Below are 44,417 nucleotides of genomic sequence, written 5' to 3' on the forward strand. Positions count from 1 at the left end.
TTCCCAACCCGGGGGCCCTAATATCCCCCCACGCCCCTAAAAAAAACCCTCCAAAAAAAAAACCGGGCGCCCCCCTGCCCGCGCCCCCCCCCTGGGGGGGGGCCCCCCATGGCTCTCGTCCAAGGTCGGTTGGAAGGATGGTCGATTGGACGGATGGCCAATTGGAGCGAATGCGTTAGCTGATGGTTTTTGACGCCACCGCCGGGTTCCCCGAATCGCGCCGCCGGTCGCTGGTCGACCGGATCACGCGCCACGCCGAGCCATATCTTTACACCGCCCCGGCACTGATTCTGATCGTCACCATCATGCTGGCGCCGCTAGTGCTAGGCCTGTCCTACGCCTTCCGCGACGTGCACTTGCTCAATCCCTTCTCCGGCGGGTATGTCGGGCTTGATCATTTTCGCACCCTTTATGACGACGACAATTTCTATCGAGCGCTGCGCAACACGCTGTGGTGGACCGGCGCGTCCGTCTTGCTGCAATTCGTGTTCGGCCTGATCCTGGCGCTGTTGCTCGACCGGCCGTTCGCCGGCCGCGCCATAGCGCAGGCGCTGGTGTTCCTGCCCTGGGCGGTACCGACTTTCCTCACCGGGCTCAACTGGGCGTGGCTGTTCAACCCCGTCATCGGACCGCTGCCGCATTGGCTTTATGCGCTCGGCCTCATGAATGAACCGGCCAACATCCTTTCCAATCCGCAGCTTGCCATGTGGGGACCGATCATCGCCAACGTCTGGTGGGGCATTCCCTTCTTCGCCATCACGCTGCTGGCCGCGCTCCAGGCCATCCCGCGCGACCTCTACGAGGCGGCGGCGATCGACGGCGCCGGGGCATTCAGGCGGTTCACCTCGATCACCTTGCCGTTCCTTGCGCCGACCATTGCGATCACCGTGCTGTTGCGCACCGTCTGGATCTCGAACTTCGCCGACCTGATCATCGTCATGACCAGCGGCGGGCCTGCCGACCGCACCCAGATCGTCGCGAGCTACATCTTCACGCAAGCCTTCAAGGCCCTGGATTTCGGCTATGCCTCGGCCATTGCGCTGGTGCTGCTCGTCCTGTTGCTCGCCTATTCGATGCTGATCGTCATGCTGCGGCAAGTCTTGATGGATCGGGCCTGATCGGGATGACCAGATGAACAGCTATTCGACCTTCGGCACCGCGCTGCACCGCCTGGCGATCCTCTGCTACGTCCTCTTTGCACTGTTCCCGCTGTTCTGGCTGTTGAAAGTATCGGTCACGCCGAACGACCTGCTCTATTCCGAGGGCGTGCGCATGTGGCCGTCACGGATGAGCTTTGAACATTTCCGCTTCGTGCTGGCCCACAGCGCATTCCCGGTCTTCTTCAGGAACAGCATGATCGTTGCCGGCGCCACGGCCGTGATCGTGACGCTGCTTGCGTCTCTCTCCGGCTATGCGCTGTCGCGCTTCACCTTCCGCGGCAAATACTGGCTGGTCGCGCTGATGCTGCTCACCCAGATGTTTCCATTGGTGATGCTGGTCGCGCCGATCTTCAAGATGCTCTCGCCACTCGGGCTGACCAACAGCCTGACCGGGCTGGTGGTCGTCTACACCGCCTTCAACATCCCCTTCGCGACGTTCCTGATGCAGTCGTTTTTCGACGGCATTCCCAAGGAGTTGGAGGAGGCGGCCAAGATCGATGGCGCCACGCAGTTCATGGCGTTTCGCCAGATCGTCCTGCCGCTGACGCTGCCCGGCATTGCGGCGACGCTGGGTTTTGTATTCACCGCCGCATGGAGCGAACTGCTGTTCGCGCTGATGCTGATTTCGGGCAACAGCGCCGCCACGTTTCCGGTCGGTCTGCTCACCTTCGTGTCGAAGTTTTCGGTCGATTTCGGGCAGATGATGGCGGCCGGCGTGCTGGCGCTGGTCCCGGCCTGCCTCTTCTTCCTGTTCATCCAGCGCTATCTGGTCCAGGGCCTGACGGCCGGCGCGGTCAAGGGCTGAGTGAGGTTCAATGGCATCGATCGACATCCGCAACGTCCGCAAGAATTTCGGCGTCGTCTCCGTGCTGCATGGCGTCGACCTGTCGATAGAGAACGGCGAGTTCGTGGTGCTGGTGGGACCGTCGGGCTGCGGCAAGAGCACGCTGCTGCGCATGATCGCCGGGCTCGAGGAGGTGACCGAAGGTGAGATCCGGATCGACGGCATGCGCGTCAATGAGCGGGCGCCCAAGGACCGCGACATCGCCATGGTGTTCCAGTCCTACGCGCTCTATCCGCACATGAATGTCGCCGAGAACATGAGCTACGGCCTGCGCATCCGGAAGGCTGCCCGCGAGAAGATCACGGCCGCCGTCAGCAATGCAGCCAGGAAGCTCGAACTGCAGCCGCTGCTTGCGCGGCGGCCGAAGGCACTGTCGGGCGGTCAGCGCCAGCGCGTGGCGATGGGCCGCGCGATCGTGCGACAGCCCAAGGCATTCCTGTTCGACGAGCCGCTGTCCAATCTCGATGCGCGCTTGCGTGAGCAGATGCGGGCAGAGATCAAGAAGCTGCACCGCGATCTCGGCGCGACCTCGATCTATGTCACTCACGACCAGATCGAGGCGATGACACTGGCCGACCGGATCGTCGCCATGCATGAGGGCGTGGTGCAGCAGGTCGGTAGTCCGCTGGAGCTTTACGACCGCCCTGCCAACCTGTTCGTCGCCGGCTTCATCGGATCGCCGGCGATGAATTTTCTGTCGGCGCGCTATGAGGTCGGCGCAGGCACGGCCGGCGCACGATTGCCTGACGGAACGCTGATTGGGCTTTCGTCAGCCTATCAACTCGAGGAGGGCGCGGCGGTGACGCTCGGCATCCGGCCGGAGCATGTCGAGATGTCGCCGGCATCGGAGAGCAGCCTGAGGGCGACGGTCGACCTGATCGAGCCGACCGGCTTCGGCATCATCCTGCATCTCGGCCTGCATGGCCTGCCATTCAACGTCTTCACGCTGGACAGGGCGGCGCTGACGGCTGGCCCGACGGTGACGGTGGCTTTCCCGCCGCAACATCTGCATTTGTTCGACGAGACTGGAATGCGCGCATTGGAATCGAGCCTCCAGAAGGGGAAGGGCTGATCCTCCTTATCGGGCGCTCAGATCATTCGGATTCTGTTCCCACCTTTGGGTCCGATGCTATTGTCTATCTTGGCACCGCCGAATTCGATACGACATTTGATCTCGGCCTCGACATGGCTCCTGGGACGAGATGGAACGCGCCCGCGCGGCGCTAATGCTAATATCCGGCAAGGTAGTCGAGCGCATGCGCTTTCTGTTTCTTCTGATCCTGCTCGCCGGCATCAGCATCGGCGTCGTCTATCCCTGGGCGATGACCAATTTCTCCGGCCGTGAGATCGGCACCTGGCGGGTTTACGAACAGGGCCGGTTCATGCCGGTGACGGTGCCGCTGGCCGCTCGCGACGCGCCGGTGCGGGTGCTGGTCGACCTCACCGCGAGAACCGAACGCATCGTCGTCTCGCAACAGCGCACCGTGCTGACGCTGACCGCCGCCACCGGCGGCAGGACCGTGCTCGCCTCGACGCTGCAATTCAACCATTCGGAAAATCCGCGCCAGGTCAGCCCGCAACTGCCGGACAAGATCTTTCGCGACGAAGCCGGCCTGATCGCGAAGGTCAGCCCCGGCCCGTACCTCTTCACCATCGGCCCGGGCGACGCCGAAGGCATCGAGATGCGGGCGGTGGACCTCGTGCTGCGTTCCGGCGTCGGCGAGATCGATCGCCGGGCGCGGCCGGTCGGCTTCTCGCTGATAGCGGCCGGCCTGATCGGGCTGCTGTTGGCGTTGTGTTTCGGCGGCCGCCGGCCGCAAAATCCGAACTCGCAGCCGCCACCGCCACGCTGGGGCAGGGGCTCGAACTAGATCGTGAATTACCGCCACGCCTATCACGCCGGAAACTTCGCCGATGTAGTCAAGCATGTCGTGCTGAGCCGGCTCGTCGAATATCTGAAGCAGAAGGACAAGGCCTTTCGCGTCATCGACACCCATGCCGGCATCGGCCGCTACGACCTATCGTCGACTGAAGCGCAAAAGACCGGCGAATGGCAAGGCGGCATCGGCCGACTGGTCGATGCCGCGCTTGACGCGCCGGCGGCAGCACTGCTGGCGCCTTATCTGGAAGCCGTTCGTTCGCTCAATCCTGAAGGCGGCGTGAAAAAGTATCCGGGCTCGCCGCTGATCGCGCGTCATCTCATGCGCAAGCAGGATCGGCTGTCGGCGGTCGAATTGCATCGCCAGGACGCCGCGAAGCTGAGGGCGCTATTCGCTGGCGATTTCCAGACCCGGGTGATCGAGCTCGACGGCTGGCTGGCACTCGGCGCGCATCTGCCGCCGAAGGAAAAGCGCGGGCTTGTACTCGTCGATCCGCCCTTCGAGGAGGAGGGCGAGTTCGACCGCCTCGTCGACGGGCTGCGCAAAGCCCACAAGCGCTGGCCCGGCGGCGTCTATGCGTTGTGGTATCCGGTCAAGGACCGCAAGGCGGTCGCCGCCTTCCGCAAGGCGCTGGCGCAGTCAGGTGTCCCGAAGCTGCTCGACATCGGCTTCGAGATCAGGCCGCCAACGGCCGAGCCCAGCCTTGACGGCAGCGGCATGGTGGTGGTCAACCCGCCGTTCACGCTGGAAGGCGAATTGCGCACGCTGCTGCCGGCTTTGCACAATTTGCTTGTCGTTGAAAAACCGGCGCACTGGACGCTGGAATGGCTGGCGGCGTAGGCGGCAGAGCTATCCGCGCGCCTGTCCTGGTTGAAGGCGATTTCGAACTAGGAAACCATTGTCGCTACAACCGCTTGACCGCGCGCAAGCGAATCCGCACAGTGCGCGCAGTCGACCATAAGAGGCTGCCATGACTCGCTTCGCCCAATCCGCCCTTGCCGCACTGATAGCGCTTTGCACGCCGCTCGGCACGTCCCTCGCTGTCATCCAGCCAGCAAAGGCGGCCGACCTTGCCGTCGTCTATACCGAAGAAGACAGCGGCGTTTGCGGTGAGGCCTGGGTGCTGAACAAGATCACCAACCGCTTCTCCTACCAGGTGCACCACGTGCCGAATCTGCCCGACGTCGAGATTGTCGATTTCCAGGGCATCCACCAGCATCGCTATCTGCCAGCCAACGAAACCTGGCCGATCGGCCGCCGCTATTGCGGCGCCACCGTCAGCCTGTCCGACGGCCACGCCCGCACCATCTGGTATCTGATCGAGGAAGGGCAGGGCTTTGCCTCGATCGGCGACAATGTCGAATTCTGCGTCGCGGGCTTCGACCGCTGGATGGTCTACAACGGCCGCTGCCGCGTCCTGCGCTGATTGCGTTTGCTGGGCTGCTCCGCCTCATCGAGGATGGCGCGAAGGAAGGCGGCGTGACCGCGAAAGGCGCGCCGTCCGATTGACGTCGCCCTGACCCGCGTCTGCGGTCGACGTCCGACAAACAGCTTTTCGACATCGACATAGCCCGCCGTGGCAAGCGTATCGATATGCGAGCCGAGATTGCCGTCGGTCGCATTGACGATGAGCTTCAATCGGGTGAATTCCAGCGCTTCGCGCCGTTCCAGAGAATTCAGCGCCGCCATGATCCTGAGCCGCACGCTCTGGTGGATGATTTCATCGGCAGCCATTATCGGGCCTGCTGTGGTGTCCGGCGTTCAGTCTCACTGATCTGGGACAGCGCCGCCCGATATTGCGCGAATGACATGCGCTCTTCCAGATGATTCAGAATACTCTGCCAGATAGAGTAATCTGTCAACCGCGGAAAAATCATGGCAGCGGAATTGCCGCGCTTTGCTTTTGCAGCTTGTGTAGATCGCCTGCTAGACAAGAAGATGAGATCGATGAAGCAGCCGTCATGGTGGTGTCGGTCGACGATCAACGAACAAAAAAGGCTTGCTAAGCTTCAGCGCCGTGAAGTGGGATCGGTTCCGGCAATGCGCGCAGAATGTCTGTCGCAAACGGTCGGCAAAGCTCGAACAGCAGCGCCGGCATTTTGCGAAATCAGCACGAGCGTAGTGTCGCGTGTAACCGAAACTTAAACTTCGAAAATCATGCTGATGCTTCGCTGGCTAGACAAGCGCGAGTCAGATATGCATTACGCGCCGGGTCATTAACGGCCGTCGGCACAACTAAGGGGCATGATATGGCTAAACAGTCATCCAAAGCGCCGGCATCCAAGTCACCGGCAAAGCAGGCACCGGCAAAGAAAGCACCAGGAAAGGCAGTGGCGGCAAAGGCCGCAGCCGCTGTGAAGAAAGCAGCACCTGCTGCCAAGCCGAAGGCCGCCGCGGCCAAGGCAAAAGCAGCGCCCGCCAAGAAGCCGGCTGCGAAGGCTGCGGCAAAACCGGCAGTGAAGAAGGCAGCACCGGCCAAGGCTGCGCCCGCCAAGGCAAAAGCAGCGCCGGCCAAGAAGCCGGCTGCAAAGGCCGCGGCCAAGCCCGCAGCGAAGAAAGCTGCGCCTGCCAAGACTGCACCCGCAAAGAAGGCTGCGCCGGCAAAGAAAGCGGCGGCAGCGAAGTCTTCGGTAGCGGTGAAGAAAGCAGCGCCTGCGGCCAAGCCAAAGGCGAAGGCCGCGACCGCGAAGGCCAAGAAGTAATCGCGTTTCTTCGCTCGCGGAGGACAGTGCTGAAGATGGTTGAGGGCGGGTGCCGGATAGGCGCCTCGCTCGCAGGGTCAGTGCTCGGGCAGCAACAGAGGCGGAGGGAAGACAGCTTTTCGCAGCTCCCAGGACTTCGCCTTACGGCGAAGTCCGGTGGGGCATTTCTCTGTGCCCGGAGAGAAATTCTTGGTGCAAGACCGAGTTGGCTCGGTGTCGAACCCGTCTGACCTGATCAGATGCTCTCAGGCTGGAACTTGTACCGCTCATCTGCCAGCGGACGGTGGAAGAGGACGGTCGTTCGCCGTGGCGCCCGGTCTTTCCGCCTGTGGGCTGTTGATCATGTCGGGATGTTCGGCCAACAGTGTCGCGGGAATGGATCACACGCAAATTCAAAGTGCTACAGTGTCCTTTGCGCGTCCATGCTCTGTACTCGGCAAACAGGAACCCGATCATGCCCAGACTGCTCTACGCGTCCACGTCACCCTATAGTTCCAAAGTGCGCATGGCCGCGCTTTATGCCGGCATCGCCGTCGAGCTCGTGCCGATAAAAACAGAAGACAAACCGGCTGATCTGATCGACGCCAATCCACTCGGCAAGATCCCGGTGCTGGTGCTCGACGACGGCCGCTCGATCCACGATAGCCGCGCCATTACCCAGCATCTCAACCGCATGTCGAAGAACGCGCTGTTTCCGCGCAATCCCGACAAGCGCCTCGAGGCGGAAGTGCTTGAGGCACTGGCCGACGGCATCTGCGACTGCGCGCTGTCGATGGTCTATGAGCGGCGCACGCGCCCCAAGGACATGGTCTACCAGCCGTGGCTCGACCGCCAGTGGGCCAAGATCACCAGCGCGCTCGACCTGCTCAACGCCAATCCGCCTAAGCTGCCAAAGAAGATCACCGCCGGCCAGCTGGCGCTGCGCGCCTGCCTTGGCTATCTCTCACTGCGCTTTGCCGGAAAATGGGAAAAGGGCCGCAGCAGGCTGGTCCGATGGGCAACGCGATTTGACGAGAAGTTTCCCGAGCTGAAACCCTGCGTCCCGGCGTGAGCGGCAGCCAGAGAAGGGGTCATAAAAAAGCCGGGCACGAGGCCCGGCTTTTTCGTGTCGTGGCTTGGACGATTTTAGAACTTCATACCGACGCCGAAGGTGACGCGGTTGTCGGTCGACTTGACCTTGCCGATACCGTCAAAGTCCTTGTCGCCGAAGTCGGTGTAGCGATACTCGACACGGCCGAACACATTGTCGGTGATCTTGATGTCGGTACCGACGCCGGCCGTCCAGCCGAGCATGGTGTTTTCGTCGCTGGCGCCGGCCGCTTCGATCTCCTGGTTCTTGAGCGCGCCACCGGCGGTGCCGTAGAGCAGGATTTCCGGGGTGACGGCGTAGCCGAGGCGGGCGCGCAGCGAGCCTTCGAAGCCGCCCTTGGCCTCGACGCCGCCATCGTCGCCCTCGATGCCGCTATAGCCGATATCGGCTTCAGCACCGTACACGAAGTTCTCTTGCTGCCACTGATAGCCGCCGAAGACGCCGCCGACAAAACCATCGGTGTCGACGTCAGTGCCGATATCCTCGGCATCGGCGTGACCGCTGAAGCCGTAGCCGACGCTCACACCGGCATAGGGACCGGCCCAGGAAGCGACCGGAAGTTCGGCGATCGGGGCGGGGGCCGGCGGCTCTTCCGCGATGACGTCAGCAGCATAGGCGGTTCCGCCGAGGGCGAAGAGCCCGAGCGCCACCGCCAGCGGTCGCGCAAATTTAAGATTGGCTTGCATTGTTCTTTACTCCTTAAGCCACAGGCACAGGCTTGCTTTTCACAAGCGCCCTCAACCCGCCGGGGGGAAAAACGGGTCTGGCGCTCAACGGTTCCGAATGTCGTGTCAAAATACGGCTGAAGCGAACCTGAACTTGGGTCATTACCTGGCACGAATAAGGCTGAACTTTGACGTTGCATCTGCGCAACAGATGGTGTCAGGAGGCTTAGCCGTGCCGCGCTGAACGACGCTTGGAGCAAGGGGTCCGTAGCCCTATATTGCGGCTGGCAGGCCGAGTCCCGGCCACAGTCGAAAGACCGATCCGGCCGCTTTGCCACAATGCTGCCCAAGGTCCGAACGGCATTTAACGCTTCGCCGGCCATATTTTTGCCGGCTGGCTCAAAATCGGGCCCCATTGAGGATTGACAGGATGAGCAAGGCCGCTGGAACGGCGCTGGTGACGGGCGGGGGCCAGCGGATCGGCAAGGCGATCGTCGAGGATCTCGCCGCGAACGGTTTTGCCGTCGCCATCCATTGCAGCCGCTCGCGGGCCGAGGCGGAAGCATTGGCCGCGCGGATCAACAGCGGTCGCTTTGGCCAGGGTGGCCGCGCTGCTGTGGTCGCCGCCGACCTGACCGACATGGCCGCGGTCGAGGACCTCGTTGGCCGCGCCGAAGCCGCGCTCGGGCCTGTTACACTGCTGGTCAACAATGCGTCGCTGTTCGTGGACGATGCGGTTCAGGACGTCGACTGGCTTGCCTGGGACCGTCACTTCGCCATCCACGTGAAGGCGCCGGCATTTTTGGCGCAGCAATTCGCCCGCGCGCTGCCGGAAGGCGAGGAAGGGCTGATCGTCAATATGATCGACCAGCGCGTCTGGCGCCCGACGCCCCGCTATTTCTCCTATGCGCTGTCGAAATCGACATTGTGGACGCAGACGCAGATGATGGCGCAGGCGCTGGCACCCCGCATTCGCGTCAATGCCATCGGTCCCGGCCCGACGCTGAAGAGCGCGCGTCAGCAAGACAGCGACTTTGCCGCGCAGGTCGACGGCCTGATCCTGAAGCGCGGCCCGGAATTGCCTGAATTCGGCGCCACCATCCGCTATCTCTGGGGCGCAAGCTCGGTCACCGGCCAGATGATCGCGCTCGACGGCGGCCAGCACCTTGCATGGCAGACGCCGGATGTGACAGGCATTGTCGAATGAGTCCCATGGACCAGAAACACAAACGCGGCGGCGCCGCCGACGACCTGCCCCCTGATGTCGACCTCGAGGACGAGGTGGCGGAGGAGATCGTCGAACCGTCAACGCCCGGTCCCGGTGGCCCTGACGTCGCCTTCACGGCCATCGATTGGACGCCGCATGCCGGCGATGCCGACGGCATGGTCGGCGCCGAAGTTATCCAGACGCTGGTCAAACGGCTGCCCAACGCGCCCGGCGTCTACCGCATGATGAATGCCGCAGGCGACGTGCTCTATGTCGGCAAGGCGCGCAGCCTGAAGAAGCGGGTGACCAATTACGCACAAGGCCGCTTCCACACCAGCCGCATCGGCCGCATGGTGCGCGAGACGGCGACGATGGAGTTCGTCGTCACCCGCACCGAGATCGAAGCGCTGCTGCTGGAAGCAAATCTTATCAAGCGCTTGCGGCCGCGTTTCAATGTGCTGATGCGGGACGACAAGTCGTTTCCCTACATCCTTTTGACCGGCGATCATGTCTCGCCCGGCATCTACAAGCATCGCGGCGCGCGCTCGCGCAAGGGCGACTATTTCGGCCCCTTCGCCTCGGCCGGCGCCGTCGGCCGCACCATCAACTCGCTGCAGCGCGCCTTCCTGCTCAGGAGTTGCACCAACTCCTTCTACGAGAACCGCACCCGGCCGTGCCTGCTGTTCCAGATCAAGCGATGCGCCGGCCCGTGCACCGGCGAAATCTCGCATAGTGACTATGCCAGGCTGGTCGCCGAGGCGAAGGACTTCCTGTCCGGCCGCAGCCAGAAGGTGAAGACCGACATCTCCGCCGCCATGCAGCAGGCCGCGGAGAATCTCGATTTCGAGCGCGCCGCAATCTATCGCGACCGGCTGGCGGCGTTGTCGCATGTGCAGAGCCATCAGGGCATCAACCCGCAGACCGTCGACGAGGCCGATGTCTTCGCCATCCATCAGGAAGGCGGCCAGGTCTGCATCCAGGTGTTCTTCTTCCGCACCGGCCAGAACTGGGGCAACCGCGCCTATTTCCCCAAGGCCGATCCGGCGATGGAGGCGGCCGAGGTGCTGGGCTCGTTCCTGGCGCAATTCTATGACGACAAGCCGACGCCGCGCGCCATCCTGTTGTCGCATGGCGTCGAGGACCAGGAATTGCTGGCTGAGGCGCTCTCCACCCGCGCGGGTCGCAAGGTGGCGATCTCGGTGCCGCAGCGCGGCGAGAAGAAGGATTTGACCGACAACGCCCTGCAGAATGCCCGTGAGGCGCTCGGCCGCCGGCTGGCCGAGACCTCGACGCAAGGGCGGTTGCTCACCGGTTTCGCCGAGACTTTCGGCCTGAAGAAACCGCCGGTGCGCATCGAGGTCTACGACAACTCCCACATCATGGGCACCAACGCCGTCGGCGCCATGGTGGTCGCCGGGCCGGAAGGCTTCGTGAAGAACCAGTACCGGAAATTCAACATCCGCTCGACCGAGATCACGCCGGGAGACGATTTCGGCATGATGCGCGAGGTGATGGAGCGGCGTTTCTCCCGCCTGCTGAAGGAACATGGCGATGTGTTGCGGAGCGAACTGGCGGCGGACGACATCCTGGCCGAACAGGGCGACGATATCGAGGATGCAGGCGGCTTCCCGGCCTGGCCAGACGTCATCCTCATCGATGGCGGCCAGGGCCAGATGACGGCGGTGCGACAAATCCTCGCCGACCTCGGCATCGAGGACCGTGTCCAGGCCATCGGCATCGCCAAGGGCCAGGACCGTGACGCCGGCCGCGAACGCTTCTTCGTCAGGGGCAAGCCACCGTTTTCGCTCCCCGTACGCGACCCCGTGCTCTATTTCGTTCAGCGGCTGCGCGACGAGGTCCACCGTTTCGCCATCGGCTCCCACCGCGCCCGCCGCAAGAAGGAGATGGTCAAGAGCCCGCTTGACGAGATCAGCGGCATCGGTCCCGGTCGCAAGCGCGCGCTGCTCATGCATTTCGGCACCGCCAAGGCGGTCAGCCGCGCCGCGATCGAGGATCTGGTCAAGGTCGATGGCATTTCCGAGCAGGTCGCCAAGCTGGTCTACAACCATTTTCACGAGAGCTGATGATTCGGCTATTTTCGGCTGGTCCATCGACTATCATCTGTTGACCCCCCACATTCGCTTCTGATTTGAGTAGGCAGGTAGAAAGAGTTCCAAAGAAATGGCCCAGCGCGCATTCAACCTGCCCAACATGCTCACTTACGTCCGCATCCTCGCGGTGCCGCTGGTTGTGCTGTGTTTTTTTCTCGAAGGCCATCTGAAGTCGAGCGACTTCGCCCGCTGGTCGGCGCTGGTCATTTTCCTGCTCGCCTCGATCACCGATTATTTCGACGGCTATCTGGCGCGCGCCTGGCAGCAGACCTCGAATATCGGCAAGATGCTCGATCCGATCGCCGACAAGTTGCTGGTCGCCACGTGCCTGCTGCTGCTGGCGGCCGATACCGATAGGCATGCCGGCATCGCCGGCTGGTCGCTGTGGGCGGCAATCATCATCCTGTGCCGCGAGATCCTGGTCTCGGGCCTGCGCGAATATCTGGCGGCGCTGAAGGTCTCGGTACCGGTGACGCAACTGGCGAAGTGGAAGACCACCATCCAGATGATCGCCATCGCCTTCCTGCTCGCAGGACCTGCCGGCGACAAGATCTTCCCGCTGACCACGCAGGTCGGGCTGGTGCTGTTGTGGATCGCCGCGCTGGTGACGCTTTACACCGGCTACGACTATTTCCGCGCCGGCCTCAAGCACATCATGGACGAGTAGCATGTCGACGAGGCTCATTTATTTCGCCTGGGTGCGCGAGCGGATCGGCAAGCCGCAAGAGGACGTCGAATTGCCCGCCGGCATCGAGACGGTGGCCGACTTGCTGCGCTGGCTGAAATCGCGCGGCGAGGAGTACGAGCACGCGCTGCAATATCCTGACGTGATCCGCGTCGCCATCAACCAGGAACATGTCGAGCACCGCGAGAAGATATCAGGCGCGCGCGAGATCGCGCTGTTCCCGCCGATGACGGGTGGCTGAAATGCCCGGCGCGGTGGTGCCGACGGTGCGCATCCAGGCGGAGGATTTCGATGTCGCCGCCGAGATCGCCAGGATGACGCAAGGCCGCGCCGACATCGGCGCCGTGGTTACTTTCTCGGGTCTCTGCCGCGACGAGGCAGGCAGGCTCGCGGCACTCGAACTCGAACATTATCCCGGCATGGCCGAGGCCGAGATCGGCCGCATCGCCGCCGAGGCGGTTCAGCGCTGGCCGCTGCAGGGGCTCACCGCCATCCATCGCCACGGCAGGATCGCGCCCGGTGAGAACATCGTGCTGGTGGTCGCTGCCTCCGCGCATCGGCAGGCGGCGTTCGAGGCGGCGAACTTCCTGATGGATTATCTCAAATCGCGCGCGCCGTTCTGGAAGAAGGAACATCACACCGACGGCTCGGAAGGCGGCTGGGTCGATGCCAAGGAGGCCGACGACGAGGCCGCAAGCCGCTGGAAGCAGGCCGTGCCGAAACGAAATTGATGCTTCGCGTCACCGCTGGAGGGCGAGGTTCACATCAACCCCGATCACCCCTCGGCCTCCCATCAGCCTTGTCAGTGCCGATCCAGTGATCGAGCGCAACCCGGCCGGGTCCCCACGCCATGATGCCGAGCGCCATCGCCGCCCAGGTGATGTGCAGCGGCCAGCCGTCCGGCACGGTGAGTTGTATGACCAGCGTCATCACGAGCAGGCCGAATGCCGCCAGTCGTGTCGCCAGGCCGAGAACGAGAAGAATTGGCAGCAGGATTTCCGCCGACCCTGAGAGGAATGCCACCAGCCCAGGTGCTGGAAAATCGTAAGGGCCGCCGGGCAGATGCAGCTTGAGCTCCGAGCTGAAAAGCAGCACGGCGACCTCGTTCAACTGCAAAAAACCGTCCCATTTGTTAATGCCGGACCGCCAGAACGGGACGGCGAGCGCGCAGCGCAGGACGAGTTGCGTCAGCGACGGTGTGGCACTCGTGCGAAGCGCGGCATTCACCCTCTCGACGAGGGTGGCAGCCCCTCGCGGCTCGGCGCTGGCGTTCCATCCATGGTTCGTCATGCTCACCCTCCCTGGCCTGCCGCTGTGAAGGCGCCTGCTTGCAGCAGGCCGGCAATGTTGGCGGCAAGGTCGAATTCGGCGGTTTCCGCAAATGCTGCCGCGGCCGCCGCGCCGAGCGGCTCGCCCGCCATCAGATGATCCAGAAAAGCTGCGCCGCCGGGCGGCAGGTGGCGAACAAAGACTTCGAGCCCGGGCCGCGTGACCAGCGCATCTTCACGGCCGTCCGCCTCGATCCGCCCGACAGGGCGGTCGCGCCGGTTCGCCGCAAAGATCGTCACGACCGGATAGCGCGAGCGCATCACACGCGTTGCCGGGTGTGGCACGAACACGGTATCGGCCAGCCGTTCGGGCGGGATCGAGCCCAGTGCTACGCAAGCCAGCGGTCCCGCGTCGGCGGCATGATAGGCGTCGAGCCAGGCCCGCTCCAGGCGCGCCACGTCAGCCAACCATGGCATCGGCCGCGCATAGTCGTAGCGCTCGATGAAGTCAGGAAAGTCGTGGCCGTATTCGAACAGAAGCGGCGAAGTGGGTGGCGTTTCGCGGACATGGAAGCGCGCCATCGCCCGAAAGAAGTCCGGGCCGGTGATGCGCAGCGTCGCTGGAAAGCTGGCGGCCAGCGCATCGATCAGGCTGACCGCGACGTTGTTGCGGTAGACGGCGTATCGTTTGACCGCTGCCTTGCCGTTCGGCCCCGAGACAGCATCAGGCGGGACACGGTCAGGATCGAGCAAACCGGCGGTGAATGCCGCGGCATAGTCGAACCGGTGGCCAAGATCGCCCGACTGGAGTTCATCCTGCGGCATGGGCTTTTCCGAACACTTGGTGGCTGTCGCCGTGATGGTCGAGAATCGCTTGGGCGGCGGCGGCCTCCGCCTTGAGCACCGACCAGTCGGGAATGTTGCTGTCCCACTCGATCAGCGTCGGCAGCGGTCCACATCGGCCGATGACGATATCGAAGAGCTTCCAGACCGCGTCGGCGACCGGCCCGTCATGGCTGTCGATGAGCAGCAGGTCGCCCTCGTCATCCTCCTGCTCGGCGTGCCCGGCCAGATGGATTTCGCCGACATGATCGAGCGGGAAATCCGCGAGGTAGGAAAGGGCTGAATAGCCGTGATTGGTGGCCGAAACGAAGACATTGTTGACGTCGAGCAGCAGGCCGCAACCGGTGCGCTGCACCAGCGCGCCGATGAAATCCGTCTCGCTCATCGTCGATTCCGCGAAAAGGACGTAGGTCGAGGGGTTTTCGAGCAGGATCGGGCGGCCGATCGTCTCTTGCATTTCATCGATGTGATCCGCCACGCGCGAAACCGTTGCCGGCGTATAGGGCAGGGGAAGCAGGTCGTTGTAATAGGTGGTGTCGTGGGTCGACCAGGCGAGATGCTCGGAAACGAGCGCCGGCTCATAGCGGTCGACGAGCGCCTTGAAACGGCCGAGATGCACTTTGTCGAGCGGCCGCGGTCCGCCGATCGACATGCACACCCCGTGCAGCGAAACGGGATAGTCGCGGCGAATCCTGGCCAGCGCATCGTGCGGCGGACCGCCGGCGCCCATGTAGTTTTCGGCGTGGACCTCGAAGAAGCCGTCCTTTGGGCCGTCGCCAAGGATCGCGTGCAGATGCTCGTGCTTGAAACTGGTGCCGGCAAGGCCGGCGATCGGGTGCGCCGGAAAGCGCGAGGTTTTCGATATGCGGGATGCCGGGGCCAGTCCGTTCATCTTCATCTCCGCTTTCCGGGCAGCTTGCATTGCTTAGGACGGGATGTCGCGGGTCAGCGCCGTGGGCGAGCCCTTGCGGTCGCCGGGCAGGTCCATCGTCGTACAGGTGCCGCCGTCGACGAACTTCCAGGCGTTGCCCTGGTAATCGACCGTCGAGGTGCCTTGGCAGGTGGTGCCAGGTCCTGCCGCGCAGTCGTTCTGCCCCTTCAGGGCGACGCCAAAGCACTTCTCCTTGCCGGCATCCATCGCTGCCTTGGCCTCTGCCTCGGACAGCGGCGCGGCCGTCGCAAAAGAAGCAAGAGCCGTGGCAACGGCGCCGGCCAGGAAGGCCGCGCTCACGGTTGATCTTGTTGACATGATTTCACCTCCGATTGGGTTGTTGCGCGCGCCATTCCTCAAGCGCGCATTGGTCAGTTCGGTCCGGAGGTTCCCTGCGTTACATCTTTTTGGAACACGACTTCGTGATCGCCAGGGGACTTGGCATGAGCAATATTTCGCCTGTCACGCCAAAGAGGCCGACCACAGGGCAACGAGCCGCCGGAAGGCACCGCCGTGTGAACAGCCCGTGTGGGGCGCCACGGAACCACCGCAATCCTGCGAGACCTTCCGACCAGTTTGGCGCATTATGGGGAGCAGGATCATGCTGGGCAGGATCGCCGAGTTCTTCATCTTCGGTGTCGTGCCGCTGGTCGTTGGTATACTGGTGGTGCCTGAGTTGTCCGTCGCCGCCGAGAAGACCCTGAAGGGCGAGGTGATGTATCGCGAGCGCATCGCTCTGCCGCCCAACGCCGTGCTTTCCGTGCAGCTTGCCGATGTCTCGCTGGCCGACGCGACGGCCGCTGTCATCGGCGAGCGCAAGGTGGCGCCGGCCGGCCAGGTGCCGATCAAGTTCGAGATCAGCTTTGATCCCCAGGTGATCCGGCCCCATATGACCTATGCGCTGCAGGCGCGCATCACCGTCGACGACAGGCTGTTGTTCATCTCCGATATGCGCCACCAGGTCGATCCACTGAGCGACGCGCCGCAGACCATCATGCTGAAGATGGTGACGTCGAGCGAGCAGCCGGCGTCGGCCCCGGTGGTCGGGCAGATCTGGCTGATCGAGTATATCGACGGCATCGGTGTGATCGCCGAGCCGCAGGCGACGTTCAGGATCGACGAGGCCGGCAAGGCCGGCGGCAGCGGGCCTTGCAACGTCTACTTCGCCACCGCCAAAGTCGATGGTTCGACGATTGCGATCAGTGACATCGGTTCCACCTTCAAGGCCTGCGCGCCCGAGACTATGGCCGAGGAAAAGGCGCTGTTCGAGGCGCTGGCCAAGGCGGCATCGTATCACGTCGACGCCGGCAAGCTCATCATCGTCGACAAAGACGACCGCGTCATCCTGCGCTTCAACGCCGCGAGCTGATAACCGGTTTCGGTTTTTGAGCATCATGCGCAGTTGGCGGGTGTCGGCGCCCGGCGTCCGGTGCCGGATCGCCGCAACGAAAAAGGCCGGCATTGCGCCGGCCTTTTCCATATGACGTGGTGACTTATCGGCTCAGCCGACGATCTCGGTGTCCGAGAACCAGTATTTGATCTCCTGCGCGGCGGTCTCCGGCGCGTCGGAGCCGTGCACGGAATTCTCGCCGATCGACAGCGCGTGCAGCTTGCGGATGGTGCCTTCGGCGGCGTTGGCCGGGTTGGTGGCGCCCATCACGTCGCGGTTTTTGGCAATGGCGTTCTCGCCTTCCAGCACCTGCACGACCGTTGGACCCGACGACATCGAGTCGACCAGTTCGCCGAAGAACGGACGATCCTTGTGGACGGCGTAAAAACCTTCCGCCTCGCGGCGGCTCATCCACACCCGGCGCGAGGCGACGACGCGCAGGCCGGCTTCTTCGAGTATCTGGGTAATGGCGCCGGTGAGATTGCGCCGGGTTGCGTCCGGCTTGATCATGGAAAAGGTGCGTTCGAGCGCCATGGGGTCGTCCTTGTGATGGAGGGTGGAATTCACGGTGGCGGGCTCTATACAAGCCGCCCGCCGGCTTGCCAAGGGGCTGGCGCTAATGCATCTCGCGCCAAAGTGCGCAGTGGTTTTGCGATAACGACATGCATAAAAACAAGAACTTAAGCGCGTCGCCGACGCGCTTTAACCGCCGCAAGCGTGTCGCCGTTAGCCAAAACCAATGTTGTCATAACTGCATCTCGATCGTCAGATTGGCCGTGTCGCCAGCCCGAAGGCCTTCGCGGACCCGCACCGCCGTCTTGATCGGCAACAGCAGGCTGCCGGATTTCTTGTCGGGAAACAGCGATGTTCGCCATCTGGTCTGGCCGATGACGGCTTCCACGCCAAGCGAGCCCCAGGGCCGTGCCATCCCCGCCATTGCCGTCTTGATCCGTGCCCCAAGCTCCGGCGGCAGCGTCACGAAATGCCAGCCGCCCTTGCCTGGATAGACCCAGATCTCGGCCTGCACGTCGTAGCAAAACATTTTGTGCCCTTCCTCAGATCAAGGCCGTCACGGCTGGCTTTGCATGGTGTCTTGTCGGCAACGCCGACGATCGGCGAAATCATCCTGATATCCATTCTTCCCTGCAAATGAGGATGGCAGCGTTGCCGTTGCACTACCGCCTTATCACCATCGAAGCGCGCCGGACTTCCCAGCCTTCCCGCTCCAGTTCCGGCACGCTGTGGTTCTCGCAGGGGTAGCCGACGCAGAAGTAACCGATCAGCGTCCACTCCGGCGGCGCGTCCAGGATCGTCGCCATTTCGGCCGGGTCGAGGATCGAGACCCAGCCCATGCCTATTCCTTCGGCGCGCGCCGCAAGCCAAAAAGTATGGATCGCCATCACCGCCGAATATTCGATGGTCGCGGGCATGGTCAGGCGGCCGAGCCCATGTCCCTGTTCCGTCCCGCGGTCGGCGAAGACCGCGAATTGACAAGGCGCCTCGTTCAGGCCGGCAAGCTTCAGGCGCGCATAGAGCGCGGCGCGTTCGCCGCCGAACGATGCGAGCGCCTCCGCATTGCAGCGCTCGAAGCAGGCCCTGACGGCGCCGCGGCACGCCGCACTCTCGACCACGACGAAACGCCAGGGCTGGCTCAGCCCGACCGAGGGCGCAAGGCTGGCGAGGTCAACCAGCCGCTCCAGCACGCCTTCGGGGAGCGGTGTCGGCCTGAATCGCCTGACATCCCGCCGCCACAGGAAGAGGTTGACCAGATCGGCGCGAAAATCGTCCGGGAATTCCGGGTCTGACGTCATGGTGTCGTGCTGCCTTTGCCAAGGGAGTAGGGCAGTAAGGAAGTAGGGCAGTAGGGCAGTAGGGCAGTAGGGGAGTAGGAATGCGCGCCGCCGCTACTTCCTTAGTCCCTACTGCCCTACTGCCCTATGCCGCGGCGGCAGCCGCCGCCACCTTGCGGCCGAGCCCATTATGCAGGTCGAGGCAGCGCTCGAACCACTGCGCCACCACATCGCTGTCGTCGAGCAACCGGTAGGGTGAGGCGATGCGCGCCCATTGCAGCGCGCCGAAGACGATGTAGTCGGCAAACAGCGGTGATTGGCCGCCGATGAACGGCTGATAGGCAAGCATCGAGCGCAATGGTTCCAGCGAGGTACGGAAGGCACCAAGGCCGGCGTCCCGCGCCGCCACCACCTCTTCCAGTCTCTGGCCGAAGCGCTGCTCGCGGTTTTGGCGAAAATAGGCGGCGTTGGCCTCGTCCTGCATGGCGTGCAGGTCCATGATTGCCGCAGTGGTGACATAGGGGTGGATGGTCAGTTGCGACCAGCGTTCGACGAAGCGCGCCATCGCCTTGCCGCCGTCGCCGCAAAACAATGTCGGTCGCTCTGGATAGGCCTCGTCGAGATAGAGCGCGATGGCGAAAGAATCGGCGACCACCTTCTCGCCGTCGCGGATCACCGGAACGAGTTTTGAAACGCCGCCTTCAACGGTGGGCACTTCGAGAAAGCGTGTCGGCACGGTTGAGATATCGAGGCCCTTGTGGGCAAGCGCCATCGTCGCCTTCCAGCAATGCGGGCTGAACGGACGGGCGCCATCGCGTCCGACGAGATCATAAAGCAGAATGGTCATTGGCGGCAGCTTCCCTGCGGTCTACTAGAGCGACGTTCGGGCCTTGCGGTAAGCACCCGAAACGGGGTCTCGCGGGCCGGAGAAAACGATGAAACAGCACTTCATGATGTTTGCGGCCTACAATCAATGGGCCAATAGCCGCATCTACGATGCCGCCGCCGATCTCGACGAGGAAGATTTTCACCGCAACGTCGGGGTCTTCTTCGGCTCGATGATGGGGACGCTCAACCATGTCCTGACTGCCGATCGCATCTGGATGAGGCGCTTTACCGGCGAGGGCGACGCGCCGGCCAGGCTCGACACGGTCCTGCACCGCGCCCTGCCGGGCTTGCGGCTGGCGCGCGAGGCCGAAGACAAAAGGATCGTCGACTGGGTTGGGGCGTTAAGCGACAAGGCTTTGTCCGGCCGCTTCTCCTACATGACCGTCTCCGACATGCGCACCGTCTCGCAGCGATTGGCGCCGGCGCTTGATCATTTCTTCAATCACCAGACCCATCACCGCGGCCAGGCGCACGCGATCCTGACCATTCTCGGCCGGCCTTCGGTGCCGCTCGACCTGACGCTGTTCCAGCGCAGCGAAGAGGGCCGCGCCTACGCATGATTTGGGATCATCCGGATCGAATTGACAGGAAAGCCCGTCGAAGACGAACAGCAACTTCGACGGGCTATAGTCGCAAAACAGGCCTGGCCAGTCAGGCGGCGTATCCGCCCTGGCCGCGGGAGATCGGCTTGACCGAGACTGCCGGCTGCGCCGAGGGCCAGAGAATGCCTGCCGAAACTGCGAAGGTGGTCAGGGCGTCGCGCGCGGCCTCGGGCGAGATCTCGCCAGCGCGTGCCGCCTCGCAGGCCTTCACCGCCGCGCCATAGCTCAGGCGTCGCCGCGATGGCGGGAACTCGGTCAGGAACTCATGCATGTCGAACAGCGAAGCGATCATGCGCTTATGGCCGGCGCCGACGGTTACGGCGACCGGGGTGAAAAATGTCTTATCGTGCATTCTGGCCTCTCGAATTGGGCGGAGGTGACGGGCGGACGCCGCTCTCCGACCGGGGGTAGGACGCCCAGAAACGCGGATTGCGGCATCAGGTTCCATGTTGCCGAAATTTGATTTTCGCCACCAGGCTCCGTGGCATGAGCGTCGTGCCGAAGAGCGGCCTATTTCCACATGTCGCGCATGCGGGCGCCAAGGTCGACGCGCACTTGCGGCTGGCGGCGCGGATCATCCGTGGCCTGGACGCTCGCCCACGATGTCTGTTCGAAGGCGCCGAGGATCGAGGCCGGGATGAAGCGGGTGCGCGAGGCGTAAACATGGCGATCGCCGCGCGCCGCCTGGCCGTGGACGAAAAAGCGCTGCGGCATGACCAGGTGCAGGCCGTCCTTGGCCCGCGTCATCGCCACGTAGAGCAGGCGGCGCTCCTCGTCGATATCCTCCTTCGAGCCGACGGCGAGATCGATCGGGATGCAGCCGTCGACGGTGTTGAGCACGAAGACGTTCTTCCATTCCTGGCCCTTGGCCGAATGGATGGTCGACAGGATCAGATAGTCCTCGTCGCGATGCGGCGGCCCGGCCTCGTCGCTGGTTGCATCCGGCGGATCGAGGGTCAGCTCGGTGAGGAAACGCTCGCGCGAGGCATAGCCCGAGGCGATCTGCTCGAGCTGCAGAATATCGGCCCGGCGTGTCGTTGCGTCCTCGTGGATGCGGTCGAGATGCGGCTCATACCAGAGCCTGACCTGTTCGAGGTCAACAGGCCATTTTCCCGACCCGGCGCGAAGCTGCGAGAACAGCGCGACGAAACCCGGCCAGTCGTCGGCGGCGCGTTGCGGCGGCCGGTAGCGCGCCAGCCCCATCGCTTCGTCGAGCGACGTCGCCATGGTGTCGACGATCTGCGAAGCCGCCGAAGGGCCGATGCCGGGCAAAAGCTGCAGCACGCGAAAACCGGCGACGCGGTCGCGCGGGTTCTCCGCGAAGCGCAGCACCGCCAGCACGTCCTTGACATGGGCGGCGTCGAGGAACTTCAGCCCGCCGAACTTGACGAACGGGATGTTGCGGCGCGTCAGCTCGATCTCCAGCGGCCCGCTGTGGTGCGAAGCGCGAAACAGCACGGCCTGCGCCTTCAGCGCCGTGCCGGCCTCGCGCTCGGTCAGGATCGCCTGGCAGACGTAACTCGCCTGCTCGGCCTCGTCGCGGACGCTGACCAGCATCGGTTTTTCGGTCGATTTGCGCTCCGACCAGAGGTTCTTGGTAAAGCGCTCCGAGGCCTCGCCGATCACCGCATTGGCGGCGGCCAGGATGGTCTCGGTCGAGCGGTAGTTGCGCTCCAGCATGACGATCTCGGCCGGCCGGGCGAACTGTTTTGGAAAGTCGAGGATGTTGCGCACTTCGGCGGCGCGAAACGAATAGATCGACTGCGCATCGTCGCCGACCACCGTCAGCCCGGATCCGTCCGGCTTGAGCGCCGCGAGGATCGAGGCCTGCAGCCGGTTGGTGTCCTGGTATTCGTCGACCAGCACATGGTCGAAACGCCCACCCAGATGCGCCGATATCTCCGGCTCGCCGGCCATCTGCGCCCAGTAGAGCAGCAGGTCGTCGTAATCGAGCACGTTCTGCGCCTGCTTGGCCTCGACATATCGGGCGAACAGCGCCTTAAGCTGTTCTGCCCATCCCGCGCACCAGGGAAACACCGAACCCAAAACTTCGCCGAGCGGCGCCTGCGCGTTGACGGCACGCGAATAGATCGCCAGGCACGTGCCCTTGGTCGGAAAACGGCCTTCCGTCTTCGAGAAGCCTAGTTCGTGCCGGGCGAGGTTCATCAGGTCGGCCGAATCCTCGCGGTCGTGGATGGTGAAGGCCGGATCGAGGCCGATCTCCAGCGCGTAGTCGCGCAGCAGCCTGGCGCCGATGCCGTGAAACGTGCCGGCCCAGGTAAGCGCATCGGTGATGATGGAAGCGTCGCGGCCGAGCACCTCGCCGGCGATGCGCTCGACCCGCTTGGCCAATTCCGATGCGGCGCGACGCGAAAACGTCATCAAAAGGATGCGCCTGGGGTCGGCGCCCCTGACGATCAGATGCGCGACGCGATGCGCCAGCGTGCTGGTCTTGCCGGAGCCGGCCCCGGCGATCACCAGCAGTGGCCCGGCGACCTTGCCGTCACCATGCTCGACGGCAACGCACTGCTCGGCATTCAGCTTTGCGAGATAGGCAGGCAGGAAGGTCGAATCATGGGCAGCGAGGTTCATTGCCCATCAAGCATCGTTTCTGCTTTGTTCGCAACGCTTTCGTACGTGCGTCCGATGCTTCCGATCCTACTGGCGCCCCACCGACGAACCGAAACTAGCGCTGCGGCTCGACGCCCATCGCCGCTGACTGCCGCGGCAGCGACTTGTCGTCATCGGGAGGCGGCAGCAACAGCGGATCGAAGTCGTCGGGCACTTCGTCGACGATTTCCCTGACGATGCGGTAGGCCACATAGACGGCGGCCCCGGCTATGATCAGACGGATCATGATTTTCTCCATTGGTGTGGACCAACCGAGGAGTCCGCGTTTTGTTCCCCTCTCTCGTTTTGTTCCCCGGTTCCAAAACGTCCCAAGCTCTTGCCCGAGCGTGCAACCAAATCGGCACCGTCTCGTTTGCCCGGTGACAGGAGGTTGCGATGAACAAGCTCTCAACTTTGCTGGCCCCGACCTGGCTCGTCTTGGCCGCAGCGCTGGCTGTCGCGGCCTGCGACAACAACATTCCACCGACAAAGGCTCCCGGCGCCGATCAAAACCCGCAGGTCGACCCTGCGCCCAACTCAACGCCAGGCGATGATCAACCCGCCGCGCCGCCGGCGCAGTGAAAGCTGTAGGAAAGATGGCCGGCGCCGCTTGGGAGGGGAGCGATGACGCCGGCCAGGCGGGTATCAGGTCCGCCGCACACCTAGACATAGCTGAGTCTTGCCTTTGCGTCATGACGCGATAGCCGAAGACGACCGCCTTGCACCGGCAATTAACTGACAAATGCGCAGTTTTCGGCTGAGAAGCCGGTGCTCGCCAGGCGCCACTCTATCGCAGCCGGTTCCCGGCCCAGCCCGGAGCTGGTCCTTTGATCCGGCGAGGCCGGCGATCGGATCAATCGTCTTCTTTCTCCGCCCGCGGCACCGGGCAACCTGCCGCTGGCGGCCATTTTCATGCCTTATGCGGCCAACCGGTGCTCGAGGTCTTGCGAAGCGCTGACGTCCCGTGCAAAAGCGCGGCCATGCTGATCATCAACGACCTTTCGCTCCGCATGGCCGGACGCCTGCTTCTTGACCATGCCTCGCTGACCTTGCCGGCCGGCAGCAAGGCAGGGCTTGTCGGCCGCAACGGCACCGGCAAGACCACTTTGTTCAAGGCGATCACCGGCGACCTCGCCTCCGAGACCGGCTCGATCGGCCTGCCGAAGAACACGCGCATCGGCCAGGTGGCGCAGGAGGCTCCCGGCACCGAGGAGCCGCTGATCGAGATCGTGCTCAAGGCCGACCTCGAACGCTCCGCATTGCTCGATGAGGAAACGACGGCGACCGATCCGCACCGTATCGCCGACATCCACATGCGGCTGGCCGATATCGACGCCCATTCGGCCGAGTCTCGTGCCGCCACCATCCTCGCCGGCCTCGGCTTCGACGACGCCGCCCAGCGGCGGCCGGCCTCGTCGTTCTCCGGCGGCTGGCGCATGCGCGTCGCACTCGCGGCGGTGCTGTTTGCCGAGCCCGATCTGCTGCTGCTCGACGAACCGACCAACTATCTCGACCTCGAAGGCACGCTGTGGCTGGAAAACTACGTGTCGAAATATCCGCACACAGTGCTGCTGATCTCGCACGACCGCGACCTGCTCAACCGCGCCGTCAACTCGATCGTCCATCTCGACCAGAAGAAGCTGACCTTCTGGCGCGGCGGCTACGACCAGTTCGAGCGCCAATTCACCGAGCAGCGCGAATTGCAGGAGAAGGGCAGGGTCAAGCAGGAAGCCGCACGCAAGCACATGGAGTCCTTCGTCGAGCGCTTCCGCGCCAAGGCTTCCAAGGCGAGACAGGCGCAGTCGCGCATCAAGGCGCTGGAGAAGATGAAGCCGATCGCCGCGATTGTGAACGACAACGTGCGGCCGTTCTCCTTTCCCGAGCCGGTGAAGACGGTGGCCTCGCCGATCATTGCGCTCAACAACGTCAATGTCGGCTATGTCGAGGGTGAGCCGATCCTGAAGAAGATGACGCTGCGCATCGATGCCGACGACCGTATCGCACTGCTCGGCGCCAACGGCAACGGCAAGTCGACCTTCGCCAAATTGCTGTCCGGCCGCCTGAAGCAGGAGACCGGCACCATGACGGTGGCGCCCGGCCTGAAGGTGGCGATCTTTGCCCAGCATCAGCTCGACGATCTCCGACCGAGTGAAAACGCCTATGAGCATGTCCGCCGGCTGATGCCGGAAGCACCGGAATCGAAGGTGCGCGGCCGTGTCGCCCAGTTCGGACTGACCACCGAAAAGATGAACACCGCCGCCAAGGACCTGTCGGGCGGCGAGAAGGCGCGGCTGTTGATGGGCCTGTCGGCGTTCGAGGGGCCAAACCTGTTCATCCTCGACGAACCGACCAACCATCTCGATATCGACAGCCGTGAATCGTTGATCCATGCGCTGAACGAGTTTCCCGGCGCCGTCATCCTGATCTCGCACGACCGCCATCTGCTCGAGTCAACGGCCGACCGGCTGTGGCTGGTCAAGGACGGGACGGTCAATCCTTTTGACGGGGACCTCGATGATTACAAGACGCTGGTCACCGGCGTGGCCGGCGACCGCCGCGGCAATCGCGAGGCCGAAAAGGCCTCGAAGGCCGACCGCCGCCGTGACGCGGCAGCGCGCCGCGCCGCCTTCGAGCCGCTGGCCAAGGAGATCCGCGCCACCGAAGCGCTGATGGACCGCATTCGCAAGCGCATCGACTTGATCGAGGACGAACTCGCCAATCCGGCGGTCTACGAAAAGGACCCGTCGACGGCGACACGGCTGGCCAAGGAGCGCTCGCAACTGGCCCAGACACTGGCCGGCCATGAGGAAAAATGGCTGTCGATGTCGGCAGAGTATGAGGAAGGCACGGCGGAGTAGCGCGTGATCTCCCCCTTGAGGGGGGAGATGCCCGGCAGGGCAGAGGGGGTCGTCTCGCGTAGATCGCCAGCGTCTTACTTCGTCGCGAAAGATGTCGGCGCTCCACGCGCCGCGACCCCCTCTGTCGCTTCGGCGACATCTCCCCCTCAAGGGGGGAGATAGGCGCTTGCGCGATCTGGCCCTACACGCCGTGTCCGGAACCCGCTAATCTCGCCCCATGAATCAGCACGCCAAGCTCAGGATCGGCCATTCGGCCTGTCCGCATGATTGCCCGTCGACCTGCGCGCTCGAGGTCGAGCTGCTCGACAGCAAGCGCATCGGCCGCGTCCATGGCGCCAAGGCAAACAGCTACACGGCTGGCGTCATCTGCGCCAAGGTCGCCCGTTATGCCGACCGCGTCCATCATCCCGACCGCTTGCTGAAGCCGCTGATCCGGGCGGGCGCCAAGGGTGAGGGCCTTTGGAAGGACGCGAGCTGGGAGGCCGCACTCGACCTGGTCGCCGAAAAATTCATCGCGGCCGAGGCAAGATATGGCTCGGAGACGGTCTGGCCCTATTACTATGCCGGCACGATGGGGCTGGTGCAGCGCGACGGCATCGAGCGGTTGCGCCATGCGAAAAAATACTCCGGCTTTTTCGGTTCGATCTGCACCAATCTGGCCTGGACCGGCTGGATGATGGGGGCCGGCGCGCTGCGCGGTCCCGACCCGCGCGAGATGGCCAAGTCCGACTGCGTAGTGGTCTGGGGCACCAATGCCGTGGTCACCCAGGTCAACGTCATGACCCACGCGATCAAGGCGCGCAAGGAGCGCGGCGCCAAGATCGTCGTCATCGACGTCTACGAGAACGCGACGATGAAGCAGGCCGATCTCGGCCTGGTGCTGAAGCCCGGCACCGACGGTGCGCTGGCCTGCGCGGTGATGCATGTGCTGTTCCGTGACGGCATGGCCGACCGCGCCTATTTGGCAAAATACACCGACGATCCGCACGGTCTGGAAGCGCATCTTCAGACGAGGACGCCGCAATGGGCGGCTGATATCACCGGGCTTTCCGTCGATGAGATCGAGGCCTTCGCCCGTCTCGTCGGCACGACCAAGAAAACCTATTTCCGCCTCGGCTACGGTTTTTCGCGGCAGCGCAACGGCTCGGTCAACATGCATGCCGCCGCCTCGATCGCCGCGGTCACCGGCTGCTGGCAATATGAGGGCGGCGGCGCCTTCCATTCCAATTCGGGCATCTTCAAGCTGAACCAGGAACTGCTGGAAGGCACGCGGATGCGCGACCCGGCGATCCGCCATCTCGACCATTCGCGCATCGGCCCGGTGCTGACCGGCGCTGAGGATGCGCTCTATGGCGGCCCGCCGGTGACGGCGCTGCTGATCCAGAACACCAATCCGGTCAATGTCGCGCCGGAGCAGCGGCTGGTGAAGCAGGGTTTTTTGCGCGACGACCTGTTTTCCTGCGTGCACGAACAGTTCATGACCGACACCGCAAAACTCGGAGATGTCGTGCTGCCGGCGACGATGTTTCTAGAGCATGACGATATCTACAAGGGCGGCGGCAATCAGCACATCACGCTCGGGCCGAAGTTGATCGACCCGCCGGAAGGGCCGCGCAGCAACCATTTCGTCATCGAGGAACTCGGCAAAAGGCTCGGTGTTGGCGACAGGCCTGGCTTCGGCATGACCGAGCAGCAGCATATCGACATCATTTTGGGCAAGCGCGGGCTGGGCAGTTTTTCGAGCCTCAAGGAACAAAAGTGGCTCGATTTGCAGCCGGCTTTCGAACCGGCGCATTTTATCGACGGCTTCGGCCACGCGGACGGAAAATTCCGCTTTCGCGCCGACTGGACCGGGCAGGCGGCGCCCAACCGGCCGCCGAAATGCATGGGCCTGTTCGGGCCGGTGGCAAGCCTGCCGGAATTTCCCGACCACGTCGATCTGATCGAGGTGGCGGATGCTGCGCATCCGTTCCGGCTGGCCACCTCGCCGGCGCGCAATTTCCTCAACTCGACTTTTTCCGAGACGCCGGTGTCGATGGCCAAGGAGGGCCGGCCGGAACTGCTTTTGCATCCGGACGATGCGGCAGCCTATGGGCTGGCCAATGGCGACCGCGTCGAGATCGGCAATGCGCGCGGCGAAGTTGTGCTGCACGCAAGATTGTTCGACGGCGTCAAGCGCGGTGTCGTGGTGGCCGAAGGCATCTGGCCCAACAGCGCCCACGAGCGCGGCGAGGGCATCAACGTCCTGACCGGCGCCGACGCGCCGGCGCCCTATGGCGGTGCGGCGTTCCACGACAACAAGGTGTGGCTGCGCCCGGCAAAGTGAAGCGTCGGAACGATATGCCCAACCAGCCGTTTTTGCGTGGCGGTGGAGACATGGTGATGGCAGAAGCGTTGGCAGCGCCGGCCCCCGTTGGAAGGACGCTTTCGCCCGGCGAACTCGTGACCACGATGGCGCATTTTCATCGCGCCGAGATTCTGCGCATGACGGGGTGGCGCGACCGCCTCGACCGGACGAGCAATTGGGCGATAACGGTCGTCGCGGCAATGTTGTCCATCTCGCTTTCGACGGCCAGCGCGCATCACGGCGTACTGCTTTTTGCCATGCTGCTTGTCCTGTTGCTGCTGTGGATAGAAGCGCGGCGATATCGCTTCTTCGACGTTTACCGGGCCCGAGTGCGCCAGTTCGAACGGCACTATTTCGCGCAGATATTCTCGCCGCAGCCGGACTTCGCGTCAGATTGGCTGTTGGTCGTCGGCGAAAGTCTGCGCACTCCAAAATTCCTCATTTCGCAACGAGCGGCGTTGGCGCGCCGTCTGCGTCGAAACTACATCCACATGCTGCTGATCCTGCTGTTGGCCTGGATCCTGAAACTGTCGACCCCCAGTCTTCTAACCGAAGGTGTCCGCATCGACTTCGTCAGTTCGGTGCGCGAGGCGGTTGCCGGCGCTGCTCTGGGGCCCATTCCCGGCCTGGTCATCGTCGTGCTGGTCGCCGCCTTCTATGCCGGCCTGCTGGTCACGGCGTTCCTGACCGCCAGCGACGACGGCGAGCTCTCCTTTGGCGACGTGCACGTCTAGGGCGGCAGCGCAAAACCGGTAGATCTGCGATTTCAGCTGTGCAGGGAATCGAACCGATCGGTTCGTTTTTGTTGACGCATTGTGCAAGACCAAGTGAACGTCGGCTCAGCGAATGGCCGGGCCACGCGGCAGAAATATTCGCCTAACGCATTGAGAAGCAAGTCAAAGATTGTGGCGAAGGAAGCCTTTTGGCGGATTTCAAGCACCCGGTTCAGGGCGTAGCCGTATCATCTTTGTGATTGGAAATTGCTGCAGGGCCAGCCCACCTCGGGGTGGTCCGAGCGACGCGAAATCCTCCCAAGGCACGCCACCAGACGGACAACAACACTGAAAGTATGAAAGTACTGGAGTACCTGAAATGACCAAGATTGCTCTCACCGCTGCCGCCAGCCTCATTGCCGCAGGCAGCGCCTTTGCCGGCAGCGACCACTATGGTTCGGACGGCGCCAATCAGCCGGCCGCGCCTGTTGGCAATGCGGCTGTTGGAAATATCGACAACACGTTCACGGACTCGATCCGCAAGCCGTTTACGGCGGAGCACAATACCGTCAATACCAACGCGACGACCCAGCCCGGCACGACTGAACCGGTCGTGCCTCAGTCCGGCCGGGGCAACTGGGGCCGCTAAATCCTCAAGCTGCGGAACGCAAAGAGCGGCGGGCTTGGCCCGCCGTTCTTGCTTTTGCATATCAAGTCACAGCCCTCGTTTAGCGCAGATCCTTCGGCCAGACGCAGTGTGTCAGCCGCGCATCGCCGAGGGCCAGCCGCGCCCAGTCACCGTCGAAAACGAAGCGGGCGAGCGCTGCCGTCGGGAATTTTTCTTCAAGCTTTTTGAGTGCTGCGGCATCCGACCCGGCGCCGGCAAGTCGGCGCGCGAATTCCTCCAGGCCGGGATTATGGCCGAGCACCAAGAGACTGCTCGTTGCCGCATTTGCCTGCCGGACCTTGGCGAGAACGTCTGCCGCGCTGGCCTCGTAGAGCGCCTGGACGAATTTGGCCGGCGTTTTCGCGGGCAGTTCCGCCGAGACCAGCCGCCATGTGTCGCGGCTGCGCAGCGCCGGCGATACCAGCGCCAGATCGGGCAGCCAGCCCTGGCTGGCCAGTTCGCGACCGACCAGCGGGGCGGCCTTCAGCCCGCGCCCTGAAAGCGGCCGGTCGAAGTCGATGAGGTCTGGATCGTCCCAGCTCGACTTGGCGTGACGCAGAACAAGGAGTTGCTTCATGAGTTCAATTTAAGACCAAGGAATGTCGGGCTGAAAGTCTTTCCCATATCCGCCGCCATGTTTTGTGCCCATGGCGGTATCAAGGTCGCCCAAAGCGCACCAAAGATGAACAAACCTACGCGCCGTTCATCCCTATCCCACCTGACCGAAATGTCTGCTTCAGCAATGGCCCAATCGCCCGATCGAATGTGAATTGCATCGATGACAGAACCTGTTCGCCCGTCCTCGATTCGATACAGATAGAAGTATGCCGTGGCATTGGTTGGATCGTCCGCCTCATCATACTCGAAGGCACCCGCCAGATCACCTTTTGCCCGCATAGCGCAGTGGAAGAGATCCATTTGCCTGTCTGCATCTGTCAAAATAACGTTGAGACTTCGCGTGCGCCATGCACCACGCGCACGATCTCGACGCGCTGTTCGGCCAGGCGATAAAGCACGAGATAATTGCCGATCGTCAATGCTCGCACTTCGGCACCGATGTTGGGCTTTTGGCGCCGGATTCCGGGCCGGGCTGCGGACAATGAGGACGTCAGCCATTCCGCTGTTTTTTGCTGGCGTCGCTGAACCGGCTGTGCGCCTTCAGTTTGATGTCCTCGATGTCGAAAGGCGCGAACGGGCCGCTCCCCAGCCCTTCCGTCCAGGCTTTCCGCAGCCGTTCCGCTTCCGCCTCGCGCAAGGGCTGGCGAAGACGCCATTCGCGGAGCGCCTCGCGGATCACTTCGCTTGCCGAACCGTATTGCCCGCTGGCCACCGCGCCCTTGACCATGTCCAGCAGTTCCGGCGAAAGCGCCACGCTGAACTTTTCGACTGTCGCCATCAACCTGTCTCCTTGCCAACATGGTAGCAACATTTGCTACCATGTTGGCAAGGATGGTTCTCAGGGAGTGATGCGCGCCAGATGCTCGAGGTCGGTTTCCTCGCGCAGCGGATCGGGCGCCATGATCACGGAGGTGCTGTTGTCGGCATCGTCGGCGAAGTGGGCAAGCACGGTGCGGCCGCCTTCCATCCGCGCCTTGCCTTCGGCGACCAGCCCGAGCGCCAGCGGATAAAGCCGGTGCTCGGCCTTCAGCACGCGCGCGGCGAGCATGTCCTCATTGTCGCCGACCATCACCGGCACGGCAGCCTGGGCGATGATCGGGCCGTCATCCATGTCCAGCGTCACGAAATGCACCGTGCAGCCATGGATGCGTATGCCGGCGCGCAAGGCGCGCGCATGCGTATCCAGCCCCTTGAAGGCGGGCAGCAGGGCAGGGTGGATGTTGATCATCCGGCCCAGCCATTTCTCGACGAAGCGCACGCCGAGAATGCGCATATAACCGGCCAGCGCCACGATCTCGGCGCCGAACGAGACAAGTGCGGCGTCGATCGCCCCGTCATGCGCTTCCTTGCTGGTATAGTCGGCCCGCGAAATCACCTTGGTGGCGATGCCGCGCGCCGCCGCGATGCCGAGACCGGCGGCATTGGCCCGGTCGGAAATGACGCCGACGATCTCGGCCGGATAGTCCGGGTTGCTGGCCGCGGCGATCAGCGCCGTCATGTTGGAGCCGCGTCCCGAAATCAGCACCACGGTGCGTTTGCGCGCACTCATAGGCCGATCGCGCCCCGATAGATCACGCCGGCGTCGCGGCGCGGCACGATGCGGCCAATCGGCGTCACCGTCTCGCCGGCCTCCTGCAGCACGGCCGCGACCTGTGCCGCCTGGCCGGAGGCGACGGCGAGGATCATGCCGACGCCGCAGTTGAAGGTGCGCATCATCTCTTCCGGCGCCACGCCGCCGGTCTTGGCCAGCCATGAGAACACCGCCGGCACTTCGATGGCGTCGAGGTCGAGTTCGGCCGAAAAATCCTTCGGCAGGACGCGCGGGATGTTTTCCGGGAAACCGCCGCCGGTGATATGGGCCAGCGCCTTGATGCCATGCGTGTTACGGATCGCCTTGAGGATCGACTTGACGTAGATACGGGTCGGCTCGAGCAGCGCCTCGGCCAGCGTGGCTTCATCGTTGAAGGGCGCTGGATCGGTCCACGCAAGGCCGCTGGTGGCGACGATGCGGCGGACCAGCGAAAAGCCGTTTGAATGCACGCCCGACGAGGCCAGCCCCAACAGCACGTCGCCCTCGACGATGTCGTCGGTCGGCAGCAACTGGCCGCGTTCGGCCGCGCCCACGGCAAAGCCGGCGAGGTCGTAGTCGTTGCCGTGATACATGCCGGGCATTTCCGCCGTCTCGCCGCCGATCAGCGCGCATCGGGCCTGCCGGCAGCCCTCGGCGATGCCGCCGACGATCGCCGCACCCTGGTCGGGGTCGAGCTTGCCCGTGGCGAAATAGTCGAGGAAGAACAATGGCTCGGCGCCCTGCACGACGATGTCGTTGACGCACATGGCGACGAGGTCGATGCCGATCGTGTCGTGTTTGCCGGCATCGATGGCGATCTTCAGCTTGGTGCCGACGCCGTCATTGGCGGCGACCAGCACCGGGTCGGTGAAGCCGGCGGCCTTGAGGTCGAACAGGCCGCCGAAGCCGCCGATCTCGCCATCGGCGCCCGGCCGGCGCGTCGCGCGCACCAGCGGCTTGATCTTCTCGACCATGAGGTTGCCGGCATCGATGTCGACACCCGCCTCGGCATAGGTGAGCCCGTTCTTGCGCTTGCTCATCACTCTTTCCTGCTTTCCGGGGCTCTTCGCATGAACGGCTGCGCCTCGCAAGGATAACGGCTGGCTCAGGCATTTTCGGCATCACAAAATCGTGGACAGAGGCCTCAGGCAAATCTCCAACATTGGCGATGGCGAAGGCCTTGAAGATAGCCAATCTCTCCCACGAGCGGAGATTGGCAGCATCTGCGTCGCTCTCACTTGCCGTAGCCTCTCATCTCTATCATGTATCATCAAAACAGAAGCGACGGGACATGCGTTTGACCATCCCCAACATGATCACGATCATGCGTTTCGTGCTGGTGCCGGGCGTGGTGCTGGCCATGCTGCAGGGGCGCTGGGACTGGGCTTTCGCCGGCTTCCTGATCGCCGGCATTTCCGACGGCGTCGACGGCTTCATCGCCCGCCATTTCAACCAGTTTTCGCAGCTTGGCGCCTATCTCGATCCGATGGCCGACAAATTGCTGCTGGTCTCGGTGTTCGTGGTGCTGGGTTTCATCGGTGAATTGCCGCTGTGGCTGGTCGTCACCATGGTGTCGCGCGATGCGCTGATCGTCTGCGCCGTCGTTTTGTCCACCGTCATGGCCCACCCGGTCGAGATGAAGCCGCTGTTCGTGTCGAAGGCCAACACCGCCGTCCAGATCGGGCTGGCGGCGGTGGTGCTGGGCGAACTGGCCCTCGCCATCGATCTCGATCCGCTCAGGCCGGTGCTCATATTGCTGTCCGGGGTCTTGACCGTGGCTTCGGCCGCGGCCTATCTCGTGGCTTGGCTGAGGCATATGAGCGGCTATGGCGAAGGCTCCAAACCGGATACCTGACCAGAACATCGACGCGGCAGCCGAAGCTGCCGCTGCCGATGCGGCCGCGTCCGGCGTGTTTCGGCGCCAAATCCGCTTCTGGCTGATCAGCGCCATCATCCTCGCGGTCTTCCTCTATGTCTTCAGCGGCATCCTGCTGCCGTTCGTCGCCGGCATGGTGCTCGCCTACTTTCTCGACCCGGTCGCCGACCGGCTGCAGCGGCTCGGCCTGTCCAGGCTGATGGCGACGATTGTCATCCTGTTTGCCTTCATCGTCGTTCTGGTGCTGGCCTTCGTCATCCTCATTCCGGTGCTGGCTTCGCAGATGGCCGATTTTGCTAGCAAGCTGCCGGAATACCTGACCCGGCTGCAGAGCCTGATCACCAGCTTCGATCCGAGATGGCTGGAAGAGCAATTCGGCGTCGACGCCAATGGCCTGCGCGAAGGGTTGAACTCGCTGCTGACCTCCGGCTTCGGCCTGCTGACCACGGTGTTCACCTCGATCTGGAGTTCCGGCGTGGCGCTGGTCTCGGTGGTCAGCCTGTTCGTCGTCACGCCCGTCGTCGCCTTCTACATGCTGCTCGACTGGGATCGCATGGTGACGATTGTCGACAGCTGGGTGCCGCGCGATTATGTCCAGACCGTCAGGGCGATCGCCAACGACATCAACACCGCCACCGCCGGCTTTGTGCGCGGTCAGGGCACGCTGTGCCTGGTACTGGGTGCCATGTACGCCACCGGGCTGACGCTGACCGGTCTGAATTTCGGCATCCTCATCGGGCTGTTCGCCGGGCTGATCTCCTTTATTCCCTATGTCGGCTCGCTGACCGGGCTGGTGCTGGCTGTCGGCGTTGCCTTCGTTCAGTTCTGGCCGGACTGGACCATGGTCGCGGCGGTGGCCGGCGTGTTCTTCGTTGGCCAGTTCATCGAGGGCAACATCCTGCAGCCGAGGCTGGTGGGAAAAAGCGTCGGCCTGCATCCGGTGTGGCTGATGTTTTCGCTGTTTGCCTTCGGCGCGCTGTTCGGCTTCGTCGGCCTGCTGATCGCCGTGCCGGCGTCGGCCGCTGTTGCCGTTCTGGTGCGCTTTGCCATCGCCCGCTATCTCGAGTCGCCGCTCTACAAGGGCCACAACACCGAACCTGTGCCGCCGCTGCCGGCGCGTCGCCGCGGGAGCGGTGGGCCGCGCAGTTGAGCCAGATGCCGGACAACAACAAGATCGACCCGCCGCGCCAGTTGCCGCTCGATCTCGGCCACGGCACCGGCTATTCGCGCGACGAACTCGTCGTTTCCGGCACCAACAGCCAGGCGGTGGCGCTGGTCGATCACTGGCCCGACTGGCCGTCGCCGGTGGTCGTGCTCGCCGGTCCGGCTGGCTGTGGAAAAACCCACCTGGCGTCGATCTGGCGCGCCCGCGCCGGCGCAGTGAAGGTCGACGCCGGGCGGATCGGCGACTGCATCGCGAGCCTCGGCGCGCGGCCGGCCCTGATCGACGATGTCGATGCCGGTCCGGTCGATGAAGAGGGGCTGTTCCATCTGATCAACGCGGTGCGCGCGGCCGGCTCGACCTTGCTCTTGACCGCGCGGCGCTTTCCGTCCGCCTGGGGTGTCAGGCTCCCCGACCTCGCATCGCGGCTGAAGGCGGCGGCGATGGTCGAGATCCACGAGCCCGACGATCTCTTGCTGGCCGGTGTCATCACCAAACTGTTCGCCGACCGCCAGGTAGAAGTCGAGCCGCACGTCGTGCAATATCTGGTGCGCCGCATCGAGCGCTCGCTGGCCACCGCGATGCGCGTGGTCGAACGGCTCGACCGCACGGCACTGGAACGCAAGACGCCGATCACGAGGGCGCTCGCCGCCGAAACCGTCAGCGCCATGGATGAGGGGCAGGGCGAGTTCGAGATTTAGGCGGTGGGAGAACTTCCCTTCTCCCCTTGTGGGAGAAGGTGGACGCGAAGCGGCCGGATGAGGGGTGCTGGAAGAAATGAGGCGCTGGCGATCCTGTCGCAGTGCGCCCGATTTGGGCGAGGGTGTCCGCCAAGCTGGAACACCCCTCATCCGACCGAGCTTCGCTCGGCCACCTTCTCCCACAAGGGGAGAAGGAAAGAAGCTCCGGCCGGTGTCCCATTTCGGGAAACGTTGACTGGCATCTGCTTTGCATCTTCCAGCTTGCCGGCTAACCCCGGTCCTGATGCGTATCAAATCAGGTTGTAGGCTCGCCGGGAGATGGGCGGTTGGGGTTCTCTTCCCGGCGAGTTTGCCTTCAACGAGGGGTCGCCAGTGGCGTATTCGGAACTGGCAACCGCGCCATGGATAATAGCAGTCCCGCGCCGTCTTGGCCGTTATGATGGACCGTTGAATGGTCTATTCTCATTGCAAATATGGGCCAGGAGATGGTCCATAGAGGAGGGCAGATGCAGGTATCCGTTACAGACGCCAAGGGACAGCTGACCGAATTGGTGCGTTGGGCCGAGGCAGGTGACGAAATCATCCTGACCCGTCATGGTCATGCGGCCGTGCGCTTGGTCCGGTCAAGGCAGTGCCGGACAGGAAAAGCCGCCGGGCATTGCTGGAGGGGATGCGGGCATCCGGCGCCGCGAGGGCGAAGGCCGGGCCATCCGCCGCGCGAAGCCAGGATATCCTCTACGGCGATGATGGCCAGCCCGAATGGTCGTGGTCGATACCTCGGCGCTGATGGCGAATCGTTCTTGACGAACCGGAAAAGCTGATGCCTGCATCGCGGCGCTCAAGGCCGAAGACGACATCCTGATTTCCGCCGGCACGGTACTCGGAAGCGCTGATCGTCGCGGCGCGGCGCAAGGACCTAAAGCGCGTCGCGTGAATCCATTCAAATGCGGCGCGCTTCGGGTGCAATCCTGTTTTGCTGCCCGGTCGAGTCGGTCCGGTCGAAACTCGTCACAACCCAACTGTCACAACTCAGCTCCCGCCGCCGGGAAGGGCCGCTCGTTCCGCGCCGAAGCGCCTGCGGTAGTCGCCCGGCGCCAGGCCGGTTATCCTGGCGAACACTTTGCGGAAGGAGCCGGGATCGTCATAGCCGACATCCCAGGCGATCTGGTCGATGGATCGGGTCGTCGCTTGCAGCATCTCACGCGCCTTGCCGACGCGCAGGTGCTGGCAATACTCGGTCGGCTTGAGGCCGGTGGCGTTGCGAAAGCGGCGCAAAAAAGTCCGCTCCTCCAAGGCCGCATGCTCCGCCATGGTGGCAAGCGTCACGTCGCGCGCGCCTCTCGCCTGGAGCCAGTGCTGCACCTTGAGGATGGCCTCGTCGCCATGGTTCAGCCTGGGAGCAAAGGGGCTGTAGAAGCGTTGCTCGCGTCCCGGCGGGTCGACCAGCATGAAACGGGCGGTGTCCATCATGACGGTCGGCCCAAGCACCCTGTCGACGAGTTTCAGGCCAAGGTCGGTCCAGGCCATATAGCCGCCGGCGGTGATGATGTCGGCGTCGTCGATGACCAGCTTGTCGGCATCCAGTGCGATGTCGGGAAAGCGTATCGCCAGCGCGTCGCGATAGGCCCAGTGCGTGGTCGCCGCACGACCCGACAGCAGACCGGCCTCGGCAAGCACGAAGGCGCCGGCGCAGACCGAGCCGAGCGTCGCGCCGGCAGCGTGGCGGGCCCTGAGCCAGTCGGCATAGGGCGCGGCCGCCTCGCGAGCGATCGGATCGCCCAGGGTCGGAGGCAAGATGACCATGGCAGGTCCATTGTCGGGGCCGGGCTCGCTGTCGAAGCTGCGGATGACGGTTTGTCTCGCTTCCTGCCACTGCCAATGGCTGACGCGAAGCCTCAGCGCGTCCGGCGAACGGTCGGCAGCCAGCCGGTTGGCCAGCTGGAACAGGTCGGTCAGACCGAGAACTGCCGCTTGCTGAACGCCGGGATACACAACAAGCCCGATTTCGACCCGATCACGCCCCGCACGCATCTGTCAGTTTTGCCACGTTCAATGTCTGTTTTGCCAATATTCACCATGACTCCGTTGCAATAGCTTGTCCACAGAAGGAACGAACCTTCCCTCCACCAATCCAGCCAACTGCAGCAAGGAGCACGACGATGAGCACATTCACCACCCAGGACGGCACCGAGATTTTCTACAAGGATTGGGGCACAGGCCAGCCAATCGTGTTCCATCACGGCTGGCCTCTGAGCGCCGACGACTGGGACAACCAGATGCTGTTCTTCCTCGACAAGGGCTATCGCGTCATCGCGCATGACCGGCGCGGGCACGGCCGCTCGACACAGACCGCGACCGGCAACGAGATGGACACCTATGCCGCCGACGTCGCGGCTCTGGTCGCGCATCTTGATCTCAAGAACGCCGTCCATATCGGCCATTCGACCGGCGGCGGCGAGGTGGCGCGTTACGTGGCCCGCTACGGTGGCGAAGGACGCGTCGCCAAGGCGGTGCTGATCGGCGCGGTGCCGCCGATCATGCTCAAGACCGACAGCAACCCCGGCGGCCTGCCGATCGAGGTCTTCGACGGCTTCCGTGCCGCTTTGGTCGCCAACCGCGCCCAGTTCTACAGGGATGTGCCGGCCGGCCCGTTCTATGGCTTCAATCGCGAGGGCGCCAAGGTTTCGCAAGGGGCCGTCGACAATTGGTGGCGCCAGGGCATGATGGGCGGAGCCAAGGCCCACTACGACTGCATCGAGGCTTTTTCCGAGACCGACTTCACGGAGGACCTGAAGAAGATCGACGTGCCTGTCCTGATCATGCACGGCGATGACGACCAGATCGTGCCGATTGCCGACTCCGCTCTGCTTGCAGCCGGGCTCGTGAGGCACGGCACGCTCCAGGTCTACGAGGGCCTGCCGCACGGCATGTGCACCACCCACCCGGAGATCATCAATCCGGATCTCCTGGCGTTTATCCAGGGCTGACGCTTCGCAAGCTTCAGGCGGGCAGGCTCGGAAATCCGGACTGCTCGTCGGTCGCTTGGGTGCTTCGCCCGTCGCCGATGCTGTCCGGCGCAGCTGCGCCGGCAGCACGGCCGATCATCGTGCCGCTGGACAGCAACCTGGGTGTCTCAGGTGGCACTGCCGCGAAACCGTTGCGCCGGCCGGCATTTCCCACCCCGCTCTCGACTCGGGCCTGCCGTTTGTTCCGTTTTCATCTTTTAGGGGTTGCGCAGCCAAGTCCGGAACCCTATACGCCGCCAAGGACTCGGAGTGTAGCGCAGCCTGGTAGCGCATCTGGTTTGGGACCAGAGGGTCGGGAGTTCGAATCTCTCCACTCCGACCATCCATTCACCACGCTGCCGTTAACCCGGATAAAACGACCCCGCCGGGAAGATAACGCCCGGTGCGATCTCGGTCGTCCTGTCCACGGCCGTCACCTCGCGCCATCATCCTCGGTGGCCCGCCGTGAAGGGGGTACGGCAGGCTCGGCCTTGCCGCCGGCAGCATTGCGCAGTAATGACGGGAATACAGCGGCGGTGCCGCTTGCAGGTAGCAACGAGGTGTTCATGTCCGCGCGCATTTTCAGCCCAGCCAAAACCGCGATGCAGTCCGGCAAGGCCAAGACCGGCCACTGGGTGCTGGAATTCGATCCCGAGATGCGCAAGAAAATCGATCCGCTGATGGGCTACACCACGTCAGGTGACATGCGGAGCCAGATCAGGCTCACCTTCGACACAAGGGAAGAGGCGGTGGCCTATGCGGAGAAAGAGGGGCTGGCCTATCGCGTCGAGGAGCCGAAGGAATCCAAGCGCCGCCAGATTTCCTATGCGGAGAATTTCCGCTATGACCGCAGGACGCCCTGGACGCATTGACCGGCAAATGCCGGGCAGCCGTCCCAGCGCATAAATTAGCCGGCCTTGGCGTCGGCCAGCGGTCCCGTAGCTCAGCTGGATAGAGCACCGGCCTTCTAAGCCGATGGTCACAGGTTCGAATCCTGTCGGGATCGCCAGCATTTTCAGGGTCCATTCTGGGCTAGTATAGGCGATACGCTGATCGGCCCGCGTCCTCGCCCGGAGGCGCGGGCTTTCATTTTTCAGCCTGGTGCTAAGTGCGACTAGCTCCAGGTGCCTCGTCGAGGAGATTTGGACCTTTACTCACAGGCATCTGGCCGTCAGGAGTAAGCTTGTCCACTGCGTCGGGCAGTTCACTTGTGAGCCGGTCGAGAAGTTCCTCGCGGGACAATCCGGTTTGCTCGGCGAGATCGCTCAACGTTTGCGGGTCGATCGCTTTCTCGACTTGGTCGCGCTGAACGGGGCGATTCGATCCTGTACCAACCCAAGAATCGACTTGATCGCCCGCACCCGCATTCTTGAGACGCTCCAGGATGTCGCCGAGCCCGCCGGTGGAGCCAGCGTTTTTGGCATCTGTCGAGTTCCTGCCGGCGATTAACTCGCCGATCTTATCTCTGTTCTTGTAGGCAAGCAGGCCAAGCAAGGCTATGGCGACTTTTCCTATATCAAGGCTCATTTCGCACCTCCTTCCATGAAGCACGGACAAGGCATGCGGCTTTGAAAGGTTCCACGGTTATTTGCTGCTGGGCTGGTTTTCAGTTCGGTTAAGGGCGATGGGGCTTCCGGACAGGCCTCGCGCGGGCGGACTTGGTCAGCCGTGATTGTGGACCACCCGGAATGGCGGGTAGTCCCTTATCAGCGCAGGAAGGGACGTAGCTGCGCAGATCTCGGTTCATTCTTGGTCCAATCGTCAAAGTCCGGCCGGTTCCCTGGCTAACGACCGTTCGCTAGGAACGTGATGGAGACGGCGAAGACCGCAGCGAGTAACCAGCGGGCTTGGTGGACGCTATTTTCCATCGGCTCCTTGCGTGAGCTCACAGCTAGCAACTGCTACGAGCAGCCGCAGTTCCGGGTGGCGGGGTATCCGGGCTATTACGCGAAAACAGGTGAGACTTAGGTCCCGTCTCGAATCAGACCGAAGCCCAACCAAGGAACGTTTGCGGCTGCCTGAGGTTTGGTGAGCCTGGCGCGAAGACGATGCCGTTCAGCGCAATAGAGCTCACATCAAGGAGGCACTTATGAGTATGCGTCTTTCCACTGCAGCCGCTGGGTTTCTGTTGCTGGCCGGTATCGGCGCCGCTGCCGCTCAGGACGTAGTCATCGAGCCTGAACAGGAGACCGTCATCAGGGAATATGTCAAAAAGCAGCCGCTGGCATCGGTGAAAATCCCTGGAGTGGAGCTCAATATCGGCTCAACCTTGCCCGAAACCGTCGAACTTCATGAAGTCCCCGACACAAAATACCGTTACGTGGTGGTCGACAACCGGACCGTTGTGGTTGACCCGGGCACGCGCAAGATCATCAAAGTCATCGAATGAGCTAAGCGACTGGACCGGCCGTGCCGAAAGGTGCGGCGGGAAGTCGAGCGACGAGGAATGTGATCACCATGTCGAACCGTGAGATTGGAGCGTCGAAGGCGCTGCGAATACGCGTGGCTGACCTCGTTGAGAGGATGCGCGGCGCCCGGATTACCGAAAACGAACTGAAGACCTTTCGAAAGGTCGCAGCAGTCCTGGAGGACGGCAAGGGCAGAATCGATGCCGACGATTTGATTGCCGCATCCTTCGTCGTCGATCCGCCGGACTGACAAGAAGTGCTGCAATGTCCCTGTCTCCCAGCCTATTCTCTGTTGGCCTGACTTTCCAATGCCCGCAGTGCAACTTCACCGTCATCAAGAACGGCCGCTGGTTTCAGGTCGTTTCCCATTACAAGTGCGAGGGATGCGGACGCGAGATCCGGATTACCTATCCCGACAAGATTGCGATCTTCCAGAAGCACGCGCACTTGGCCATGCCGCCGGGAGCGCGGTAGCTGCGGCAGATGTGCAGACCAACTCCTTCATTGCCAACTCCTTCATTGAAAGTGAGCTCGAATTGCCGGACTCGAGCGCGAGTGTCATGGTGACCTAGATAAACCAGGTCGCCACCAGCCCCAAAGAGGCGGAAAAGATTGCGATCGTCGTAGCCCATCCCAGGGCGTTGGTTGTCCGGCTGTTGACCTTGTCTCCCATGATCCGCCGGTTGTTCGTCATCAGCATGATAAGAAGAAGCAGTGGCGGCGTGGAAAAGCCCTGCACGATACCGGACCAGACGAGCGCCTTCATTGGGTTGAAACCCAGGAAATTCAGGCCAACAGCAATCAGCGTGAAGGCGCCGATCGCGATATAGAACTTTGGCGCCTCACGCGGCTTGGCATGAAGGCTGTGCTCCCATCCAACCGCCTGCGCCAGATCGTATGCCGCACCTGTCGTCATGACCGGAACGGCAAGGAACCCGACCCCGATCACACCGGCCGCGAACAGTACGCCAGCGGCTGCACCAGCGAGCGGCTTGAGAGCTTCGGCTGCTTGAGCGGCGGTCTCGACGTCGTGCTCGCCGGCTTCATAGAGCGTAGACCCTGTCGACAGGATGATAAAGTACATGATGAGGTTGGAAAAAATCATGCCGATCAGGATATCGCGGCGGGAGCGGCGCAGTTCACCGTCGGTGGCACCCTTGCGCTTCCTCAGCGTCGTTCTCCCCTCGGCAATCTCTTCCTCCACCTCCTCATTCGACTGCCAGGTGTAGAGATAGGCTGAAAGGGTGGTGCCGATGATGGCCACCAGAATGGACAGGAACTCGCGGCTGAACTGGATTTTTGGAACAAGGGTTCCCCACAGCACGGCTGCCGCATCCGGCTTCGCCATGATGGCCGAGCCGACATAGGCAAGCAGGGCCAGCGCGAGCCAGCGGAAGATGTTGCGTATGAGCGTGTAAGAGCCCCAAAGCTGGAGAGCAAAGATAGCGGCCGCGACTACAACCACAATGAGGGGAATCGGAACAGGAAGGAAGATGTTGATGGATGCAGCCATGCCGCCGAGATCGGCGGCTGCTTCGATCGTGTTGCCGATCAGCACGCCCACCAGGACAGCCCAGAGCAGCCATCGGGGATAGGAGTCCTTGATCGCATGAAAGAGGCCGCGGCCCGAAACCTGTCCAAGCTTCGACGAGAGATACACGACCGTGTACATCATCGGCAGCGTTACAGGAGCGGTCCAAAGCAGGTCCGGGCCAAAGCGCGCGCCGGCACTTGCATAGGTGCCGATCGCCGAGCAATCGTCGTCGGCGGCGCCGGTGATAAGGCCGAGTCCAAGTGCTCGCCCTATGCCGTCCTTCTTGTCTTCCCGTGGTGAAGTGGCGTTACGATCGCGCTGCGTCATTGCGGCCACGCCGCGCAAAGAGCGTCACGCGCAAGCACGAGAAAAACGTCGCGAGCAATTATCCTATAAATGTACTGCAGCACGGGAGTGGGTATCATACCGGCAAACCTCTACCGCCGTTCCAACTCCGCAATCGGCTGCTTGTTCCCCGCGTCAGCCGAGTGTTCAGGGCATGATAGAGCCCACGATTTCAATGAGCTTGGGCATCTTCCAAGCCTTTCATCTTTTGACGGAACCCTTACCCGGCGTTTTACGAGATATTCTGCCGGTGTGATTGTCTGTTGGCCGATGGTGCGCCAGTCCAATGGTTCAACGCCGTGCGCGTCACATAAATGTTTGATGTTGCCAAAAGGCTTGCTCGATCGGATTGAGCTAGGGTGAGTATGGCGGCAGGAATCACAGCTTGCGCCGGCTGCCCTTAGGGCCTGGGGCAGGGCGGATCTGAACGGGGCTTTTCCACGAATGACTTTGATGGGCGCGGCGGCACTGCTGATCCTGATCCTGACCTATGCCGGCGTCGCCGTCGGCAGGTTCCCCGGCTTGCGCCTCGACCGGGCAGGCATCGCGCTGCTCGGCGGTGCGGCGATGATCGCCATCGGCGCGCTCAGCCTGGAGGATGCCTACCGTGCCATCAGTTTCGACACCATTACGCTGCTGCTCGGCATGATGATCGTCGTGGCGCATCTGAAGGTCTCGGGCGCCTTCCGTGCGCTCGGCGCCATTGCCATCGAGCATGCGCACGCGCCGTTCATGCTGCTTGTGATGGTGACGCTGCTGACCGGGGTGCTGTCGGCGTTTCTGGTCAACGACGCGATCTGCCTGGTCATGGCGCCGATCGTCGTCCACGTCACCCGCGTCATCAACCGAAACCCTGTCCCCTATCTGATCGCCACCGCCACAGCGTCGAATTGCGGCAGTGTCGCCACCATCACCGGCAACCCGCAGAATATGGTCATCGGCGCGCTGTCGGGGATTTCCTATCCGGCCTTTTCGGCGGCCCTGGCGCCGGTCGCGCTGTTCGGCCTCGTTGCCGTCGTCGTCATCGTGCGCTTCGTCTATCGCGCCGAGTTCGCGCGCAAGGCCGAACTCAGCCCCGAAGTCTATCGCGGCCGCATGTTGCCCGGCCAGGTACTCAAGGCGGTGGTGGTCTGCATCGGACTGGCGATCGCCTTCTTTGCCGGCGTTCCGGTCGCCAAGGCGGCGCTCATCGGCGGGGCCATTCTTCTCGTGACCCATGCCATAAAGCCGGCGCGCATCTACCGCGAGATCGACGGGCCGTTGCTGTTCATGTTCGCCGGCCTGTTCATCGTCGTCGCCGGCGCCGAGAAGACGCTGCTCACGCCCGACATCATAGCCTCGGCAAAAGGCCTCGGGCTGGACGACGTCTGGTGGCTGTCCGGCTTCACCGCGGTGCTGTCCAACATCATGAGCAATGTTCCGGCTGTGCTGGCGCTGCGGCCGTTCATACCCGGCCTGGAAGACCCCGAGCGCGCCTGGCTGGTCGTCGCCATGAGCTCGACGCTGGCCGGCAATTTCACGCTGCTCGGTTCAGTCGCCAATCTGATCGTCGCCGAGTACGCGCGGGTCTCCGGCACGCCTCTGTCGTTCGCCGCCTTCTTCAAGGTCGGGCTGCCGCTGACTCTGGTTACGCTGCTTGCCGGGACGGCGTGGCTGGCGCTAGGGTCTTAGGCCGCCGGCGCAGCAGGCAAGGCGATTTCAAGTGCAAGCCTGATCGGACTATTTGGCGTGGGTGGGCCAGAACGCCCAGATCAGCAAAGCTGCCAAAGCCAGCCAGAGCGCCACGACAAAGAACATTCCCGTCCTGCTTTGCGGGTGAGTTTCGGGCGCGGCCCCCCCCCCGCGGAAAAAAGGGAAAAACCGCCGCGGGCAAACACAGATTTGGCCGGTTTAGCCGCGCGGGGAGAATAAAAAGTGGGGGGCCAATACCCCCCCCCGGAAAAAAAA

Annotated in this window: 53 protein-coding genes, 2 tRNA genes and 1 pseudogene; 32 read left to right on the top strand and 24 right to left on the bottom strand. The window is 63.2% G+C overall.

Annotated features, from left to right (window positions below; genetic code table 11):
* The first annotated feature begins 182 nt into the window (after positions 1 to 182).
* The 6 genes from AC0L2K_RS12950 (at position 183) to AC0L2K_RS12975 (ending at position 5,310) form a co-directional block, all read left to right on the top strand.
* Positions 183 to 1,118, top strand: coding sequence for a carbohydrate ABC transporter permease (locus AC0L2K_RS12950; protein WP_236386658.1), 936 nt, complete (start codon positions 183 to 185; stop codon positions 1,116 to 1,118).
* A 13-nt stretch (positions 1,119 to 1,131) separates the two neighbouring features.
* Positions 1,132 to 1,965 carry a carbohydrate ABC transporter permease gene (locus AC0L2K_RS12955; protein WP_023800682.1) on the top strand — a complete coding sequence of 278 codons (834 nt, stop codon included), beginning with the start codon at positions 1,132 to 1,134 and terminating at the stop codon, positions 1,963 to 1,965.
* A 10-nt stretch (positions 1,966 to 1,975) separates the two neighbouring features.
* Positions 1,976 to 3,076 carry an ABC transporter ATP-binding protein gene (locus AC0L2K_RS12960; RefSeq protein WP_128169242.1) on the top strand — a complete coding sequence of 367 codons (1,101 nt, stop codon included), beginning with the start codon at positions 1,976 to 1,978 and terminating at the stop codon, positions 3,074 to 3,076.
* A gap of 184 nt (positions 3,077 to 3,260) precedes the next feature.
* The gene (locus AC0L2K_RS12965) at positions 3,261 to 3,875 is read left to right on the top strand and encodes a hypothetical protein (protein WP_419697027.1); all 615 of its coding nucleotides are present in this window, start codon (positions 3,261 to 3,263) and stop codon (positions 3,873 to 3,875) included.
* A 3-nt stretch (positions 3,876 to 3,878) separates the two neighbouring features.
* The gene (locus AC0L2K_RS12970; RefSeq protein ID WP_023800679.1) at positions 3,879 to 4,724 is read left to right on the top strand and encodes a 23S rRNA (adenine(2030)-N(6))-methyltransferase RlmJ; all 846 of its coding nucleotides are present in this window, start codon (positions 3,879 to 3,881) and stop codon (positions 4,722 to 4,724) included.
* 130 nt (positions 4,725 to 4,854) lie between these two features.
* Positions 4,855 to 5,310 carry a hypothetical protein gene (locus AC0L2K_RS12975; protein WP_023800678.1) on the top strand — a complete coding sequence of 152 codons (456 nt, stop codon included), beginning with the start codon at positions 4,855 to 4,857 and terminating at the stop codon, positions 5,308 to 5,310.
* On the opposite strand, the gene AC0L2K_RS12980 is transcribed toward AC0L2K_RS12975, so the two are convergent.
* On the bottom strand, positions 5,280 to 5,618 hold the full coding sequence (locus AC0L2K_RS12980; RefSeq protein WP_419696612.1) for a transcriptional regulator: 339 nt from the start codon (positions 5,616 to 5,618) through the stop codon (positions 5,280 to 5,282). The genes AC0L2K_RS12975 and AC0L2K_RS12980 overlap by 31 nt on opposite strands.
* Positions 5,619 to 5,759: 141 nt before the next feature.
* On the opposite strand from AC0L2K_RS12980, the gene AC0L2K_RS12985 reads away from it, so the two are divergent.
* The gene (locus AC0L2K_RS12985) at positions 5,760 to 6,029 is read left to right on the top strand and encodes a hypothetical protein (protein WP_419696613.1); all 270 of its coding nucleotides are present in this window, start codon (positions 5,760 to 5,762) and stop codon (positions 6,027 to 6,029) included.
* Positions 6,030 to 6,039: 10 nt separating this feature from the next.
* Here AC0L2K_RS12985 and AC0L2K_RS12990 read toward each other — a convergent pair whose 3' ends face one another.
* Positions 6,040 to 6,579: a hypothetical protein gene (locus AC0L2K_RS12990; RefSeq protein ID WP_419696614.1), complete on the bottom strand. Its 540-nt coding sequence runs from the start codon at positions 6,577 to 6,579 to the stop codon at positions 6,040 to 6,042.
* Positions 6,580 to 7,040: 461 nt separating this feature from the next.
* Between AC0L2K_RS12990 and AC0L2K_RS12995 the strand changes: the two genes are divergently transcribed.
* Positions 7,041 to 7,637: a glutathione S-transferase family protein gene (locus tag AC0L2K_RS12995; protein ID WP_473531513.1), complete on the top strand. Its 597-nt coding sequence runs from the start codon at positions 7,041 to 7,043 to the stop codon at positions 7,635 to 7,637.
* A gap of 74 nt (positions 7,638 to 7,711) precedes the next feature.
* Here AC0L2K_RS12995 and AC0L2K_RS13000 read toward each other — a convergent pair whose 3' ends face one another.
* Entirely contained in the window at positions 7,712 to 8,362 is a 651-nt protein-coding gene (locus AC0L2K_RS13000) for an outer membrane protein (protein WP_419696615.1), read from the bottom strand.
* 409 nt (positions 8,363 to 8,771) lie between these two features.
* Here AC0L2K_RS13000 and AC0L2K_RS13005 point away from each other — a divergent pair, with 409 nt between their 5' ends.
* The 5 genes from AC0L2K_RS13005 to AC0L2K_RS13025 all read left to right on the top strand — a co-directional run bounded on the left by AC0L2K_RS13005 (position 8,772) and on the right by AC0L2K_RS13025 (position 13,075).
* Complete coding sequence (locus AC0L2K_RS13005) at positions 8,772 to 9,548, top strand: SDR family oxidoreductase (RefSeq protein WP_419696616.1); 777 nt, start codon at positions 8,772 to 8,774, stop codon at positions 9,546 to 9,548.
* On the top strand, positions 9,545 to 11,632 hold the full coding sequence (gene uvrC, locus AC0L2K_RS13010) for an excinuclease ABC subunit UvrC (RefSeq protein WP_419696617.1): 2,088 nt from the start codon (positions 9,545 to 9,547) through the stop codon (positions 11,630 to 11,632). Before AC0L2K_RS13005 ends, uvrC begins: the two co-directional genes overlap by 4 nt.
* A gap of 97 nt (positions 11,633 to 11,729) precedes the next feature.
* Positions 11,730 to 12,326: a CDP-diacylglycerol--glycerol-3-phosphate 3-phosphatidyltransferase gene (pgsA, locus tag AC0L2K_RS13015; protein WP_027152639.1), complete on the top strand. Its 597-nt coding sequence runs from the start codon at positions 11,730 to 11,732 to the stop codon at positions 12,324 to 12,326.
* 1 nt (position 12,327) lies between these two features.
* Positions 12,328 to 12,585: a molybdopterin converting factor subunit 1 gene (gene moaD, locus AC0L2K_RS13020; protein WP_023800670.1), complete on the top strand. Its 258-nt coding sequence runs from the start codon at positions 12,328 to 12,330 to the stop codon at positions 12,583 to 12,585.
* A 1-nt stretch (position 12,586) separates the two neighbouring features.
* Entirely contained in the window at positions 12,587 to 13,075 is a 489-nt protein-coding gene (locus AC0L2K_RS13025; protein ID WP_419696618.1) for a molybdenum cofactor biosynthesis protein MoaE, read from the top strand.
* 34 nt (positions 13,076 to 13,109) lie between these two features.
* On the opposite strand, the gene AC0L2K_RS13030 is transcribed toward AC0L2K_RS13025, so the two are convergent.
* Genes AC0L2K_RS13030 through AC0L2K_RS13045 form a run of 4 tightly spaced genes read right to left on the bottom strand, consistent with a single transcriptional unit; the run spans position 13,110 to position 15,704 of the window.
* Positions 13,110 to 13,634, bottom strand: a complete 525-nt coding sequence (locus AC0L2K_RS13030; RefSeq protein ID WP_419696619.1) for a DoxX family protein — start codon at positions 13,632 to 13,634, stop codon at positions 13,110 to 13,112.
* 2 nt (positions 13,635 to 13,636) lie between these two features.
* Positions 13,637 to 14,437, bottom strand: a complete 801-nt coding sequence (locus tag AC0L2K_RS13035; RefSeq protein WP_473531514.1) for an HvfC/BufC N-terminal domain-containing protein — start codon at positions 14,435 to 14,437, stop codon at positions 13,637 to 13,639.
* Positions 14,424 to 15,353 (bottom strand): MNIO family bufferin maturase, encoded by a 930-nt coding sequence (gene bufB / locus AC0L2K_RS13040; protein WP_419696621.1) that lies wholly within the window; start codon positions 15,351 to 15,353, stop codon positions 14,424 to 14,426. Before bufB ends, AC0L2K_RS13035 begins: the two co-directional genes overlap by 14 nt.
* A gap of 27 nt (positions 15,354 to 15,380) precedes the next feature.
* On the bottom strand, positions 15,381 to 15,704 hold the full coding sequence (locus AC0L2K_RS13045) for a BufA1 family periplasmic bufferin-type metallophore (protein WP_027152634.1): 324 nt from the start codon (positions 15,702 to 15,704) through the stop codon (positions 15,381 to 15,383).
* A 283-nt stretch (positions 15,705 to 15,987) separates the two neighbouring features.
* On the opposite strand from AC0L2K_RS13045, the gene AC0L2K_RS13050 reads away from it, so the two are divergent.
* Positions 15,988 to 16,755 carry a YbaY family lipoprotein gene (locus tag AC0L2K_RS13050; protein WP_419696623.1) on the top strand — a complete coding sequence of 256 codons (768 nt, stop codon included), beginning with the start codon at positions 15,988 to 15,990 and terminating at the stop codon, positions 16,753 to 16,755.
* Positions 16,756 to 16,887: 132 nt separating this feature from the next.
* On the opposite strand, the gene ndk is transcribed toward AC0L2K_RS13050, so the two are convergent.
* The 4 genes from ndk to AC0L2K_RS13070 form a co-directional block, all read right to left on the bottom strand.
* The gene (gene ndk, locus AC0L2K_RS13055; protein ID WP_027152632.1) at positions 16,888 to 17,310 is read right to left on the bottom strand and encodes a nucleoside-diphosphate kinase; all 423 of its coding nucleotides are present in this window, start codon (positions 17,308 to 17,310) and stop codon (positions 16,888 to 16,890) included.
* Between the two features lie 211 nt (positions 17,311 to 17,521).
* Entirely contained in the window at positions 17,522 to 17,818 is a 297-nt protein-coding gene (locus AC0L2K_RS13060) for a DUF1905 domain-containing protein (protein ID WP_419696624.1), read from the bottom strand.
* Between the two features lie 133 nt (positions 17,819 to 17,951).
* Complete coding sequence (gene bluB / locus AC0L2K_RS13065; RefSeq protein ID WP_419696625.1) at positions 17,952 to 18,587, bottom strand: 5,6-dimethylbenzimidazole synthase; 636 nt, start codon at positions 18,585 to 18,587, stop codon at positions 17,952 to 17,954.
* A gap of 124 nt (positions 18,588 to 18,711) precedes the next feature.
* The gene (locus AC0L2K_RS13070) at positions 18,712 to 19,413 is read right to left on the bottom strand and encodes a glutathione S-transferase family protein (RefSeq protein WP_419696626.1); all 702 of its coding nucleotides are present in this window, start codon (positions 19,411 to 19,413) and stop codon (positions 18,712 to 18,714) included.
* An 88-nt stretch (positions 19,414 to 19,501) separates the two neighbouring features.
* Here AC0L2K_RS13070 and AC0L2K_RS13075 point away from each other — a divergent pair, with 88 nt between their 5' ends.
* Positions 19,502 to 20,014 (top strand): DinB family protein, encoded by a 513-nt coding sequence (locus AC0L2K_RS13075; RefSeq protein ID WP_023800659.1) that lies wholly within the window; start codon positions 19,502 to 19,504, stop codon positions 20,012 to 20,014.
* Positions 20,015 to 20,105: 91 nt separating this feature from the next.
* Here the strand turns inward: AC0L2K_RS13075 and AC0L2K_RS13080 are convergent, their stop codons facing one another.
* From AC0L2K_RS13080 to AC0L2K_RS13090, 3 genes are all read right to left on the bottom strand, one after another.
* The gene (locus AC0L2K_RS13080) at positions 20,106 to 20,408 is read right to left on the bottom strand and encodes a DUF982 domain-containing protein (RefSeq protein ID WP_023800658.1); all 303 of its coding nucleotides are present in this window, start codon (positions 20,406 to 20,408) and stop codon (positions 20,106 to 20,108) included.
* Positions 20,409 to 20,566: 158 nt separating this feature from the next.
* Positions 20,567 to 22,648, bottom strand: coding sequence for an ATP-dependent helicase (locus AC0L2K_RS13085; RefSeq protein WP_473531515.1), 2,082 nt, complete (start codon positions 22,646 to 22,648; stop codon positions 20,567 to 20,569).
* Between the two features lie 94 nt (positions 22,649 to 22,742).
* A complete protein-coding gene (locus AC0L2K_RS13090) occupies positions 22,743 to 22,913 on the bottom strand; it encodes a hypothetical protein (protein WP_419696630.1) in 171 nt (56 codons plus the stop codon).
* Positions 22,914 to 23,062: 149 nt separating this feature from the next.
* Between AC0L2K_RS13090 and AC0L2K_RS13095 the strand changes: the two genes are divergently transcribed.
* The 5 genes from AC0L2K_RS13095 to AC0L2K_RS13115 all read left to right on the top strand — a co-directional run bounded on the left by AC0L2K_RS13095 (position 23,063) and on the right by AC0L2K_RS13115 (position 29,233).
* Positions 23,063 to 23,248, top strand: a complete 186-nt coding sequence (locus tag AC0L2K_RS13095) for a hypothetical protein (protein WP_128169223.1) — start codon at positions 23,063 to 23,065, stop codon at positions 23,246 to 23,248.
* Between the two features lie 398 nt (positions 23,249 to 23,646).
* A complete protein-coding gene (locus AC0L2K_RS13100) occupies positions 23,647 to 25,524 on the top strand; it encodes an ABC-F family ATP-binding cassette domain-containing protein (RefSeq protein ID WP_473531516.1) in 1,878 nt (625 codons plus the stop codon).
* A 217-nt stretch (positions 25,525 to 25,741) separates the two neighbouring features.
* Positions 25,742 to 27,850 (top strand): molybdopterin-containing oxidoreductase family protein, encoded by a 2,109-nt coding sequence (locus AC0L2K_RS13105; RefSeq protein WP_473531517.1) that lies wholly within the window; start codon positions 25,742 to 25,744, stop codon positions 27,848 to 27,850.
* Positions 27,851 to 27,906: 56 nt separating this feature from the next.
* Positions 27,907 to 28,605 carry a DUF2270 domain-containing protein gene (locus tag AC0L2K_RS13110; protein WP_023800651.1) on the top strand — a complete coding sequence of 233 codons (699 nt, stop codon included), beginning with the start codon at positions 27,907 to 27,909 and terminating at the stop codon, positions 28,603 to 28,605.
* A 358-nt stretch (positions 28,606 to 28,963) separates the two neighbouring features.
* Complete coding sequence (locus AC0L2K_RS13115; RefSeq protein ID WP_473531518.1) at positions 28,964 to 29,233, top strand: DUF680 domain-containing protein; 270 nt, start codon at positions 28,964 to 28,966, stop codon at positions 29,231 to 29,233.
* 79 nt (positions 29,234 to 29,312) lie between these two features.
* Here AC0L2K_RS13115 and AC0L2K_RS13120 read toward each other — a convergent pair whose 3' ends face one another.
* The 6 genes from AC0L2K_RS13120 to purM are packed head-to-tail and all read right to left on the bottom strand — an operon-like array spanning position 29,313 to position 32,479.
* On the bottom strand, positions 29,313 to 29,828 hold the full coding sequence (locus AC0L2K_RS13120; protein WP_473531519.1) for a SixA phosphatase family protein: 516 nt from the start codon (positions 29,826 to 29,828) through the stop codon (positions 29,313 to 29,315).
* Positions 29,825 to 30,169, bottom strand: coding sequence for a hypothetical protein (locus tag AC0L2K_RS13125; RefSeq protein ID WP_023800648.1), 345 nt, complete (start codon positions 30,167 to 30,169; stop codon positions 29,825 to 29,827). The genes AC0L2K_RS13120 and AC0L2K_RS13125 overlap by 4 nt, the downstream gene beginning before the upstream one ends.
* A 17-nt stretch (positions 30,170 to 30,186) precedes the next feature.
* On the bottom strand, positions 30,187 to 30,351 hold the full coding sequence (locus AC0L2K_RS13130; protein WP_236371509.1) for a type II toxin-antitoxin system RelE/ParE family toxin: 165 nt from the start codon (positions 30,349 to 30,351) through the stop codon (positions 30,187 to 30,189).
* A gap of 8 nt (positions 30,352 to 30,359) precedes the next feature.
* Positions 30,360 to 30,647 (bottom strand): type II toxin-antitoxin system ParD family antitoxin, encoded by a 288-nt coding sequence (locus AC0L2K_RS13135; protein WP_473531520.1) that lies wholly within the window; start codon positions 30,645 to 30,647, stop codon positions 30,360 to 30,362.
* A gap of 60 nt (positions 30,648 to 30,707) precedes the next feature.
* Positions 30,708 to 31,418 carry a phosphoribosylglycinamide formyltransferase gene (gene purN, locus AC0L2K_RS13140; RefSeq protein ID WP_023800645.1) on the bottom strand — a complete coding sequence of 237 codons (711 nt, stop codon included), beginning with the start codon at positions 31,416 to 31,418 and terminating at the stop codon, positions 30,708 to 30,710.
* The gene (purM, locus tag AC0L2K_RS13145; protein ID WP_023800644.1) at positions 31,415 to 32,479 is read right to left on the bottom strand and encodes a phosphoribosylformylglycinamidine cyclo-ligase; all 1,065 of its coding nucleotides are present in this window, start codon (positions 32,477 to 32,479) and stop codon (positions 31,415 to 31,417) included. Before purM ends, purN begins: the two co-directional genes overlap by 4 nt.
* A gap of 257 nt (positions 32,480 to 32,736) precedes the next feature.
* Here purM and AC0L2K_RS13150 point away from each other — a divergent pair, with 257 nt between their 5' ends.
* The 4 genes and pseudogenes from AC0L2K_RS13150 (at position 32,737) to AC0L2K_RS13165 (ending at position 35,965) form a co-directional block, all read left to right on the top strand.
* Complete coding sequence (locus AC0L2K_RS13150) at positions 32,737 to 33,294, top strand: CDP-alcohol phosphatidyltransferase family protein (RefSeq protein ID WP_023800643.1); 558 nt, start codon at positions 32,737 to 32,739, stop codon at positions 33,292 to 33,294.
* Entirely contained in the window at positions 33,266 to 34,465 is a 1,200-nt protein-coding gene (locus tag AC0L2K_RS13155) for an AI-2E family transporter (protein ID WP_128169217.1), read from the top strand. The genes AC0L2K_RS13150 and AC0L2K_RS13155 overlap by 29 nt, the downstream gene beginning before the upstream one ends.
* A gap of 5 nt (positions 34,466 to 34,470) precedes the next feature.
* Complete coding sequence (gene hdaA / locus AC0L2K_RS13160) at positions 34,471 to 35,178, top strand: DnaA regulatory inactivator HdaA (protein ID WP_473531521.1); 708 nt, start codon at positions 34,471 to 34,473, stop codon at positions 35,176 to 35,178.
* Between the two features lie 506 nt (positions 35,179 to 35,684).
* Positions 35,685 to 35,965 (top strand): annotated as a pseudogene (locus AC0L2K_RS13165) (type II toxin-antitoxin system Phd/YefM family antitoxin).
* On the opposite strand, the gene AC0L2K_RS13170 reads toward AC0L2K_RS13165, so the two are convergent.
* Together AC0L2K_RS13170 and AC0L2K_RS13175 are read right to left on the bottom strand one after the other, a co-directional pair.
* Positions 35,914 to 36,144 (bottom strand): hypothetical protein, encoded by a 231-nt coding sequence (locus AC0L2K_RS13170; protein WP_473531545.1) that lies wholly within the window; start codon positions 36,142 to 36,144, stop codon positions 35,914 to 35,916. The pseudogene AC0L2K_RS13165 and the gene AC0L2K_RS13170 overlap by 52 nt on opposite strands.
* A 63-nt stretch (positions 36,145 to 36,207) precedes the next feature.
* Positions 36,208 to 37,209, bottom strand: a complete 1,002-nt coding sequence (locus AC0L2K_RS13175; protein ID WP_473531522.1) for a GlxA family transcriptional regulator — start codon at positions 37,207 to 37,209, stop codon at positions 36,208 to 36,210.
* A 128-nt stretch (positions 37,210 to 37,337) separates the two neighbouring features.
* On the opposite strand from AC0L2K_RS13175, the gene AC0L2K_RS13180 reads away from it, so the two are divergent.
* From AC0L2K_RS13180 to AC0L2K_RS13195, 4 genes are all read left to right on the top strand, one after another.
* Positions 37,338 to 38,165, top strand: coding sequence for an alpha/beta fold hydrolase (locus AC0L2K_RS13180; RefSeq protein ID WP_473531523.1), 828 nt, complete (start codon positions 37,338 to 37,340; stop codon positions 38,163 to 38,165).
* 284 nt (positions 38,166 to 38,449) lie between these two features.
* Positions 38,450 to 38,526, top strand: a tRNA-Pro gene (locus AC0L2K_RS13185).
* A gap of 223 nt (positions 38,527 to 38,749) precedes the next feature.
* On the top strand, positions 38,750 to 39,055 hold the full coding sequence (locus tag AC0L2K_RS13190; RefSeq protein ID WP_027152615.1) for an ETC complex I subunit: 306 nt from the start codon (positions 38,750 to 38,752) through the stop codon (positions 39,053 to 39,055).
* Between the two features lie 60 nt (positions 39,056 to 39,115).
* Positions 39,116 to 39,192, top strand: a tRNA-Arg gene (locus AC0L2K_RS13195).
* Positions 39,193 to 39,287: 95 nt separating this feature from the next.
* Here the strand turns inward: AC0L2K_RS13195 and AC0L2K_RS13200 are convergent.
* Positions 39,288 to 39,710: a YidB family protein gene (locus AC0L2K_RS13200; RefSeq protein ID WP_027152614.1), complete on the bottom strand. Its 423-nt coding sequence runs from the start codon at positions 39,708 to 39,710 to the stop codon at positions 39,288 to 39,290.
* A gap of 562 nt (positions 39,711 to 40,272) precedes the next feature.
* On the opposite strand from AC0L2K_RS13200, the gene AC0L2K_RS13205 reads away from it, so the two are divergent.
* The 3 genes from AC0L2K_RS13205 to AC0L2K_RS13215 all read left to right on the top strand — a co-directional run bounded on the left by AC0L2K_RS13205 (position 40,273) and on the right by AC0L2K_RS13215 (position 41,065).
* Entirely contained in the window at positions 40,273 to 40,572 is a 300-nt protein-coding gene (locus tag AC0L2K_RS13205; RefSeq protein ID WP_023800634.1) for a DUF1236 domain-containing protein, read from the top strand.
* Between the two features lie 68 nt (positions 40,573 to 40,640).
* A complete protein-coding gene (locus AC0L2K_RS13210) occupies positions 40,641 to 40,841 on the top strand; it encodes a hypothetical protein (RefSeq protein WP_473531524.1) in 201 nt (66 codons plus the stop codon).
* Positions 40,842 to 40,855: 14 nt separating this feature from the next.
* Positions 40,856 to 41,065 (top strand): hypothetical protein, encoded by a 210-nt coding sequence (locus tag AC0L2K_RS13215; protein WP_023800632.1) that lies wholly within the window; start codon positions 40,856 to 40,858, stop codon positions 41,063 to 41,065.
* Positions 41,066 to 41,159: 94 nt separating this feature from the next.
* Here AC0L2K_RS13215 and AC0L2K_RS13220 read toward each other — a convergent pair whose 3' ends face one another.
* Positions 41,160 to 42,461: an Nramp family divalent metal transporter gene (locus AC0L2K_RS13220; RefSeq protein WP_473531544.1), complete on the bottom strand. Its 1,302-nt coding sequence runs from the start codon at positions 42,459 to 42,461 to the stop codon at positions 41,160 to 41,162.
* 453 nt (positions 42,462 to 42,914) lie between these two features.
* Here AC0L2K_RS13220 and AC0L2K_RS13225 point away from each other — a divergent pair, with 453 nt between their 5' ends.
* On the top strand, positions 42,915 to 44,141 hold the full coding sequence (locus AC0L2K_RS13225; protein ID WP_473531525.1) for an anion transporter: 1,227 nt from the start codon (positions 42,915 to 42,917) through the stop codon (positions 44,139 to 44,141).
* The last annotated feature ends 276 nt before the right edge of the window (positions 44,142 to 44,417 follow it).

The organism is Mesorhizobium sp. WSM4817 (assembly GCF_055811135.1).

Coding starts and splice junctions, on each gene's coding strand:
- AC0L2K_RS13215 (WP_023800632.1), top strand. CDS start 40,856: ATGTCCCTGTCTCCCAGCCTATTCTCTGTTGGCCTGACTTTCCAATGC.
- moaD (WP_023800670.1), top strand. CDS start 12,328: ATGTCGACGAGGCTCATTTATTTCGCCTGGGTGCGCGAGCGGATCGGC.
- AC0L2K_RS13000 (WP_419696615.1), bottom strand. CDS start 8,362: ATGCAAGCCAATCTTAAATTTGCGCGACCGCTGGCGGTGGCGCTCGGG.
- AC0L2K_RS13075 (WP_023800659.1), top strand. CDS start 19,502: ATGAAACAGCACTTCATGATGTTTGCGGCCTACAATCAATGGGCCAAT.
- pgsA (WP_027152639.1), top strand. CDS start 11,730: ATGGCCCAGCGCGCATTCAACCTGCCCAACATGCTCACTTACGTCCGC.
- AC0L2K_RS13090 (WP_419696630.1), bottom strand. CDS start 22,913: ATGATCCGTCTGATCATAGCCGGGGCCGCCGTCTATGTGGCCTACCGC.
- AC0L2K_RS13205 (WP_023800634.1), top strand. CDS start 40,273: ATGAGTATGCGTCTTTCCACTGCAGCCGCTGGGTTTCTGTTGCTGGCC.
- AC0L2K_RS13045 (WP_027152634.1), bottom strand. CDS start 15,704: ATGTCAACAAGATCAACCGTGAGCGCGGCCTTCCTGGCCGGCGCCGTT.
- AC0L2K_RS13175 (WP_473531522.1), bottom strand. CDS start 37,209: ATGCGTGCGGGGCGTGATCGGGTCGAAATCGGGCTTGTTGTGTATCCC.
- AC0L2K_RS12975 (WP_023800678.1), top strand. CDS start 4,855: ATGACTCGCTTCGCCCAATCCGCCCTTGCCGCACTGATAGCGCTTTGC.
- AC0L2K_RS13210 (WP_473531524.1), top strand. CDS start 40,641: ATGTCGAACCGTGAGATTGGAGCGTCGAAGGCGCTGCGAATACGCGTG.
- AC0L2K_RS13120 (WP_473531519.1), bottom strand. CDS start 29,828: ATGAAGCAACTCCTTGTTCTGCGTCACGCCAAGTCGAGCTGGGACGAT.
- AC0L2K_RS13025 (WP_419696618.1), top strand. CDS start 12,587: ATGCCCGGCGCGGTGGTGCCGACGGTGCGCATCCAGGCGGAGGATTTC.
- purM (WP_023800644.1), bottom strand. CDS start 32,479: ATGAGCAAGCGCAAGAACGGGCTCACCTATGCCGAGGCGGGTGTCGAC.
- hdaA (WP_473531521.1), top strand. CDS start 34,471: ATGCCGGACAACAACAAGATCGACCCGCCGCGCCAGTTGCCGCTCGAT.
- AC0L2K_RS12980 (WP_419696612.1), bottom strand. CDS start 5,618: ATGGCTGCCGATGAAATCATCCACCAGAGCGTGCGGCTCAGGATCATG.
- AC0L2K_RS13225 (WP_473531525.1), top strand. CDS start 42,915: ATGACTTTGATGGGCGCGGCGGCACTGCTGATCCTGATCCTGACCTAT.
- AC0L2K_RS13155 (WP_128169217.1), top strand. CDS start 33,266: ATGGCGAAGGCTCCAAACCGGATACCTGACCAGAACATCGACGCGGCA.
- AC0L2K_RS13180 (WP_473531523.1), top strand. CDS start 37,338: ATGAGCACATTCACCACCCAGGACGGCACCGAGATTTTCTACAAGGAT.
- AC0L2K_RS12985 (WP_419696613.1), top strand. CDS start 5,760: ATGGCAGCGGAATTGCCGCGCTTTGCTTTTGCAGCTTGTGTAGATCGC.
- AC0L2K_RS13100 (WP_473531516.1), top strand. CDS start 23,647: ATGCTGATCATCAACGACCTTTCGCTCCGCATGGCCGGACGCCTGCTT.
- AC0L2K_RS13080 (WP_023800658.1), bottom strand. CDS start 20,408: ATGCACGATAAGACATTTTTCACCCCGGTCGCCGTAACCGTCGGCGCC.
- AC0L2K_RS13190 (WP_027152615.1), top strand. CDS start 38,750: ATGTCCGCGCGCATTTTCAGCCCAGCCAAAACCGCGATGCAGTCCGGC.
- AC0L2K_RS12965 (WP_419697027.1), top strand. CDS start 3,261: ATGCGCTTTCTGTTTCTTCTGATCCTGCTCGCCGGCATCAGCATCGGC.
- AC0L2K_RS13030 (WP_419696619.1), bottom strand. CDS start 13,634: ATGACGAACCATGGATGGAACGCCAGCGCCGAGCCGCGAGGGGCTGCC.
- AC0L2K_RS13060 (WP_419696624.1), bottom strand. CDS start 17,818: ATGTTTTGCTACGACGTGCAGGCCGAGATCTGGGTCTATCCAGGCAAG.
- AC0L2K_RS13135 (WP_473531520.1), bottom strand. CDS start 30,647: ATGGCGACAGTCGAAAAGTTCAGCGTGGCGCTTTCGCCGGAACTGCTG.
- AC0L2K_RS13125 (WP_023800648.1), bottom strand. CDS start 30,169: ATGGATCTCTTCCACTGCGCTATGCGGGCAAAAGGTGATCTGGCGGGT.
- AC0L2K_RS13005 (WP_419696616.1), top strand. CDS start 8,772: ATGAGCAAGGCCGCTGGAACGGCGCTGGTGACGGGCGGGGGCCAGCGG.
- AC0L2K_RS13095 (WP_128169223.1), top strand. CDS start 23,063: ATGAACAAGCTCTCAACTTTGCTGGCCCCGACCTGGCTCGTCTTGGCC.
- AC0L2K_RS12955 (WP_023800682.1), top strand. CDS start 1,132: ATGAACAGCTATTCGACCTTCGGCACCGCGCTGCACCGCCTGGCGATC.
- ndk (WP_027152632.1), bottom strand. CDS start 17,310: ATGGCGCTCGAACGCACCTTTTCCATGATCAAGCCGGACGCAACCCGG.
- purN (WP_023800645.1), bottom strand. CDS start 31,418: ATGAGTGCGCGCAAACGCACCGTGGTGCTGATTTCGGGACGCGGCTCC.
- AC0L2K_RS13035 (WP_473531514.1), bottom strand. CDS start 14,437: ATGCCGCAGGATGAACTCCAGTCGGGCGATCTTGGCCACCGGTTCGAC.
- AC0L2K_RS13105 (WP_473531517.1), top strand. CDS start 25,742: ATGAATCAGCACGCCAAGCTCAGGATCGGCCATTCGGCCTGTCCGCAT.
- AC0L2K_RS13200 (WP_027152614.1), bottom strand. CDS start 39,710: ATGAGCCTTGATATAGGAAAAGTCGCCATAGCCTTGCTTGGCCTGCTT.
- uvrC (WP_419696617.1), top strand. CDS start 9,545: ATGAGTCCCATGGACCAGAAACACAAACGCGGCGGCGCCGCCGACGAC.
- AC0L2K_RS13085 (WP_473531515.1), bottom strand. CDS start 22,648: ATGAACCTCGCTGCCCATGATTCGACCTTCCTGCCTGCCTATCTCGCA.
- AC0L2K_RS13050 (WP_419696623.1), top strand. CDS start 15,988: ATGCTGGGCAGGATCGCCGAGTTCTTCATCTTCGGTGTCGTGCCGCTG.
- AC0L2K_RS13115 (WP_473531518.1), top strand. CDS start 28,964: ATGACCAAGATTGCTCTCACCGCTGCCGCCAGCCTCATTGCCGCAGGC.
- AC0L2K_RS13110 (WP_023800651.1), top strand. CDS start 27,907: ATGGCAGAAGCGTTGGCAGCGCCGGCCCCCGTTGGAAGGACGCTTTCG.
- AC0L2K_RS12960 (WP_128169242.1), top strand. CDS start 1,976: ATGGCATCGATCGACATCCGCAACGTCCGCAAGAATTTCGGCGTCGTC.
- bufB (WP_419696621.1), bottom strand. CDS start 15,353: ATGAAGATGAACGGACTGGCCCCGGCATCCCGCATATCGAAAACCTCG.
- AC0L2K_RS12995 (WP_473531513.1), top strand. CDS start 7,041: ATGCCCAGACTGCTCTACGCGTCCACGTCACCCTATAGTTCCAAAGTG.
- AC0L2K_RS12950 (WP_236386658.1), top strand. CDS start 183: ATGGTTTTTGACGCCACCGCCGGGTTCCCCGAATCGCGCCGCCGGTCG.
- AC0L2K_RS13070 (WP_419696626.1), bottom strand. CDS start 19,413: ATGACCATTCTGCTTTATGATCTCGTCGGACGCGATGGCGCCCGTCCG.
- bluB (WP_419696625.1), bottom strand. CDS start 18,587: ATGACGTCAGACCCGGAATTCCCGGACGATTTTCGCGCCGATCTGGTC.